Origin of the sequence: Planifilum fulgidum (assembly GCF_900113175.1) — a bacterium.
Taxonomy (GTDB): Bacteria; Bacillota; Bacilli; order Thermoactinomycetales; family DSM-44946; genus Planifilum; species Planifilum fulgidum.
In genome coordinates this window covers 1-44,837 of record NZ_FOOK01000030.1, presented here as the reverse complement: position 1 = coordinate 44,837, position 44,837 = coordinate 1, and the positions used below count along the sequence as shown (strand labels likewise).

Sequence of the window (44,837 nt, the reverse complement as noted above, 5' to 3'; positions counted from 1 at the left end):
CCTTGCCAAAATCTCCAGCCACTTTTTTAGGACATCATTCTCCAGTCGCAGCCTTTTGACTTCCCGTTCCAGGTCCTTGTACTCTTTCCGCCTCCCTCTGTGCTCCATTAGCCCAAAATCGCCCTGTTCCCGGTATTTCCGCATCCAGATCTTTAATCGCCCCACATCTTGAATCCCCAGCTCTTCAGCAATCTTTGCCTTGGGAATGCCCTGAAGCCTCATTTCCACTGCCTTCTTTTTCAGTTCAAAGCTATATGTCTTGAATTTCTGTCCTTTTCTTGCCACGAAAATCACCCCTTAAAGTAATTTTCACAGGGGTGTTTTCCTGTGTCTACTTTAAGGGGTGCACTTCATACTCGGAAGGCGGTTTCTTTTTCGGAAGATCCGACGCATTGAAAGGTGGGAAACATGAAACCGCGGGAACGGCAAAAAAACCCGACAGGCAGCGAAAAAGTGACCATTTACGACATCGCGGAAGCAGCCGGCGTTTCCATCGCCACCGTTTCCAAGGTGATCAACAACCGGGGACGGGTGAGTGAACAAACCCGGGAACGCGTCCTCCGTATCATACGGGAGTTGAACTATGCCCCCAACCGGATCACCTCGGCGCTGGGCGGCAAAAGCATGTACACACTGGGATTGCTCATCCCCGACATCAGCAACCCCTTTTACTCGGAGATCGTGCGGGGAGCGGAAGACTGCGGCCGCAAATGGGGTTACAATGTGCTGATCTGCAACACCGACAACGACACACGTCGGGAAATGGATTACCTTCTTTCCCTCCGGGAAAAACGGGTGGACGGAATCATACTGGCAACCGCCAGCAACACGGACACACGCCGGGAAGACCTGGAGTCGTTGGGCATCCCCGTCGCCTTCATCTCCCGGGAAATTCCCGGTTTCGAATCCATCCGGGTGATCGTGGACAATTTCCGTGGCGGTTATTTGGCCACCCGACACCTGATCGATCTGGGACACCGAAACATCGCCCTGTTCACCGAACCCTTAAACATCGTCACCAGCAGCGAACGGCTGCGGGGGTACGCCGAGGCGCTGCAGGAGGCGGGGATCCCCTACCGGCCCGAATGGGTCCGCCCGGGGGGCTTCGGGGTCGAAAGCGGATACCGGCTCGCCGAAGCGCTTCTGCGCGATTCCCACGATCCCATGCCCACGGCGGTGTTTGCCGCCAACGACCAACTGGCCATCGGGGCAATCCAGGCGTTTAAGGAAGCCGGCCATTCCATCCCGGAAGACATATCCGTCGTCGGCTTCGACAACACGATCCTTTGCACCATTGTCGATCCCCCCCTGACGACCGTTGCGCAACCCATGTACGACATGGGAGTGAAAGTGGTCAACCTGCTGATCGAAGCGATTCAAAACGAAGGCAGCGGATCGGAACGGATCGTCCTTGAACCGAAATTGGTTGTCCGCCGATCCACCGCCAAACCGAAATCCCCCTTGCCGAGGTGATGCAATTGAAAAAGATTCGCTGTGCCGTTTTGGGACTCGGCCGACAGGGTTTTCGCCACGCGGAAAATTTGGCCTATCGCATCCCCGGCGCGGAACTTTCCGCCGTGGTGGACACCGTCGAAGAGCGGGCCCGGAAAATCGCGGAAGATTGGGGGATTCCCCGCTGGCATACCGAAGCGGATCCCATCTTCAGCGACCCCGGCATCGACGCGGTGATCATCGCCACACCAAGCGACACGCACCCGCCGCTGGTCATCGAGGCGGCCCGCCACAACAAAGCGATCTTCGTGGAAAAACCCCTGGCTACCAACCTGAACGAGGCGGACCGGATCATCGAAGTCGTCGAACAAACGGGGGTTTTCTGCCAAGTCGGGTTCATGCGGCGGTTTGATCCCGCCTATGCGCACGCCAAAGAACGGATCCGGCGGGGAGACATCGGCCGGCCGGTCTATTTCAAAGGAGTCACCCGGGACCCCGCCGCTCCTCCCGAAAAATACGTCAGGAGCTCCGGCGGGATTTTCATGGACATGTGCATTCACGACTTCGACATCGCCCGTTTCCTGATGGGGTCGGAAGTGGAGAGCGTAACGGCCCACGGAACCGTTCTCGTCAATCGCTTTATGAAAACGATCGGGGACATCGACCAGGCCCTCGTCTATCTCACCTTCGCCTCCGGCGCAGCGGGGGACGTGGAGGGATACCGCAGCGCGGGGTACGGCTATGACATCCGAGCCGAAGTGGTCGGAACCGAGGGAACCCTCGTCATCGGCAGCCGGCGTCACCACGATGTGGTGCTGTTGAACGCCAAGGGGGAAGCGCGGGATATCGTGCCGGGGTTCCTGGAGCGTTTCCGAGAAGCTTATCTTCTGGAGATGGTCGACTTCATTCGGCGCATCCAAAGCGGCCAACCTCCGGCCGTCACCGTCCAAGACGGCAAAGCCGCCCTGATGATCGCCCAGGCCGCCACCCGCTCCTTCCGGGAGCAAAAAACGGTGAAGGTATCCGAAATCCATGGAATAAAAAATTAGTAAGGTCAAAAAAGCCGGGCCCGCCTTCCGCCAAGGGAAGGTTGATTTCAGTTTCGGAGGACGGCCCTTCGGAACGAAAGCAAAACCAGGCGGCCAGCCGCGGCGCGCCGTCAAAAGCCCGAAGCGGCCTGCGGGGCGCTTCGCCATGTCGATGGCCAGCCCCTTTCAACCGTCGCAGGATCCGAAAACGGGATCCTTTCTTTTTTTGAAAGAGCGCGGCCGAAAACGGAAAATTCAAGGGCATGTCCGGGCCGCGCCGGCGGAAAAAAATCGGTTCACTTTTCAACCCGCCGGAAATCCGACCGTTTCCAATCACCAGCCCCGCACCCGCGCTCTTCGCCTGCCGTTCTCCCCCGGAGTGTGCCATGCCGCTGAAAAAAAAGGCATGGCGGATCCGCTTCCGCGCACGCCCTTCACCCCGAACGATCACCGTTTTCCCTGCAGCAGGTCCTGCGCTTCCCTCACCACATTCCGGACCAATTCCCCCGCCGGAAGGGAGCGGCTCAGCGATGCGGACTGGCCCGCCCAGAGAGACATGAGGTCGGGATTACCCCGACGGGCCGCCTCCCTCCGGATATCCCTCGTCAAGGCGTTTTGCACGGGGTAGTCCGGCCATTCCTCCTCGTATTTCTCCATCTCGGAGACAAAGCGGTTTCTCAAGCCCCGGGCATATTTGCCGGAAAAGGAGCGGGTAAGGACGGTGCCGTCGTCCCGCCCCTTTCGGACCGCATCCCGGTACACCGAATTGGCCCCGCTCTCCCGACAGGTGAGAAACGCCGTCCCCATCTGGACGCCCTCCGCCCCCAACATCAGGGAGGCCGCAAGTCCCCGGCCGTCCATGATTCCGCCGGCGGCGATCACGGGAATTCGGATCCGGTCCACCATCTGGGGGACCAGGGACATCAGCCCCACCATCCCCTTTGCCGCCGAACCCGTAAAAGTTCCCCGGTGGCCTCCGGCCTCGCTTCCCTGGGCCACCACCATGTCCACGCCGCTCGCCTCCAGTATGGCGCCCTCTTCCACGGTGGTGGCCGTTCCGATCAGGACGGTCCCCTGTCCCTTCAACCGTTCCACCCACTCGGAAGGCAGCACGCCGAAGGTGAAGCTGAACACCGGCACCCGCTCCTCCAACACGACGGATATCTGTTCCTCGAAGGATTCCCGATACTTGCCCGGATCCGGGGAGGCGGGGAGGCACATCTCCCTCCGAAACCGATCCAACCGCCTCTGCGCCTTTTCGATCCGGTCCCGGTCCTCCTCGAAGGGTTCCGGTATGAACAGGTTGACGGCAAAGGGGCGGTCCGTCCGCTTCCGGATCGCCCGGATCGCCTCCCGCATCCGGTCCGGGGACATGTATCCCGCCCCCAGTGTGCCCAGGCCTCCCGCTTCGGAAACCGCCGCCACCAGTTCCGGGGTGGTGGTTCCCCCCGCCATCCCCGCCTGGATGATCGGATAGCGAATTCCCAACCGCTTTGTCACCCGCGTCGACAGCAAGCGGCATCCCCCTCCCGCCGAAGTCTTGAGGCCCCGCCATCTGGCCCGGTTTGGAATCAGACAGTGACGGCATTGACCATCTCCCGCATCGATGAACCGGTACTTCGAGTCATCGTTCCAACGTATTCGCCAGACGAAAGTTCCACCTTCAACCTTTTCTCATCCACACGACATGCCCTGACGCCCGGCGGGAAAACGCCCCCGATTCCTTGGAGGAATGATGTTCATGACGAATTCGAGTCTCCAGTCTCTTTTCCCGCCCGCTCCAAGACAGCATCGAACGGCTGACGCCGCATCTTCTCCGAATCCATTCCGGAGAGCTTTCTCCTTCCGCAGCTTCCGGACGTATCGGCGAAACCCCGCATAGATGTAAAACCCATTATAGTGGATTTTTGTGCCATGCAAAAGAGGGCCTTCCATGCGGCAGTCGGGGATTTTCGTTCCGGCTTTGACCGACCTCTCGATGTGGTCTGCGCGGAGACAATCGCCCCTGGCGCCCCCGGTCGGCGCCCGGCCGACGGCCGAGCTGATCGCCGGCGCCCTTTATTCACGCCGGACCGGACACCGGGCTCGCGCCTCCGCAAGGGGCATCCTGACCGCGTCCGTCTCGCCAATGCCTTTTTCATGAGCGGAGCCGGTTTGATCCGGAACCTGTCCGCCTTCATTCCCCGATCCCCCGGGACCCTCGCCGGCGGTCCTCCCCTATGGCGGAATCGGTCGGCGGCTTCGGTCTGGCCGTCACCATCATCGCCCCGATTTGGCCCAAGGAATTCAACCGATTCAAAGCGGCATGAGCGATGCCCTGGGAATCGGACATGATCGGCTTCAACCCGGCGGGAGTGACCTGTTCAGCGCCTTCGCGGGCGGACTCTCCGGCGTCTTCGCCTCCATCCATCGCCATCGGCGTGGAGCCGGCGTTCATCCGCCCCTTCCCCGACACCGCCCTCTCCGGAAAGGCGAAGGCTTCCGCTCCAACTTTCCGGACAGGGAACCGTGAAAGCCAGTAGGCGTTTTTGCCGGCGGCTTCTCCTCTCGCGATGATCCCGCCGGTTCGGGACCCTTTGAACTTACATTCCGTCATCGAACGCCCCGTTCCATGCCTTGCCGCCAGTGTATTCTTTTTCTTCCCCTCCTGCACACGGCCGTCCCGTTCAAGACCCCAAAGGGAAGCAGCGGCCCTTCATTCCATCTGGAAGAAGCAGATCCCCTTCCATGGGCGCGACCGGCATGTCCCAGGTGCTTTGACGCCGCCTGAGGCCTTCGGATCTCCTCCCTGGTCGCGCCCTGGGCGGATTTCCGACGGGCGGCGATGCCGCGGCCAATGCCATGCTGATTGCAGGCGGAAATCCCCGACCAGCTGGAAATGGCCGCCGTCGTGCTCGCAGCTGCCACATGACGACGGCCCGCGGCCTGAAACCTCCGCCCGCCGCATTCCCCCGAAGGAACACCGGCTGCTCGCGTCCGTTGCATCCGCCGTCGCCGGCATGTTTCCCGGGGACGATCCGAACCGCCAACCGCCCGCCTTCATCCTTCCTTGGTCAAATAGTCCAACAGCTCTTCCAGCGGAAGGGGCTGTTCATCGATCACTTCACAACCCGCCCGTTCCAGATCCGCCAGGGTTCTCCGGGCATCCATCGAAACGACGTGGATCATCATGCCTTCCTTTACGTCAAAAACGCCGCCGATTTCATCCCAGGAGACGGCTCCCGCACTTCGGATCCAGATCTGGCGCCAGGAGGTTTGCAGTTCGTCCTTTTCAAAGGGCCCCTGGATTCTCCCGTTTTTCAAGACGAGAACGTAATCGGCCAATCGGTGAATGTCCTCCACCACATTGGTCGCCAGCAGGACCGTCCGGTTCGCCTGTTCCATATAGGAGGCGAGGGTCTCCCGGTATACCCGCTTGCTGTTGAAATCCAATCCGTTGGCGGGCTCATCCAGAAGGAGCAGACGGGCCTGACTGCTCAGGGCCAGGGTCAGGGCCGCCTTTTTGCGGGCCCCCTGGGACAGCTTGGCGACGGGCTTATCCACGGGGAGGCGAAAGGATCGGATCAGCGATTCGTACATCCGATCATCCCAGCCGGGATACCAGCGGTGGATCAGATGACGCAACTCCTTGAGGGTGAAGTCTTCACACCCCGACAGGGGTTCCGGCACGTAGGCGATCTGTCGACCTATTTCCAGATCGTGCGCTTCATAGGAAAGCCCCAGGATGCGGAGCGTTCCCGAATCGGGCTTGAGCAAATTTCTGCAAATCCTAAGCAGTGTGCTTTTCCCGGAGCCGTTGGCGCCGATCAGGGCGTAAACCGCTCCCTGAGCCAGCATCAGGTTTATAGGGCCGAGCCGAAACCCGTCCCGGTGCTTGACCAATCCGTCCATGCGCACGGCCGCTTTTCCGTCATTCATCACGGATCCCTCTCTTCTCAGTGAGTTCCTTGAGCACCCGTTCAAAGATCTCTCTCGTCTCCTGCGGAGTCCGCTTCAAATCCAGGCTCATCCCGATGGCGCGGCGAAAAGCTTCATACAGCGTCTCATGGGCCACCTGTTCCTTTTTCTCCGCCTTCACCTCCGCCACAAAGGTGCCCTTCCCCTGGATCGTCCGGATATAGCCTTGCTGTTCCAGGTTTTGATAGGCCCTGCGGGTGGTGATCACGCTGCAGGACAGCTCTTTGGCCAACGCCCGAATGGAGGGAAGCGGCGTCCCCGCCGACAGTTGTCCGCCGACGATCAGGGCGATGATCTGCCGCTCGATCTGATGATAGATCGGTTCCCGACTGTTTTCCGCGATCCGAATGGGAAGACGAATGGCCCTTCCCCTCCTTTCTAGGGCAAATCGATGCGCGTGATTCGCCGGGTCATCACGTGCTTCCACAGCCCCACAAAGCCCACCGCCGCCAGGCAGGCGACCAATCCCGGCAATGCCTCATAGGTTTGAACCAGATGCAAAACCCTCTCGAAGATGGCCCTCTCCTGATTCCAATCCAGGTCATGCCAGGTGATCAGTCCCCCAAACAGAGTGAAGACAAGAATGAAAGAAATCACCGTGTACGTTTTGAATCGGATCCCGAACTCCAGACAAGTGAACAGACCGCACAGGGTCAAACCGTAACCGAACCAGAACAGGAGAAAAAAGCCGTAGAGCGGAAGACCCCACTGGGACACGTAACCGTTCCAACCGACAGCGGTCATCGCCGCAAACAAGGCAAGGGTGCCCGCCACATAACTGATGAGGGAATAGATCAACCGGCTCCAAACGATGACGGACAGCGGAATGGGCCACATGCGAAGAAAGCTCAGCCGCCTCAGAAAAGGATCTTCCTTGAGGGAGGACCAGGAAAGATATTCTCGGGAAAAGGCGGTCCCCATGACGGGAAGGACAGCGATCAACAGATAATCCACCATCAAATCGTTCATGTTGGCCGACTCGGGATCCCTGATATAACCGTTGAGGAGGGTTCCGAACATCAAACCCAGGAAGAGGGCGAAGAGGATCCCCCCCGCAAGTCCGATCCACCGCCGGCGCAGCTCCGTCAGCGCAATCCAAAGCGCTTGGGACATATCCATCACTCTCCCTTTCAAGTTCCTTGAGGGATCGCCCATTCAAAGCCGTAATGGGACCCGGCCGCGAGAAGGGTCGTCCAGAGGAAAATACTTACGGTCATCCAGAGAGTCACCTTCCCCTTCGGCGTCCGGAAGGCCATGGCCACCGCCGCGGCGAGATGCGTACCGGTCGCCAGCGGCGACAGAAGGGCGAGCCCCACAAGGCCAAACCGTTCCCACAGGCGACGGGCGCGCTGTCTCCGCTTGGACGGCGCTTCTTCCGACGCACCGGCTCGGGACGGCTTCCTCCTCTTTCTCCACTGATTCCAGCGGTCAAACAGCAGGATAAGGAGAAATACGGTGATCCAATTGCCCAGGAATCCGAGGATCGCCACCGATATCGGATGCAAGCCCATCAGGATGCCGATGGGAACGACACTGACCTCCACCCACGGGACAGCGGACAACAGAAACAGGGCGATGTATGCCCCCTCTTCGAAGGATTCGATCAACACCCTCAGTTCTTCCAAGCTCCCCCACCGCCTTCCTTTCGACTGTATATGTGTTTATATCTATATACACAGTATAACATCTGCGCCGTTCTGTCAACCGTTTTTCTCATAAAAAAGGGCGCAAGGGGGAATGCCGAAATAACGGAGACGGTTCAGGTATAATGGGAGCATGGCAGACGATGCGGCAAAACGTGAGGGCGTGCCGCCTCGCGCCTCGGCCCAAAGGCGACGGGTTTTTTCAAGTCCGGAACGGGTGGAGATGATGACCGTGAAACTGTTGATCGCAGACAGGGATGCAAAGGAAAGGACCGGTCTGGAATGGCTGATTCAGTCCTATCCGGTTCCCTTCGACCGGGTGATCCACGGGGAAAACCACGATTCCGCCCTGGAACGGCTTTTGCAGGAGGTTCCCGAGGTGATCTGCATCGAGCTGGACATGATTCCCCGGGACCGATGGGACGGATTTCGGCAAGCGGCGCGCCGCTACGCCCGCAGGGTGATCGGCATCACGGCGGAGGCCACCTTCGAACGGGCAATGCAGGCGATCGAACTGGGCGCCGTCGACCTGTGGGTCAAGCCCGTCTCGCCGGACCGGGTCCGCCGGACCTTGATCCGCTGTTACCGGGAACTGGCGGAAAGCGCCCGCATGGATTCCCCGCCCCCTCCGTCGGCATCCCCCGCCTTCTCCTATCGGGCGCTGTTTCTCGCGGAAGAGGAAGCCAAACCCGCCACCCTGCTCTTGATCCAGCCGGAAACGCCCGAGGAGATCGCTCCCCTGCACCGCTTCCTTCAGAATTATCCCTTTCGTTCGCAACCGACCCTGCTTCCCTTAAGCGATGCCGTCGTCGCCCTTTTCCCCCGGGCTGGCGAGGAGACTGAACAGGCGCTACACCGGGAAGCCTACCGGATGATCAACGAAGGAGCCGAGCGGCTCGGCATCTCGCTGTTCGTGGTGCTTCATCCCGGCGGGAACGCCCTCACGCTGCGGGAACAGTACCAGACCGCCCGCCAGGCCCTGCAACTCCGCTTCTACCGGGGAGACCGGCAGGTGGTGAAGGCAGAACAGCCGGTCCAGTGGCGGGAATTGGATCCCTTTCTCACGCCGGAGGAACAGCAGCGGTGGCTGGAAATGCTGGACGGGCGAAACCGCGACGATGTAAAAAATTGGATGCAACACGAATTTCTCTCCCTCACCCCTCCCTATCCGGACCCGGGTCTGCTCCGCATCCGCCTGACGAGCATCCTGGCCCAACTCCGCCGGTTCATGAAACGGGAAGGGCTCAACCGGGACAGCGTTCTGGAAAACCGTTACCATCAGATTTTTGCCACGGTGCTTTACCAGCCCCTCCTGTACCGGATCGTGCAGGACCTTTTGCTCTTCATCTACGAACTGTTCGAAGCCGCGGAGGATCCTTCCCGCCGGGAGTTCTCCGACCCGGTGGAACAGGGCGTCCGGTATATGGAGAAGGAATTTCACCGCCCGGAATTGAGCCTGAAGGAGGTGGCCGAACACGTGGGAAGAAACCCGGCCTATTTCAGCCACCTGCTGTCCCGTCAAAAAAAGGTCACCTTCCGGGAGCTGCTCCGGACCATCCGGATCCGCCACGCCTGCCGCCTGCTCGCCTCCAGTTCCCTGTCGATCCAGGAAATCGCGAGCAGGTGCGGATTTCCCAATGCCAATCACTTCAGCCGGGTCTTCAAAGAGATGACGGGCACCACCCCCAGGGAGTACCGGAACCTAAAAAACAGAAAGGGGGACAAAAAAGAGAAAGACAAGCGGCGAAATCGCTTCCAACCCAAATTCCTTCTCAAAAAAATCTCTCCTTTTTCAAAAAAGGAACTTCTATTTCCGTCTCCCCGCATTTCGTATACTCGAAAGAGAAAGGGAATTGCGAACGAAGGAAGGTGCGACCATGAACAAACCCCAGGCGAAACCGAGGACCGTCCGCGCCCCGCGCGGAACCCGTCTCAATGCGAAGGGCTGGATTCAGGAGGCGGCCCTGCGCATGCTGATGAACAACCTGGACCCGGAGGTGGCGGAGCGCCCCGAGGATCTGGTGGTTTACGGCGGGATCGGAAAGGCGGCGCGCAACTGGGACGCCTTTGAAGCCATCGTCCGGACCCTGAAGGAATTGGAGGACGACGAAACCCTGCTCATCCAGTCGGGAAAGCCGGTGGCCGTCTTCCGGACCCACCCGGACGCCCCCCGGGTGCTGATCGCCAACTCCAACCTGGTGCCCGCCTGGGCCACCTGGGACCACTTCCACGAATTGGACCGGAAGGGTCTGATCATGTACGGACAGATGACCGCCGGAAGCTGGATCTACATCGGCAGCCAGGGGATCGTTCAGGGCACCTATGAAACCTTTGCCGAGTGCGCCCGGCGCCATTTCGGGGGATCCCTGAAACACACCCTCACCGTCACCGCCGGGCTGGGCGGGATGGGAGGCGCCCAACCCCTGGCGGTCACCCTGAACGAAGGGGTGATCATCGCCGTGGAGGTGGACCGCTCCCGGATCCAGCGCCGCCTGCAAACCCGCTATCTGGATCGGATGGCGGAAAGCCTGGACGAAGCGGTGCGCCTGGCCATGGAGGCGAAGGAGGCGGGGAAACCCCTTTCCATCGGGCTTTTGGGGAATGCGGCGGAGATTCTGCCGGAGATGGTTTCCCGGGGAATCATCCCGGACATCGTCACCGATCAAACCTCCGCCCACGACCCCCTGAACGGTTACATCCCCCGGGGAATGAGCCTGGAGGAGGCCGCCGCGCTCCGCAAGTCCGATCCGCAAAAGCTGATCGCCTTGGCCAAGGAGAGCATGGCGATCCATGTCCGGGCCATGCTGGAGATGCAAAAGCGGGGCGCCGTCGCCTTCGACTACGGCAACAACATCCGCCAAGTGGCCAAGGATGAAGGGGTGGAAAACGCCTTCGACTTCCCCGGCTTCGTCCCTGCCTACATCCGCCCCCTGTTCTGCGAAGGAAAGGGGCCGTTCCGGTGGGTGGCCCTCTCCGGCGACCCCGAGGACATTTACAAGACGGACGAGGTGATCCTGCGGGAGTTCAGCGACAACGAGCGGTTGTGCCGCTGGATCCGGATGGCCCGGAAGAAAGTGGCCTTCCAGGGACTTCCGGCCCGGATTTGCTGGCTGGGATACGGAGAGCGGGCCCGCTTCGGGAAAATCATCAATGACATGGTGGCCCGCGGGGAATTGAAAGCCCCCATCGTGATCGGCCGGGACCACTTGGATTCCGGATCCGTCGCCTCCCCCAACCGGGAGACGGAAGGGATGAAGGACGGAAGCGACGCCGTCGCCGACTGGCCGATCCTCAACGCCCTGATCAATGCCGTCGGCGGCGCCAGCTGGGTCTCCGTCCACCACGGCGGCGGCGTGGGGATGGGGTACTCCCTCCACGCCGGCATGGTGATCGTCGCCGACGGCACCAAAGCGGCGGAGAAGCGCCTGGAACGGGTGCTCACCACCGACCCGGGAATGGGCGTTGTCCGCCATGCCGACGCGGGATACGAAAAGGCCATCCGATTCGCCCGGGAGAAGGGCATCCGCATCCCGATGCTGGAAGGGGGATCCGCATGAACCGCAGACCGCTCCTGATCCGCCACGCCAGTCAACTGGTCACACTGAAAGGGAGCTCCGACGCTCCCCTGACCGGCAAGGCGATGGAGGCGCTTCACATCATCGAAGACGGAAGCGTCTGGATCGAAGAGGGAATCATCCAATCCGTCGGCACCGACCGGGAAATTGCGGAAAAGTACGGCTCCCGCCTGGAGGAGGCCCGGGTGATCGACGCCACGGGGCGTCTGGTCACCCCCGGCCTGGTGGACCCTCACACCCACCTGGTGTATGCCGGGAGCCGGGAGAACGAATTCGAGATGCGCCTGAAGGGCGCCACCTACATGGAGATCATGAACGCCGGCGGGGGCATCCACGCCACCACCGCCGCCACCCAAAAGGCGACGCACGAACAGCTCTACGAGGAAAGCCGGAAGCGCCTGGATCTGTTCCTGCGCCACGGCGTGACCACCGTCGAGGCGAAGAGCGGCTACGGCCTCACCCTGGAACACGAACTGAAACAGCTGGAAGTGGCCCGGGAGCTGAATCGGAACCATCCGGTGGATGTGGTGTCCACCTTCATGGGCGCCCACGCCGTCCCCGTCGCCTACCGGGAGAGACCCGACGACTTCGTGGAACGGGTCATCCGGGAGATGATTCCCGAAGTGGCCCGAAGAAAATTGGCCGAATTCAACGACGTCTTCTGCGAAAAGGGCGTCTTCACGCCCGAGCAGTCCCGCCGCATCCTGGAAGCGGGGAAAGAATGGGGACTTCTTCCCAAGATCCACGCCGACGAAATCGAGCCCTACGGAGGGGCCGAACTGGCGGCGGAGGTGGGAGCCGTCTCGGCGGATCACCTGCTCAAGGCATCGGAGCGGGGCATCCGCGCCCTGGCGGAAAAGGGCGTGGTGGCGGTGCTTTTGCCGGGAACCGCCTTCTTCCTGATGGCGGAGTCGGCCGACGGCCGGCGGATGATCGACGCCGGCGTCCCCGTCGCCCTTTCCACCGACTGCAACCCGGGCTCCTCTCCCACCGTCTCCATGCCGCTGATCATGAATCTGGGCTGCCTCAAGATGGGCATGACCCCTGCGGAGGTCCTCACCGCCGCCACCATCAACGCGGCCCACGCCATCCGGAGGGGGCGCGAGATCGGCAGCATCGAGGAAGGGAAAAAGGCGGACCTCGTTCTGTTTGATGTTCCCAACTACATGAGCCTGCAGTACGCCTTCGGGGTCAATCACGTCCACACGGTGATCAAAGGCGGCGAAGTGGTCCTGTCCAATGAAAACCGGTGAAAAGGAGGCGATGCGGCTTGACGACCCGCCGGACGAACTATCCCTATCCGATGCTGAATCCCCCATCCTTCCGGTGGAACCGGCCGGACCCTCTCCCGGCGGAACCGAAGGTGCACGAGTGGATCGAGACGCTGGACCCCGCTGACAGCGCGCCGAACTGGAGGGACATCGATGTCACCCTGCTGGGCGTCCCCCTTTCCCGCTCCTCCATCAGCGCGTCGGCGGCCAGCGAAACTCCCGACGCCCTGCGTCGGGCGTGGAAATACTTCGCCACCTACAACCTGGACGAGGGAGTGGACCTTTCCCCCCTGCGGGTGGTCGACCTGGGGGACGTGCGGCAACACGTGACCGACATCGCCGCCTGCCACCGCAACATTCTCGAAGCGATGGCGGCGATGCGGGAGCACCATCCCCACACCCTGCCGCTGGTGATGGGCGGCGACCACTCCATCACGGCCATGCTGGTCAAGGGGTGGAAGCGGGCGCATCCGGAGGAGCGGATCGGCATCCTGCAGCTGGACACCCACTTCGACCTGCGCAGTCTGGAGGATCACGGCCCCACCAACGGAACGCCCATCCGCAACCTGATCGAAAGCGGCACGATCCGGGGGGAAGACGTCTGCAACATCGGCCTCCACGGGTTCTTCAACGCCAAATCGCTGAAGGAGTACGCCGACCGCGCCGGTGTCCGCTACGTCACCCTCAAGGAGGCCCGCCGCAGGGGAGTGGATCAGGCCGTCGCCGAAGCCCTCGACTTTCTGGCCGGCAAGGTGGACACCATCTACCTGACCGTGGACATGGACGTTCTGGATACGGGGGTCGCTCCCGGCGCCCCGGCCTCCACTCCCGGCGGCATGCGGACGGAGGAGTTGTTTGAGGCGGTCCGCATCGCCGGAACCCACCCCAAGGTGAAGGCGATGGACCTGGTTTGTCTGGACCCTCAACGGGACGTGCGGGAAGTCACCGTCAAAGCGGGGGTCCACACGATGCTCTCCTTTCTGACCGGTTTTGCGCAGCGCAAAGGGCTGTGAAAACCCAGATCCGACCTTCCCGGCGAAACATGGGCGACTGGCAGAGGGGACGTGCCCCAAGCGCTCCCGCGGACAAAGGTGTCCCCTCCGCCGCCCTGCTTCACCGGATGACAGCAAGGAGGAATCATCATGGAAAAAACCGCACCGGAAAAAGTTCATTCGCCGGAGCGTTCGTTTCGGCCTTCAGATGTCGCAAAATTGATTCTGTTCAGCGCCGTCGGTCTCTTTATGTTTTTCGTTCCGATCCCCCTGGGGGGCACCTCCTCCATTCCGCTGGATCATTTGGTCACGGGAATCCGCAATGATCTCGGACCGGCCGTTCCCTATTACGCCCTCCTCGTAATCCTGTTGGGAGCCGTCTATCCCTTTGTCCGGGGAACTTGGAAGAAGAACCGGGTAGAGCTGGTGTTCTCAATTCTCAAGGTTCTGGGACTGATCACGGCGATCATGCTCGTCTTCGATTTCGGTCCGAAATGGCTCTTTGACCCGGACCTCGGCCCCTTCCTCTTCGAAAAGCTGGTGATCCCCGTGGGGCTTCTGGTTCCCGTCGGCTCCGTCTTCCTGGCTATGTTGGTGGGCTACGGTCTTCTGGAATTCGTCGGTGTCTTCCTCCGTCCGGTGATGCGGCGCATCTGGAAAACCCCCGGCCGGTCGGCCATCGACGCCGTCGCCTCCTTCGTCGGCAGTTACTCCATCGGGCTGCTCATCACCAACCGCCTGTACAAGGAAGGCTATTACAACGCCAAGGAAGCGACCATCATCGCCACGGGCTTCTCCACCGTCTCCGTCACCTTCATGATCGTGGTCGCCAAAACCCTGGGACTGATGGAACACTGGAACCTGTATTTCTGGCTCTCCCTGTTCGTCACCTTTGCCGTCACCGCCCTGAGTGTCCGAATTTGGCCCCTCCGCGGCAAAAGCGAATCCTACTACGGAGGAAAAGGCGTGCCGGAGCCGGAATATCGGGAGCGCCTGCTGCATCACGCCTGGCGAGAAGCCCTGGAAGCGGCGGCCAAAGCCCCTTCCCTGGCCAATAACATTTTGAGCAATCTGCGGGACGGCTTCGTCATGACGATGGCCATCCTCCCTTCCATCATGTCCGTGGGACTGATCGGTCTGCTCCTGTCCAAATACACGCCGCTCTTTGACACTCTCGGGTACCTGTACGTGCCCTTCACCTGGCTGCTGCAGATTCCGGAACCGCTTCTGGCCGCCAAGGCCGCCGCGGTGGAGATCGCCGAGATGTTTTTGCCGGCACTCTTGGTCGCCGAAGCTCCCTTGGTCACCAAAATGATCATCGGCATCGTCTCCGTGTCCGCGGTGCTGTTCTTCTCCGCCTCCATCCCCTGCATCCTGTCGACGGAGATCCCCGTCTCCATCTGGGAACTGCTGGTCATCTGGGTGGAGCGGACGATCCTGACGCTCCTGATCGCCACGCCGCTGGTTTATCTGCTGCTGTAGAGCGGTTGTCTCCGGCCTCAATCCATCGTCGGATCCGCAAACAGGATCCGTATTTTTTTGGAATCTGTCCCTTTCAGCAGGAACTGCCGGGATGTTGGCGAAAAACAACAAACGGGATGCATGGCAAAAGACCATTTCAAGGAGCACATTCATGCGCTGGTGGATTTATCTTTTGATCGGCATTTTGTTCGGCGCCTTCGATTTTTACTACCATCGCCTCGTGTTCGATCTGCTGGGCGGAGGACTCCTGTGGTTTGTTCTCAGCCTCGGCATCTGGCTGGCGCCGATCCTCCCCGTCGCCCTTCTGGAGGCGCGCACCTCCCGATCCGCGCTGCGGTCCGCTTTGGCCGGCCTCTTGACTTGGTGTGCTTCGATTGTGTCGTATTATTTGACCAATGCCGTTCAGCTCCTGTTGATCGGCTACCCGGGTCGTCCGGAACTTCACATCACCCGCCGGGGGGACCCGTATTTTTGGGAAAATTGGAAAATCGTGCTGCAGGGAGAAATCATCATCGAGGGCGGCATTTTCGAATGGATATGGGTTGCCGCTGCGGGCGGGTTCGCCTTCGGCTGGGCGATCGGTGCCGTTTATCTTTACGGGAGAAAACAGGGACGTCACCCCCATAGATGAGGCAGAAAACCGACAGACGGGGGCAGCCGGGGCCAACATTGCGTTTCACCGCCAATCGTTCGGAAAGGAAGGGGAGCAGGACCGCTCTTTATGCCGGACCGGCAGGGATGATGGCGCGACCCGCGGGCGGATCCCGAGATGGTGCATCGTCTGCGGGTCCATCTCCGGTTGCGGGATGGACCACCGGTCCTGGATATGGGATGCGGGAGAGGAACACCCCTTTGGCGGAACCGGACTGAAGATGACGGGCGCCGACGTGTCCCGGGAGATGATCCGGGGGCGGAGCGAAAATCGGACCGGGTGAAATGGATGCAGGCTTGCCGAAGCCTTGCCCTTTCCGGACGGGTCCTTCGACGGGGCGACGATGGTGCTTTGTGCTCATCCCATACAAAATATCGGGAAAGCCTTTGCGGCCGCGTTCTCCGGTCCGGACGATTGGTTTCAGCTCTTCACCGGAGCAGAGGGGCGATTCTGGCTCCGGGAATACTCCCCCGGGCCCTGGAGGCGGCCTGCCGGCAGATGCCGCCGGTCTTCCTGTTGACGGCCCGCCTGAAGAAAGCGGGTTTCGCGCTCTTCGATGTGGAAACCTTTCTCGTACAGCCCGATCTTCAGGATCTGTTTCTATGCACAGCGGCAAACATCGTCCCGCCTTTACCTCGATCCCGCCGTGCCAGGCGGCATCTCCATCTTCGTCACCCTGGCCGAGAAAGAGGGGATCCTTACCGGATTGGAATGCTTGGGGGCCGATATCGGGAGCGGCCGGATCGATCAGGTACGCGATCGCTTCGACAGCGATCAAGGGGATTCTCTATTCTCGTCGCGGAAAAGGAAGACGGAAGAGGTGGGGGGATTTGAGCCGCGTGTTTCCCGGCCCGCCCGTCGCGTCCGGTTGGTATCCCTGGGTGATTTCCGGTCTGATGTTCTCCGTGGTCGGGTGACTAAACTTCACAATACGAGATCGACGTGATTCATTTCATTTTGCGGGAGATCCACATCTCGGTTGTTTACCTGGGTATGATTTGCAAAGATGAGAACGGGACATCCGGCGGCATTTGCGGCGGCAGCAGCGAACCGGGTGAAGAGGGTGTCGGACGGACTTGGCCGGGCAGTTTTCGATGAAGCGAAAAGCCGGCGCCAAACGCCGGAGGCCGGAGTCCCTGGTCAGGCAGCTGAAACAACTGCCTGTGTACCAACAAAATTTTGGGACGGAACAAACGGGATCCCCCGGTGCGGGGATCCCGTTTTTTACTTGGACGGAATAAGGATCACAACTGACTCTGCAGATCTTTTTCCACATGGCTGAGGGGTTTTGTCCCGCGGGTGCCTTTGCTATGTGGGCGAAACGAAGCGGCACACCCCCCTCCGGCCGCCTGACAAGGGCTTGTTCACCAGGTTCGATGCGTGGATTGCGCCGATTTTTCCGTTTTGCGCCGGTCTTTGTGCTACCGCCGGTTGCGGGTGCGCTGTTCGGCCCGGTGCCGCTTGTCCGTTTTGCAATAAACAGGATCACTGCAAAACGGCGCGCTGTAAGCCAGAGACAAGACCAGAGGAGAGTGCCGCGGGAGCTTGCTGCTGCGGCGAAGGTCGAGCCAAAGACACCCTAAGGATCGTCCTTCCCCGGAGGGGCACAGGTTGTTTCCGACAACAAGAAAAACCGGGCGCACTCCGCAGACGCGCCCGGTCCCTTCCTCAACTTTTTGGCGACAATCCCTTTTGCCGAAGTTCCGCCAGCATGCGCCGAACGATGCCGGCGGAGCGGCGGGAAGCCATCTTGGTAAACCGGGTGAAATTGACGTGGGCGGAATGGTCCGCCCGGTCCGAGATGGACCGGAGAATGACGAAGGGAACCCGGTTCAGGTGGCACACGTGGGCGACCGCCGCCCCTTCCATCTCCACACACATTCCCCCAAAACGTTCGTGCAACTTGCGAACCCGCTCCGTATCGGAAATGAACTGGTCGCCGGAGAGAATCTTCCCCTTCATCGTCTTCCCGCCGGAGGCCTTCTCCGACGCTTCCTCCGCCAAGGCGACGAGGTGCGGGTCCGCCTGAAAGACGGAGGTTTCCTGAAAGGGGATTTCCCCCGGAGCGAAGCCGAGGGGACTTGCATCCACATCATGTTGCTGGCACTCGGTGGAGATCACGATATCGCCGATATCCAGATCCGGATGGAGAGCCCCTGCGACACCGGTAAAAATAACGGCATCCACCTGGTACTGATCGATCAACACCTGGGTGCTGACCGCCGCGTTCACCTTCCCCACCCCGGATTTGCACAACACCACCGACACATCTTCCAACCGTCCCCGGTGGTAGGTTGTGCCGGCGTATTCCTCCTCCGTCACTTCCCCCATTTCATCCAACAGGAGGGCGATCTCTTCGTCCATCGCCCCGATGACACCGATCACCATGGCGATTTCTCTCCTTTCTGTCCCGGCGCAAGCCCGAAAAAGCCGCCCCGCCGGAAACCGCCGGAAAGCAAGACGTCAGTCCTCTCCTCTGGTGCGGGTGGACTCCCTGAACTCCAGGCGGTGCGGGAGGACCACTTCATGATTCTCCACCGGCTCATCGTTCATGTATTTGGTCAAAAGGCGCATGGCCACGGCCCCGATATCGTACATCGGCACGGAAACCGTGCTGAGTTGCGGACGCACCTGGGACGCCAGGGGAATATCGTCGAACCCGATGATCGAAACATCTCCGGGAACCGATTTCCCCGCATCCTGGACGGCGTGAATCGCCGCCACGGCCATTTCATCCCCGGCGACGAAGACGGCCGTCGGCGGAGACGGGGCGGCCAGGAGGCTTTCCATCGCCGAAATCCCCGACCGGTAGCGGTAATCCCCAATGCGAACCAGATCTTCCCGGAAAGAGAGGCCGTGTTTCTCGAGAGCCGCCCGATATCCCTCATACCGGGGATAGGCGTTGATCGTATCCGTCAACGGGCCGCAGATCAGGCCGATCTCCCGGTGTCCCTCCCGGATCAGCGCTTCGGTGGCATCAAAGGCGGCCTGTTTCTGGTCGATCGACACCGAGGGATATTTCCCCTTCCGGTCCACCGTGGCCGCCAAAACGACGGGAACCAGGGCCCCGTCGAAAATTTCCCGGTGTTCATCCGTCACCTCGCTGCCCAGAAAGAGCAGGCCATCCACCTGCTTTTCCAGGAGCGTCTCGCTCAGCTGCAATTCCTTCTGCTTCTGTTGATCGGAATTGCAGATGATGATGTTATAGTGGTACATGTTGGCTATATCCTCGATCCCCCGCGTAAGTTCGGCGAAGAACGCGCTGGAGATATCCGGAATCACCACACCCACGGTCGTTGTCCGTTTGCTGGCCAGCCCGCGGGCGACGGCGTTGGGACGGTATCCCAGACGGCGAATCGCCTCCAGCACCTTTTTTCGCGTGGCCGGCTTCACATTGGGGCTCCCGTTGATGACCCGGGACACGGTGGCCATGGAAACGCCCGCTTCTTCCGCCACATCATAAATTGTTACCGCTCCGCGTTTTTTTTCCATCCTGAATACCCCATCCGTTCGTTTTTCAACTTCCCCTTCACACCAAGTATATCAGGGTTTCCCTTCTATAATATTAAGGTTATATTTCGACAAAATGAAGGGCTTACAAATGACAATTTTAAAAACGATGCAAGGCGCCGCCCGCTTCATTGTTCCGCTTCGGAAAAAACACCCGAATCGGTAAAACTTTCGGCGAGGACGGCGGACAGCAGATGATCGGAGACGCAGATCCATCCTTCCGGGGCTCCCCGATTGATCCAGACGACCGGGTTGTAAGCGGCAAGCCGTTTGAACAGCGGACGGGCATCCACCAGCCGGGGCTCCAAATCGGGAAGTTCTTTCCCCCCTTGCCGAAACACTTGAATCAGGCGAACCGCATGGTCCCGGGAAGTAAAGAAATCCACCACCGGAACCCTTGACCCCGAATCAAGGAAGACCGGCTTTCCGTCCGGATCGACGATGACCCAAATCTTTCTCAGCTCCTTCATCCGCCGGATGATCTCCAGAGTGTTTACCCATCCTTGCCCTCTCCTCACCGCCTGTTCCAACCGCTCGAGAGATTCCTTGGTTTCCCGGGACTCCGGACTTTCCCGTTCTTTTTCCCGCACCCGCACCGGCTCCTGTTCCTGCGGCCGTTCCGGGGCTTGTTCCTGCGGTTGGGCAGGCTCCAGACTTTGCAACTGTTCCGGGGCTTGCTTCCGCGGCTGAACCGGCTCCGGAGAACGCTGCCAATCCGATACCTGTTCCTGAGGCTGAGCCGACTCCGAAGACCGTTGCCAATCCGCGACTTGTTCTTGCGGCTGAACCTGCTCCGTAGCCTGCTGCCAATCCGCTACTTGTTCCTGTGGCTGAGCCGACTCCGGAGTCTCCGGCCGTTCCGAAGCTTGCTCCCGAGGCTGATCCGACTGCGGACCCTGTGGCCATTCCGATGCTTGTTCCTGCGGATGAACCGCCTCCGGGCTCGGCTGCCATTCCGAGGCTTGCTCCTGCGGATGAACTGCCTCCGAAGACTGCTGCCATTCCGGAACTTGCTCCTGCAGCTGAGCCGACTCCGGACCCTGTGGCCATTCCGACGCTTGTTCCTGCGACTGGAACGACTCCGGACCCCGCTGCCAATCCGAGGCTTGCTCCCGAGGTTGAACCGGCTCCGGAGTCTGCTGCCAATCCGCGACTTGCTCCCGAGGCTGAACCGACTCCGGAGACTGCTGCCATTCCGATGCTTGTTCCTGCGGATGAACCTGCTCCGTGGCCTGCTGCCATTCCGGAACTTGCTCCTGCAGCTGAGCCGACTCCGGACCCTGTGGCCATTCCGATACTTGTTCCCGAGGTTGAACCGACTCCGGAGACCGTCGCCAATCCGCGACTTGCTCCCGAGACTGAACCTGCTCCGTAGTCTGCTGCCATTCCGACGCTTGTTCCTGCGACTGGACCGGCTCCGGAGAACGTTGCCATTCTGCTACCTTCTCCTGTGGGACAGCATCCGGAGACTGCTGCCATTCCGATACTTGCTCCTGCAGCTGAGCCAACTTCGGGAACTGCGGCCGCTCCGGCGCTTGTTCCCGAGGCTGAACCGACTCCGAAGACCGTTGCCAATCCGCGACTTGTTCCTGCGGCTGAACCTGCTCCGTGGCCTGCCGCCTTTCCGCTACTTGTTCCTGAGGCTGAACCGACTCCGGACCCTGTGGCCATTCCGATGCTTGTTCCCGAGGCTGGACCGACTCCGGCGGCTGTTGCCAATCCGATACCTGCTTCCGCGACTGGACCGACTCCGAAGTCTGCTGCCAATCCGATACTTGTTTCTGCGGCTGAGCCGACTCCGGAGTCTCCGGCCGTTCCGAAGCTTGCTCCCGAGGCTGGACCGACTCCGGAGAACGCTGCCAATCCGATGCTTGTTTCTGCGAATGAACCGCCTCCGGGCTCGGCTGCCATTCCAGGGCTTGTGCCACCGGATCCTGCCCTCGCAGCTGGTTCATATGCCGGGGAAGCAGAAGGACTTGTTCCGGAAAACCGAATTGGACATAGGGAGCACTGGCTCCCGCCTGAAGGCAACGGTTATGGATCACGTCCCAGGAATGAAGGACCGGTTCTCCTCCGCAGGAGTCGCACACTTCCCGGACATCCCGTTCATCGATATAGACGGTCACCGTATAGGTCCCATCCTCCAACTGGACCAATAACATTTTGTCCCCCCGGGTCGGAACCCATCCTCCACCCAAACGCCGTCCTTCAATCACCGCATATTCGCGAAAGAGAAGAAGCATCTCCTCCCGGTTGAGGACCCGCCGCGATGAATCGCCCGGATTGATCACCAACCCGGCATAATCCGAACGAAAGGCCTTCCGCAGGAGATCCAGCGCCTTCCGCTCCACCAGCGTGAGTGACTGATCCACTCGGAGCAGCTTTGCCGGCTCCGGATCGGTGAAAAGGATCATCCGCTGACTTTTCGGAGACGGCCCCGGTGAGACCAGAGGCCGCTTTTTGCCTGTGTTTGTCAGCAGGTAAGGAACATAAAGCTTCGGCACATGCTGCGCCATGACCCTGAAAAGCCGCTCCGGGGGCCACTTATCTCGATTGGCCTCGTGCAAAAACCGACGTCCGTCCACTTCCAACTCCACCCTTTCGGACCGCAAATGAAGGTCGCCTGCACCCGGATAGTAAATCGAAGGGGTTGGCACAGATTTCCCGTCTTAAAAGTCATATCTATTATAGCAGGAAAAAAGGGGATCGACGATTTCCACCCCCACCATCTTATTCCAACGAAAATCCCCGCCCCTTTTCCTCGTGAAGGTTCCAGGGCGAGGATTCACAGCATTCCGCGATGGCGCGGCACGGCTTCATTCTTCGGAAACAGTCAGACCGGCTGTCGGCATTTTTGCTCCGGCAAGCGTCATTTTCCCGAAGATGCCACGGAAGCCGGATCCTGAGATTCCGACAGCAGTCCCGATTGGCGGAGGTCGGAGATCAACTTCTCAAATTGGGGAATGTCGATTTGCTGATGGGCATCCGACAGGGCGACGGCGGGTTCGGGGTGCACCTCCACCATGATTCCGTCGGCGCCGGCGGCCAGTGCCGCCTTGGCCACCGGGAGCAAAATGTCCCTGCGTCCCGTGGCGTGACTGATGTCGACAAATACCGGAAGATGGCTTTCCTGCTTCAGGAGAGGCACCGCAGAGATATCCAGGGTGTTCCGCGTCCACTTTTCGTAAGTCCGAATTCCCCGCTCGCAGAGAATGACCTGCCGGTTGCCGCGGGAAACGATGTATTCCGCCGCAAACAGCAACTCCTCCACGGTCGCCGACATGCCCCGCTTGAGAAAGACCGGCGTGCGCACCGATCCCGCCGCCTTCAGAAGCTCAAAGTTCTGCATGTTGCGGGCCCCGATCTGGATCACGTCCACGTATTTGACGGCCATCTCGATGTCGGCGGGATTCACGATCTCGCTGACCACTTTCAGACCGAATTCATCGGCAACGCGGCGCAAAATGCGCAACCCTTCCTCGCCCAGTCCCTGAAAGTCGTAGGGCGATGTCCGCGGTTTGAAAGCGCCGCCGCGCAAGAGGCGCAATCCTTGCCGCTTGAGCGATTCGGCCACCTTGCGGACCTGCTCCTCCGATTCCACCGAGCAGGGGCCGGCCACGACGGCTTTCCGGTGATTGCCGACAGGAACGTCCCCGATCATGACCACCGTATCCTGAGGATGATCCTTCCGGCTGACGAGTAGGGTCTTTTTGTGATCGTCCTGCTGCAGTTCGAGGGACGCCTTGAAAATCTGCTTGAACAGGTGGCGAATCGTCTCATCATCGAAGGGACCGGTGTTGTGCTTGACCAGCTGGTCCAGCATCTCCCGCTCCCGGACGGGGTCAAATTTCTGAACTCCCTGTTTCTTTTTAATCTCCCCAATCTCCTTGACGATCGCCCCGCGTTTGCTCATCAGGTTGAGCAACTGCAGGTTGATCTCATCCAACCGACTTCTCAGTTCATCCAATCGACTCAGGCTCCGGCTCACTCGGCTCCTCTCCCATCCGCAAAGAAATTTTGACGACTATTATAACGGATTCAGTGACTGTTGTCACCCCTAAAAATTAAAAGGGGTTGACCCGTTCCGTCCGCCCCTGAAACCTGCGGGAATTGCGCGTTTTTTGTGCCCCACAACGCCGCTTAGGTGCCGGAATCCCTTCCACTCACGGCCCGATTCCCCTCCACCCGCCCAATAAAAAAGAGCGGTCAACGGACCACCCCGGCATACGGATTTTCAAAGCGCATCCCGACTCACACCTTATCCTTGTTCCGCGGTCAGCGGATCGCCGAAAGCTTTTCAAACCACCGGGAAATTTCCTGCTCCTGCTCCGGAAAGGTGAAGGTGGTCAGTTTCGGCTCTTTTCCCAGAGTGATGATGACGGAGGTGGGAAAAGCCGTGTCGCCCAACTGTTCCGTCCCTTGATCCAAACCGATGCCAAAAGTGGACATCAGGGTTTTGAAGGTCCGGTCATCCGGCACCCTGACAAAAACCAACCGCTTGATCCGGGTGTACCAGGAGGAGTCGTCCTCCAGAAAAAACGGGATGGCGCTGGGGTAAATCCACACCGTCTCGGTTCCGGACTCCGGATCGAACTTTTTGGGGCTCACCACGCGAATATAGTCGCTCTGGGGAATGTGCAAGGTTTCCCCCTGGGTAGCAAAAACCATCACCTTGTGCGGCGCCGCTTCGGGCAATTCCCGGGAAATGCCCGACTCGCCGCGGTTGACCGCCATCTGCGGCTCGTCGGCAAACCAGGGCAACGCACCAAAGGGAGCCAGGTAGATCAACACCGCGATCGACAAACAGACGGCCGCCCTTTTCATCCATATCAAGGAAGCGGGAGCGGAATGCATGCGAACATGGGTCCGTATCTCCTCCAGGGTGTTGACCAGTGCCACCATCTCTTGCAGATTTCGCTTGCAGGCAGTGCAGCCGGCCACGTGCTCGCGCAGGAGTTGAACGCCTGATTCGTCCAGTTCCCGATCCACATAAAGTTGGATTAGCCGATCCATATCCCGGCAAGACATTCCCCGGTCATCTCCTCAATCATTCTTGGTCAATCGCTCCTTCAGCATCTTCCGCGCGCGGAACAGCTGAGTTTTCACCGTTCCCTCGGGAATATCCAGTTGTTCGCTGATCTCCGAATAGGAAAGCGAATGGAAATGGCGCAAAACAATGACGCGGCGGTAAATTTCAGGCAAATCGCATATCTCCTCCTTCACCCGCTCCAGCAGGAGGCGGTTCTCCACCTGCTCCTCAACGGATTGGGTGCCCACCGAGAGAGGAGGTTCCGAATGTATAAACGCGTCTTCCAGCGCTACCAGTTTCAGACTTTTTTTCCGCTTCAGATCCCGGAACAGGTTGGTCATCATCGTCCGGAGCCAAGCCTTCAGGGACTTTTCATAGACATATTTGTTCGATTTCCGGTGAGCCTGCCAGATGGTCTCCTGGGTCAAATCCTTGGCATCCTCCGAATTTCCGGTCAGGCGATAAGCGATGTGATACAGATATCGCCGGTGCTGTTGAAGCCGCTCCATAAATTCATCCGCCACAAACTTCCTACTGTTGGACACATCCGTTTTGGAACTCATTTGCAACCTCCTGAGCCTGTCGGAAACTTTCATTGCCGATTGTAATCCAACCCGCGGCCGAAAGACCACAGCCGGGGGATCATTTCCACATATTTTCACCTTAAGGCTTGTCCGCGACAGCCTCCAGCAGACGATCCCGGGTAATGTCCCAATGGGACGCGTGCCATCTTGCGCGGTCCCCCTCGATCAGAAGAACCTGGGGCGACTGATGTTCCACGCCGAACCGGTCCGCGATCGCGTTGGAAACCGCGCGGTGCTCGATCACCAGCACCATCGCCATCTTCAGCGCCTCCGGTTTTTCCCGGGAAAAGGCGCGCACTTCTTCGAAGGCGGAGGCGCTGATGGGACAGGCCGTGCTGTGTTTAAACAGCAGCAGGCGGTCCCCTCGTTTCCGATGATCCCGGAGCAGGTCCTCCAGTTTTTCCACCGATGTGATGGAAAGGATTTCGTCGTCCATGATTGCCCATCTCTCCCTATGATTGGTTCCCCAGCAGGATGACCCCGACGACCACCAGGATGATGCCCGCCACTTTCGAGAGGGTGACCGCTTCACCGAAAACAAGGACGGAAAAGAGGAAGGCGACGACCGGAAAACTGCCGACAATGGGCATCACCCGCCCCACCTCGCCGTTCTCCAGCGCCCGAAAGTAGAAATACTGGGCAAACAAAACGCCGAATACGCCGCCCAGGATGACATAGATCACGGAGCGGAAATCGGTCTTCGCAAAGGCGGCGATGTTTCCGGAGGCCACCAGAAAGCCCAGGGTAAACACCATGGTGACAAAGGCGCGGATAAACAGCGCGATCGTCGGGTCCGTGCGGGCCAGTCCCAACTTCTCAAACAAGGGAGCGATCCCGAAACTGAGGGCCGCCAGCAGGGCGTACACAATTTCTTTGCTCATATTCTACCTCATTTGAACCTTTTTGTCCCATATATATGTAACCTCGCCCCCGATTAGACATGCCGCGGCCATGGAACGCTACATACCCTTTTTCCCCACCGGTCAAACCTGTTTCACACGTTTTTCACCGTTTCCATATAAATAAAAAAACGGCGGAAATGGAGTGGAATATCGTGGGCAAAAAGGTTCAGATCGAATTTTCACCCAGCTCCTTCGCCGACTTGGAAAGGCTCAAGGCGGAGACGGAAGCCACCTCCTACGCTCAGGTGATGCGCGCCGCTTTGAAGGTGTACAGCTGGTGCGTGTCCCATCAACAACAGGGTAGAAAGATCAAGGCATCAAAACCCGGGGAAAACGTCATTTACGAACTGATCCTGTAAGAGCGGGCCGGCCCTGCTCGTTTTTTTGGGCAGAAAAACGGTTCGCATCCGCGCAGGCGGATGCGAACCGAAAAGCGCCCCTCACTCCACCCCCTGACGGATTTCCCGATCATGCCCGTGGCCCAGGGGATACATATCCGGGATGGTGACGGGAAGGCGCCCGGAAAGGGGAATTCTCCCGGCCACGGCCTTGGCCGCCGCCTCCAGGGAGACGGGGAGGGAGCTGTAGAGGGCCAGATATGTGCCCTCTTCGGGAAAGGCCATCGGATCGTAGGGCGTGTCCAGACCGAGCACGATGACCGGCTTTCGCGTTGCCTGCAGCGCCCGGACCAGGTCCCCCTGTTCCGGATGCATCTGGGCGCGGAGGGTTCCGATAATCACCGCATCCGCCTCAACGGCCATCCGGGAAGCCTCCAGGATCTCCTGTCCCCCGGGCGACCGACTGATGTTTCGGACCACCGGATCAAATCCCTGCCTTTTCAAAGCATCGCCCAGTTCGGAGGCTCCTTCCGGCGAGAGGACGAGAAGGCGGGACTGCTTTTGGGGATCGAGGGGAAGGAGCCTCCGGTCATCGCGGACAAGGGTCACCGCCCTCTGCGCCACCGTTCGGGCGACCTCGGCAAAATCCTTCCGGCCGACCCGTTCCGAAATCGGGCCCTCCGCAAGCGAGTCGCCGGAGACGGACTGCGATCCCAGCAGCTTCGCCTTCAATTTCAAAATCCGGCGGACCGACCGGTCAATCCGCTCTTCGGAAATTTCTCCGCTTCGGACGGCTTGCGTCACCGCCTCGATGCTCTCCTTTTGCACCGACAAGGTGTGGCAGACCAACACCACGTCCGCTCCCGCCCGGATCGCCCGGACCGCCGCCTTCGCCGATCCGAACCTCTTGGCGATCGCTCCCATTTCCATATCATCGGTCATGATCACGCCGTCAAAACCCAGTTCCTTCCGGAGCAAACCGGTCAGCACCCGGCGGGACAGGGTCGCCGGCAATCCCGAGGGTTCAAAGGCGGGAAAGGTGACATGGGCGGACATGACCGCATCCGCCCCTTGGGCGATGGCCCGCCGGAACGGGACCAGGTCCGCCTCCTCCAACCGCTTTCGGTCCCGGGCAATCGTCGGCAGATCCACATGGGAATCGACGGCGGTGTCCCCGTGCCCCGGAAAATGTTTCACCGCGGTCAAAACCCCTCCGGCATGATAGCCGCGGATGTTGGCTTCAGCCATCCGCGCAACCCATGACGGATCCTCCCCGAAGGAGCGGACACCGATGACCGGATTCCTGGCGTTGTTGTTCAAATCGACGACCGGAGCCAAATTCATATTGATCCCCATGGCTCTCAGCTCCATCCCCGCGATCCTTCCCGCCTCATAGGCGAGATTCGGATCGCGGGTGGCTCCGAGCGCCATGTTCCCGGGAAAAAGGGTGACCCCCTCCCGAATCCGGATGATGGGACCCCCCTCCTGGTCGATGGCGACAAGGAGGGGAATTCCCGGAGGGGAGGACAAGGCCAGCTTCTGCAGCTCGCCGGTCAGCTTTCTCACCTGTTCCGGCGACTCCACGTTCCGCCCGAAGAGAATGACTCCACCCACATGTTTTTCCTGGATCAGGGTGCGAATCTGGTCGTTGATTTCGTAAGCCGGTTGATCTCCCGGGTTTCCGAAACCGACCATGAACATCTGGCCGACTTTTTGCTCCAGGGTCATTTCCCGGATGCGCCTTTCCACCCAGTCGCGATCCGGTTCCTTGAAGTCGCCCGACACGACGGGGGATGATGCCGGAATCAGGAACAAAAGAGCGACAACCGTCAACATCCACACGCCTCGAGCGACAAAACCGCCCTTCACTCAACCACTCCTTTTTTTAAACTCCAACTCCCTCTTGTTCCTCATTATAACTCTGCCCCCGGGCCTGTAAAAGGAAGCTCTGGAGCGTCGCGCCGGGATCGGATCAACCAACGGCGATTTTCCACCTCGACCGCAAGCGGGTGAAGGCGACAAAAATCGCCTCCCACTTCCGGAATCCGGTTTCCGTTTCCTTGGATTCCTCCCGGTCCTTCATCCGGGGCTATCCTCTTACAATCCGGTAGGGACGCATCATTTCCCAATCCTCATGCTCCAGAATGTGACAGTGCCAGACAAACTCCCCGGTGAAGGAAGTGAGCCCGAAGTGCGGGATGATCCGCGTCACTTGTCCGGGATGGGCGCGGACCGTATCCTTCAGTCCCCGTTCATCGGGAGACGGGGGGAGCGGGGCACCGGTGAACCGAAGCTTTCCGGTCCGATTAAAATGGTCGACATCAAAAGGCTGGCGGTTCAGGATGCGGAAATGAATCTCGTGGATATGAATCGGATGAGTGTCCGGAGTAGTATTGATCAATTGCCACAATTCGAGACTTCCCAGGCGCGGCCGGGTGGTGATCGGATCGGACCAACGCCTGTTCTCCAACAGCAAAAGCAGCCGGCCGAAGCGGTCGGTGCTCTCCACCAAGGAGAGATTTCGCACCCTGCTCACCCGGCTCAACGGCGTGGGCGGAAGCGCGCTCAAGCGCCGGGGAACGGAGCTAGTATCCCTCGAGCTGAGCGGCCGGTGAACCCGAAACTGCATGACCAGCCCCGTCGTTCGCGGATTGACGGGATCACCGTCCGGGTAGGGAGCCGGAGCGCTGTTGGTCATCGTGACGGTTTTCCCTCTGTAGCCGGAAAAGTCGAGGATCACATCCGCGCGCTCGGCCGGCCCCAGGGTGAGCGATTGGACCCGGACGGGATGCGTCAGCAACCCGCCGTCCGTCCCGATCAGGATGAAGGGCTGACCGGAGCTGAGGCGCAACGTGTAAAAACGGGCATTGGAACCGTTCAGCAGGCGGAACCGGTATTTCCGGGGTTCCACATCCAGAAAGGGCCATACTTTTCCGTTCACCAGATTTGTGTCGCCAAAAAACTCCGGAACGATGGAGGGGTTTGGAATCCCGCGGGGGGCGGATTGCGGCCTTCTCGGATAAAAAAGCGAACCGTCCCGGTTGAAGGACCGGTCCTGAATGACCAGGGGAATGTCAAATTTGCCCCTGGGAAGATTGAGGGACAGCTCCTCGCGGTCGCGGATCAAATAAAATCCCGCCAGCCCGGCATATATGTTGAGCCGGGTGATGCCGAGAGCGTGATCGTGATACCAGAGGGTCGCCGCCCGCTGGGTGTTGGGATACCTGTAGATCCTTCGCTGGAAAAAGGGGCCGGTTTCCCTGAACCCGCGCGTGAACCAGGCATCGGGATGGCCGTCGCTGTCCGGAGGGGACACCACCCCATGGGCATGGACGACCGTCCTCACTTCCGGGTTTCCACGGGCTCCGTGAATGGTTTGATCCACCGGAAGAAAATGTCTTTTGGGAAGTTGGTTCAGCCAAAGCACCCGGACCGGTTCGTTCCTCCACACCTCGATGGTGGGTCCCGGATATTTTCCCTCATACCCCCAGATCCGGGTGGGAGGAAGATCGCGGTGCAGCTTTTGGAAGGCTTCCATCATGCGGACCACATAAAAAGTAAAGTTCGGTTTTCTGGCAACCGGCCTTAAGACCCCCGGAACCGGCAGCGGATCGACAAAGGGCGTCAAACGTCTTTGCAGCTTCATTCCAGCGGCTCCTTTCCACACCGTTTTTTTTTTCAATTCATTCGCCCTTCGCCCCCGGAGTAACGGACATGGAACCAGGCCGGAAAAAATTGGGCGGGTTTTCGGGAAGGATGAAGCGATCGTTCCCCGGCAGTTTTTCTTGATTCCCGTCACGGTTTGGGGGTAGCATTAGTAGTTGAGGTGATCGACGTTGTCAGAGCGAAAAACCGTAGTGGTCATGAAAGGCGATCAAACCGGGCAGGAGCTCCTGGAGGAGGCCCTCCGGGTGCTTCATCCCGATGTCATCCGTTTTGAAATCGACTTTCAGTTCTTCGACCTCAGTTTGGAAAACCGGCGAAAAACCAAGAACCAGGTGGTCTATGAGGCGGCGGAGGCGATGAAAAAAGCCGGCTTCGGTCTCAAGGCGGCCACCATCACGCCGGAGGAGAAGGGGGATGTGGGCAGCCCCAACGCCATCCTGCGCCGGGAAATCGACGGCAAGGTGATCGTCCGCACCGGACGGCGGATTCCCGGAGTGCGCCCGGTGGCCGGCACCTATGCCCCCATTTCCGTCATCCGGATGGCGGTGGGCGACGCCTACGGCGCGGAGGAATGGCGCGAGGGAGAAGGAATGGAGGAGGCGGCGTTTCGGACGGAGCGGATTGACCGGAAAACCTGCCGCGCCGTCGCGGAATTCGCTTTCCAGCACGCCAAGCGGATGAACGCCAAAGTCTTCGGCGGCCCCAAATTTACCGTCAGCCCCGTCTACGAAGGCATGTTGAAGGAAGAAATGGACGCCGCCAGCAAAAGGCATCCCGAGGTGCCCTACGAGCCCCAATTGATCGACGCCACCTACGCCCTGCTTCTCAACAATTCGGGCGAACCGATGGTGATCCCGGCCCTCAACCGGGACGGGGACTGCCTGAGCGACCTGGTCCTGCAGTTGTTCGGATCCATCGCGGGCGCCGAATCGATCCTGCTCAGCTTCGACGAAGATTTCAGCCCAAAAGTGGTCATGGCCGAAGCGCCTCACGGAACGGCGCCGACGCTCTTCGGCAAGAACATCGCCAATCCGATGGCGATGATCCTGGCCGCGGCCTCCCTGCTCACCTATTTCAACGATCCCCGGGCATCCACCGCTTCCCGGGCCATCTACGAATCGACCATCGAAGCCGTCCGCGAGGGAACGCGGACCGCCGACCTGGGAGGCAGCTCCACCACCACCGAGTTTACCGATGAGGTGATCCGAAAGGTTCAAACCAAACTGGAAGTCTGGTCCACCTTGCAGGGGTATTAAAACCTTTTCCGTACTCTTGCTTTTCACCGGATTTTGGGTAGAATTAACAATTAGGGGGCGTTCGGCCTCAGTCGGAAACCGTTGGGGAACAGCGTTTCATGTTGCTCCTTGCCGTTGCACAACGTATGGACCCTTTGCATAGATGCTCCATCTGCAAAAGGATTTTTTCAACGCCTGCTTTGTGATGAAAACCTCCCCAACCACATACAATGGATGATGGTTGGAGCTCAGGATGTCATTTGCGCAAAGCCCATGCGTTTCCTCGCAACGCATGGGTTTTGTCGTCCGGCATGGGAAAAAGCCGATGCCGTTTGCGGATAGAAAGAGATGGGTGTACAGGGGAACCGAAAGGGGGGAGCCGTTTGCGCATGAGACAACTCCAGTTGATGTGGAAACTGTGGCGGAAAAGCATGGGGAAAAAATGGTGGTTCCTCGTGTTGACCACCTCCTTGCTTTTGATTGCCGGAGGCTGTTCCGCCGTCTTCCTGACCGGCGGCGTTTACGATCTGGAATCGATGAAAAAGATGAACTTCGCCTCCACCTTGTATGACAGGCAAAATAAAAAAGTGGTCCAGCTCGGCGACACCCACTTCGAATACGTCAAGCTGGAGGACATCAAGTCCGATCTGCTGATCCAAACCTTTGTCGCCGTCGAAGACCGGCGCTTTTACAAACACAACGGCGTGGATTGGAAAAGCATCGGGCGGGCGACGGTGCGCAACCTCCTCGCCATGGGCGCGGTGGAGGGCGGCGGGACCATCACCATGCAGGTCGCACGGAACGCCATCCTGCAAGACCGGGACAAAGAACTGAGCCGGAAAATCAAGGAGTCGCTGATCGCCTGGAACCTGGAACGCCGTTACACCAAGGACGAAATCCTCGAAGCCTACCTCAATTACATCTACCTCGGAAACCAGGTCCGCGGCGTCAAAATGGCCGCCAAGATCTATTTCGACAAGGACATCACCAAAGAGGAGCTGGAACCCCACGAAATCGCCCTCTTGGCCGGTCTCCCCAAGGCACCGGGATCTTACAACCCCTACCTGCATCCCAAAAAGGCAAAGGATCGCCGGGACACCATCCTCGACGTGATGGAAGAGACCGGACTCATCAGCAAAGCGGAAAATAAAAAGTACCAGAAAAAGGGACTGGGAGTCAACCGGAAGTATCTCTCCAAATACAAAAAGAACAACCAGTACGCCGCCTACGTGGACATGGTCATCGACGAAGCGGCCGAACGCTACGGCATGGACGAACAGGAGCTGACCAGCGGCGCTTACAAAATCTACACCGGTTTGATTCCCTCCGCCCAAAAAACCCTGGAAAACACGCTGAAAAACGATCCTCTCCTCAAGGCCCATTCCGGCCTGGACGCCGGAGCGACGATCATTGACCCGAAAAACGGCGAAATCGTCGCCGTCGGCGGCGGCCGCAACTATCTGAGCGGATACCTGAACCGGGCCTTGCTGCCGAAACAGCCGGGCTCCTCCATCAAGCCGATCAGCGTGTATGCCCCCGCCGTCGAGGAAAAAGGATACACGGAGTATACCCGCGTCCTGGATGCGCCGATCACCGTCAACGGCTGGTCGCCCCAAAACTACTCGAGAACCTATTCGGGGTGGGTCCCCCTTCGCACGGTGGCCGCCAAATCCCTGAACGCCGCCACGGTCCGTCTGCTGCATGAAGTGGTCGGAGTGAAGACCGGAGCGGAATACGCCAAAAAAATGGGACTCCCCATCAAGAAGGAGGACCGCTACCTGGCTCCCCTCGCCCTGGGCGGCCTCACCGAGGGAGTCAACACCGTTCAGATGGCGGGGGCCTACAGCGCCTTCGCCAATGACGGAAAGATCATCGAGCCCCACACCATCCGCAAGATTGAGGCTTGGGACGGGGACGAGGTGAAACCGAAAAAGGAACCGGAACAGCGGAAAGTGTTCAGTCCGCAGACGGCCCGGATCATGACGAAGATCCTGAAGTTTGTCGTCGAGGGAGGAACGGGGCAGAACGCCCGGATCCCCGGCTGGGAAGTGGCCGGAAAGACGGGAACGACCCAGAACTACAAGGAAGCGTGGTTCGTCGGTTACACCCCGCGCTACGTCATGGCCACCATGGTCTACAACGACAAGGGCAGCCGGGTCCAACTGAGCGGCGGCGATTATCCGGCGCGGATCTTCCACAAAGTGATGTCCGAGATCCATGCCGGACTCAAGCCGAAATCCTTCGAGGGGCCCACCAAGAAAGGACCTTCCACTCCCGAAAGCGACGGACCGTCCTGGAATCCAGGACCGGAAAAACCCCACACCCCCGGACCGGGCACGCAACCGCCCGATTCCCGGCCGCAACCGAATCCCGGCAGAGGTAACAACGGCGGCGACAACACTTCCCCGCCCCCCCACCCAGGCGGTAACAACGGTGAAGGCGGCGGGAACCCCGGTGGCGGCGGAAATGGCGGCGGCGAAACCGGCGGCGGGAATCCCGGTGGCGGCGGAAATGGCGGCGGCAGCGGCGGCGAAACCGGCGGCGGAGATGGCGGCGGAAACACCGGAGGCGGCGGTGGAAACGGCATTGGGGAAAACTGAGGAGAAACGGCGGGGATGCATCCCCGCCCGCCCGTAAAGGCCTGAAAAGGAAAAACGCTTCACCGCCGTCGGAAACCGCCCTCGCATACAAGAAGGGACCGATTTTCCCGCCGCTCCCTGGCGGTGGGCGCTGCAAATCGGTCCCATCCGATCATCCGGCCCCGATGCGGGCCTTCTTTTTTTGCTTCAAAACCCAGAAGCCCCCACCCCGAGAGCCCAAAGGGGCTTCTCCCTTTCCCTTTTCGGCATTACGGAAAAAACCAAAAATAGTCCCATGGCAATGAAACAGCAATCGCATCCGAAATGCGGACGCTTCTTGCGGACCTCCGCTTCCTCGCTTCAACCGGAAAGGCTCTGATAAAGGGCCTCGATCTTCTTTTGGCGCGTGATCCGGTCTTCCACGATGAAATTGATCAGGTCAAACAGCCGCATCGCCGTCGCCTGGTCATCCTTTGAATCCAATTGCCCCGGGGAGACCGCTTCGTTTCCGATCACCCGGGAATGCTCCAACGCCTTTTGCACAACCGCCGGCAAACCCTTTTCAACGAGGGAGGCGACGGCCTCATCCAGGCTTTTCCCCGTTTCGCCCAACTCTTTCATCAGCCGTTGCAAGGCCAGACGAAGCAAAGCCGAAGCGCCCCGGGGAGACTTGGATACAATCGACGCCGCCTCCAGATAAAACTCCTTCACCGCTTCCGGCATTTCATCGTGGGGGGGTGGGCCCTGGAGGATGTCGGGATGCAAAATGCGGCCTTCACCCTTCTTGATCTCTATCCACACCGACTCGTTTTTGCAATGATGGCACACGCACCGCCACAACCGGTTTTTTGCATTGATGCTGAACCAGTTCTGCTCGGCCAGCACATGGCAGTACATGCAATGAAACCGCTTTGATTGAAAGGCCGGCGGGTAATATGTGTTCATCCAGAGACACCTCCTTTTTCTATTAGTTTAGCGCGAGAAAAAACCGAAGCAAAACTTATTGCTTTTTTGTGAAATAAAATCCCAACCGGACGGCCATCCGCTCATCTCCTCCCCCATCCCGTCGCCTCTTCACGACAACCGACCGGAAAGCCCGAACCTCGTCCCGGGAAAGCGACCATCCTGAGGCAAAGGAAACGGCCTCTGTGAAATACAGAGACCGTTTCACGGGAGTTCAGCCGTTTCATCCGGCGTCCCGGTGCTACTTCAGATGGTTGCATATCTGTCTTTCGCGTCACCGTGTGGTAATAGCAAATGGAACGGACACGGGCGGCAGGATCGGGATCGTTCACAGGCGTGTCGGTGTGGTGGACGACGAGATGGATGACTTTATCATATTCCCGCGGCCACTTTTCCGTACCGTTTGAATTGTAGCGAAGCGATTCATCCGCTCCCCACTCGGCACGGCTGACAACGTCGGGTTTATCCAAGAAGGCCGCCTTTGCCCTTTTGACTTAACATGAACCTACTATAATATGGTAAAATCGTATCGCATCACAATGCAAGTTAGGGTGGCTAACATGAGGGAGCCGATTTTCTACCTCTTCAACTCCATCAGCCACACCCGAGGCGGGGGAACCCGCAACGTGCTCGCCAGAGCCAAGCTTCTTCGCGAAAAAAGGAATTGTCAAATATCCATTCTCACTCTCAACTTCAATCCCAACTATGACTTTATTCGAAGAGAAATGATCCGTTTAAACCTCCTCCATCCCGATATCCCCGTTCTCAACCTGTTTGAATACCTCTCCCACAAGACAAACGACGATTTTCAGACCGTCGCGGCGGACGATGCTCCTATGATCGATCATCCCGCGGAAGAAGAAGGATTCGACCTTGAACCCGACCCGGAGACAAACGGCTATTACCTGTATCAAAACGGCAAACTCGTCAAATATAAAGAGTATGATGCCGACGGGCGGTTAAGCTTCATCGACCACTTCGATGAAAACCGGGTTCTTCTCCGCCGTGAACACTTCGACATGAAAGGTCGCATCAGACAGATCGTCGATTATGAACGGGACACCGCCAATCCCCGACAAAAGCGGTTCCTGGATGAGGCGGGACGCTGTTTTCTGGAGTACCGGTACAACCCGAAAACCAAAAAGTGCATCCAGGTGAACTGGTTTGACCGGGACGGGGCCCTCATCGACACCTTCCCGAACGTCCTGGCGCTGAAGCTCCATTGGCTTCACAAAATCGCCGACCGGTATCCGAAGGCGATCTTTCAAACGGATGTCTCAAAGAAAAATACGGATTATATCCTTCTCAAGATGAATCATCCCCATGTCGTCAAAATCAAGATGTTTCATTCCCTTCATCTGCAAGAACCCTACACCTACGGTGCGCCGTTAAAAGAGGTCCACGGAACGGTTTTGGAAAAAGTGGATCAGTTTGATGCCGTCATCTTTACCACCGACCTCCAGAAAAAAGATGTCGAGCGCCAATTCGGCCCTCGATCCACCTTCCACGTCATTCCCCACTGCGCTCCCAGGATTCAACCGAGGCCGGACGTGGAGAGGGAGCCCTTCACTTGCGTTTACGTGGGAAGATTTGTGAAGCTGAAAAACGTGGATCACGCCATACGGGCTTTCAAACGGGTTGTGAAAAAGGTTCCGCAAGCAAAATTGGAAATTTGGGGCCACGGACCGGAGGAAAAAGACTACCAAAAACTGATCCGGAATTTGGAACTGGAGCAGCACGTCAAAGTTTGCGGCATCACGCAAGACGCCATCGGTGTGTTTTCAAGGGCGGCCTTTTCCGTATTGCCCTCTTCCGAGGAGGCTTTCGGGCTGTCCATCATCGAGAGCAAGATGGTCGGCACCCCCGTAATCGCTTACGACGTGAACTACGGTCCCAGGACCATTATCCGCAACGGAGTGGACGGGCTTCTGGTGAAACCCGGCGATATCGACGGACTGGCCGATGCCATGGTGAAACTGTTCACCGATCCGGGGCTGAGAGAATCCCTGGGACAGGAGGCCAGGAAAACCCCGGAGGTCCTCAGTGAAGACCGATATGTGGATCAGTGGATGCAAGTCTACGAATCGGCCCTCAGGCAGAGCGAGCAAAGGGTCCGGGTGAAGAAACCGATTTGCGCTGTCGACCAAATGGAATGGAACGGCCCCAGCGACATCCATATTGCCGGGTCCCTGACCTTTAAACAGGATCTTCAGGATGAACCTTCCTTGTCCTTGTATATTCGTGAGCGGTCCATGCCGATGGATGAATACTTCCCGCTCTCAACGGAACGGCTAGACGCAAACACCTTCTCCTTTCAGGGCGAATTCTCCACACGTCCCTTCGCCAGGGAGGGAACATGGGATTTGTACGTGAGCTGTTCCATTCGGAACCAACACCATTTCATCCGAATCCCCAAGGGAACGGTTTCCCTGCCGGAGCAAAGAATAATCTCAGATGCCCTTCTGAAGCCTTATGCCACAATCCACGGCAATATCAGCATCGAAGCGAAGCCATGCACGACAAAACCGAATTTCCGGGCGAAATTGACAAGGTGGAAACATTGGATATTGAAGAACATCCCGTCCATGAAGCTGAACTGAACAAACACGGCCACCGGGGAGAGATTACCCTGGTGCATTGTTTGGGGCCGTTTGAAGCAATTCGCCATCGAAGGGGTTAAACCGGGCTGTGGAACGGATCGGCCGCGCCGGGAGATTTCTTCCCTCAAACGCGCATTCAGACGACAAAAAAGGTGCCGCTATGCCGGCACCCGACCCAACAAATTTTCACTCAGCCGATGCGATGGTATCTGCCCCGTTTCTCTTCCTGTTTCCCTGTGCTCTTCATCCCACCGGTTGGCGTGTTTTTTCAGGATTTTCCTCAACCGCTTCATCTCCGTCCGGATTTCCTCCCGGGACACGCCCAAGTCGGTGGCCACTTCCAACCAGCTGCTCTTTTTCTTCATGGCCATCACTTTTCCCAGCGGCTTGCCGCTGATTTTGGACAGTACGGCCGCTTTCAACCATTCCCGGGGACGCACTTTTTCCTTTTTGATCATCGCCTCCAGTTTCTTCTCGTCCATCTTCAAATATTCGGCGATGCTCTTGGAAACCACCTCCGGGTGGTGGTCCAGCCAAATTCCCTTTCTCGCCGCCGCGGGAAGGATGCGATGCACCTCGCGCCGGAATTGCTCCGCATCCACGCCCAGATCCTCCGCCACAGAACGCCACGTTTTTTGCTCCGTCTTCTCCTCCAGCACCGCCCGCAGATCCCGGTTGCTCAGCTTGGCGATCGCCGCGGCGGGGAACAGGTCGCAGTGCTTCACCCCTTGATCGACCAATGCTGCCACCTCTTCGCGGGAGATGCCCAGATACTTCGCAATTCGCTCCTCCATCTCCCGCTTCGCCTCACCGGAGGGAGGTCGGGTGGAAAGGGGCCGGACCTGCCGGGTTTCACGATATGCGGCAGCTCCCTCCGCATCCTTTGCCGCCCAGGTTTCGACGCTCCACACGGCCCCCGCCAGGACCGCCAACATCGCTGCCGCTCCGATCAATCCTCGATGGATCACGCAAGTTCCCTCCTTTATTCCGCATCCGGTTAATTATGGTTTCCGCCATCGGAGAAAAATATCACGGGCCAGCAAGATAAACAGCCGAGAATTCGCTGATCCCGTACGGCCACGTACTTTTCGCCGTCTCCGGTTCGCAGCGAAAACGGGAGGGCACAACCGAACCTGCGATGTTTCCATCCATTTTCGCAAGATGATCCAATTTGGGAACTACGCCTCCATCTTGCCTGAAAAGATCAGGCAACTTGCGTAAGCCTGAATCCTGCGCATCCGGAAAAGTGAAGGCAACCGAAGTGATGTAACCGGCTGTCCTTTTGTATGCATCCGTTTTGCATGGAAGGGCTATTTCAAAACGAGAAGGAAACCCCGGTGCAAGCGCCGTTCCCGTTGATTTCGTCCTTCGGGGATCGTGCTGCAATCCCGCCTTTTTCTCAACTCATCCGGGCCGAACCGCCGAACTTCGATGGCATGGGCAATTCCACCCGTCATAAAAAGCGGGCAATCCATTTTTGGACTTATGATCATCACTGCATCCTTTAGAGCCGGCCGATGCGAAGCGCTCTCCGCGCGTTCCGCCTCGCGTCAAAGTGTCGCGGATCGCGGCCGAATTCTCATCCGTCGCCGGACGGATGCAGGCTGCCCCGCTCAACTCCGGCCGGTCAGCATCAGCATCGTTATGAAAAGGAGGCGAGCAACACCGGGTGGCAACATGTCCGCATGGTTCGGCCCTCCCTCTCTGGACAATCGGCCCGCGGGACCTTTCGATTTGCGAAAGCGGCCGCTTTCAACCAGACGGTCGTGTTAATCAACCGCGCCGAAAGATTCACCAGCTTCAGCCCGAGGTTTCTTGCCCGGACCACAACGAATCCGCTTGATCGGTGGGATGGACTGAAGAACATCCCCATTTCTATGAGACGGGAGGTAGCGGTTCGTGTACAGCCAATCCCCCTATATGTGCCGGGTGGAATGGGGACTGCGGGGAGCTAGGGAGGCCGCCGAACGGGGAGACATCACCGTCATTGTCGATGTCCTGAGTTTTTCCTCCACCGTCGTCACGGCGTTCCACTTCACGCCGTGGATCTTTCCCCACCGCCGGCCCGGGACGGACAAGCGGAACGGTTTGCGAAAAAACGAAAAGCCGCCCTCGTCGCGGACCGAAAAGAGGCCGCCGAACCGGGCGGCCCCTCCTTATCCCCCGTTTCCCTGAACGGAGCGGCGTGTTCCGCGGCCGCCGCAAAGGCGTCCGCCCTGTTGGTCGGTCCCTGCTCAACGTCTCGGCGGTTGACGACGCAGCCGAACGAATCCACGCCCAAACCGGCACCGACATCACGGTGGTACCGTGCGGTGTACAATGGGCGGATGCCCGAGAGGGTGAAAACCGCCTCCGTCCGGGAATCGAGGATGATTTGGGGCCGGGGCGATCCTGTCCCGGCTGAGAAGAAGCCTTTCACCGAAAGCCCGGGTCTTTATGGGAGCTTTTCGATCCGTGCGGAATTCCCTTGCCGAGTTGATCTGGGATTGCGCCGGCGGCAGGGAACTCCGCTTGCGCGGCTTTGCGGAAGATGTCCGTTTCTGCGCCCGAATGGATGCGTTCGGGGAGGTTCCCCTCCTTCAAGGCGACCGGTTTGTCGATGTGTCGCGGGCATGGAAACCGGATGGCGATCCCCCCGCCGCGGGGCGGGACTTCAAATGACCGTTTCCATTTCAATTCGAAAAAAGGAACACCGGTTGGCAGGGCGGAGCAAAATGGCCTTTTTGATCAGACCGGGAAAAATCCCCATGTGCACACGCATTGTCAACCCGCGGGACATGTGGTATGTTGTAGCTGAAACTGAATAGGCAACGGGGAGCTGGGGGAAGCCCGGCTGAGAGGGTGCCCGGATCGGCACCGACCCGCCGAACCTGATCTGGATAATGCCAGCGCAGGGAATTTGCCTCTTCCATCCGTTTGACGGGTGGAGAGTGCTCGTGGGCCATGCCGATCCAAAACCGGGTCGGCTTTTTTACGTTTTGGGAGGTGATCGGATGGCGAATGCCAACGTCAGCTTGCAGATATTGCCCCGGGGAAAAACCGATGAAGAAATCTACGCCTTGGTGGACAAGGCGATCGATGTGATCCGGGAATCGGGCGTCCGCTACGAGGTGGGACCCCTGGACACGACGATGGAGGGAGACTACGACGAGCTGATGGACGTGGTGAAGCGGGCCCAGGAGGCGGTGATCGCCGCGGGAAGCGATCGGGTGATCAGCATCGTCAAAATCGACTACAAGCCCTCCGGGCTCAACTGGGATGAAAAAGTGGGCAAATACCGGAAGGGGTGACCGGCGTGCCCATCCTTCCGTGGCAAAGGCACCTTCGCAGGATCGGACCGCCGGTGTCGATTCTCCTTCTCCTGCTGATCCTGTGGGAGGGAGGCGTCCGGCTCACCGGCGTGGAAAAATGGCTTCTTCCCGCCCCGACCGACATCCTGCGCACCCTGGCGGCGGACATGCCCCTCCTCCTCCGCCACACGGGACCGACGCTGCAGGAGGCGGCCCTCGGCTTCGCGGCGGGAATCGCCGCCGGGTGGCTGCTGGCGATGGTGATGGAGCTTTCTCCCTGGCTGAAGCGGGGGCTATATCCCCTCTTGGTCGGCACCCAGACGGTGCCGGTCATCGCCGTCGCTCCCCTGCTCATCCTCTGGTTCGGGTACGACCTGCTGCCCAAGGTCCTGGTCGTCGCCCTGGTCACCTTTTTCCCGGTGGTCGTCAGCACGGCGGACGGGCTCCGCTCGGCGGATCCGGACATGGTTCGGCTGCTTCGGTCCATGGGGGCCAGTTCCTGGCAGATCTTCCGCATGGTCCGCTTCCCTCACGCCCTGCCCGCCTTCTTTTCGGGGGTGAAAATCGCCGCCACCTACAGCGTCCTCGGGGCGGTAATCGCCGAGTGGCTGGGGGCCAATGTGGGCCTGGGCGTCTTCCTGGTCCGGGCGCAGCATTCCTTCGCCGCGGACCGGGTCTTCGTGGCCATCTTGGCCATCACTTTCTGGACCTGGCTCCTGTTTTTCCTGATCCGCCTGTTGGAACGGTTGGCGGTTCCCTGGAAACAAAGCCGAAACGACCAGTCGGCAAAATAATTTCAGCAAAAGGAGGGAAAAGCGGCTTTCCCGGCCTTTCTGCCGAAAAGCGCGCAACTTACGATGAAACGATGGAAAAGCATCCGCACCGCATCCATTCTCATGCTGGTCCTCACGCTGGTTTTGTCGGCGTGCGGCGGGACTTCCGACGAGAATTCCCCGTCCGGGGGCAAAAAGAAAGTCACCATCATGCTGGACTGGCTGCCCAACACCAACCACACGGGCCTGTACGTCGCCCAGAGCAAGGGCTATTTTGCCGAAGAGGGGCTGGAAGTGGAGATTGTCACCCCGGGCAAAACCTCGGCCAACGAACTGGTGGGTGCCGGCAAGGCCCCCTTCGGCATCAGCTCCCAGGAATATGTGACCCAGGCCCGGGCCCAGGGAGTGCCCATCGTGTCGATCGCGGCCATCCTGCAGCATAACACCTCGGGATTCGCCGCCCCCAAAGGGAAAAAGATCCGCTCGCCCAAGGATTTCGTCGGCAAAACCTACGGCGGGTGGGGAACGCCGATCGAGAACGCCTTCATCCAGACGGTGCTTGAGCTGGACGGCGTCAAAACAGACAACGTGGAAGACAAGGTGCGCATCGTCAACATCGGCCAGGCCGATTTCTTCACCGCCGTCAAGCGGGATATCGACTTTTCCTGGATCTACTACGGCTGGACGGGCATTGAGGCGGAGCTTCGGAAGGTTCCCCTGGACGTCATCTACCTGAAGGATCTGGACCCCGTCCTCGATTTCTACACGCCGACGATCATCACCAACGAAGAGATGATCCGGAAGGATCCGGATACCATCAAAAAGTTCCTGAAGGCGGTGAAAAAGGGATACGAATTTGCCATCGACCACCCCGAAGAAGCGGCCGACATCCTGATCGAGGCCGTTCCCGAATCGGATCCCAAATTGGTCCGGAAATCCCAGCAGTGGATCAGCAAACAGTATCGGGCCGATTCGCCGGCCTGGGGAGTGCAAAGGGAAGAAGTATGGGTCGATTTCACGAATTGGATGTGGAAACACAAGCTGATCGAGAAAAAGATCGACCCGGCCAAGGCTTTCACCAACGAATTCCTGCCCCAATGACGGCGGACGGACGATGGAGGAACACGCGATGAAAGTGCGCCTTCGCGACATCCATAAAACTTACCGCATTCCCGCGGGGGACCTCCCCGTCCTCCGGGGGATCGACCTGGACATCCGCTCCGGGGAATTCGTTTCCCTGATCGGCCCCAGCGGCTGCGGCAAAAGCACGATCTTCAACATTCTGAGCGGGCTGGAGGTGCCGGACCGGGGCACCGTCACCCTGGACGGAAGGGATGTGACCGGCCGCACCGGCCACGTCAGCTACATGATGCAGAAGGATTGCCTGCTTCCGTGGCGGACCGTGCTGGACAACGCCATCCTCGGGGCCGAGGTCCAGGGCCTATCCCGCCGGAAGGCCCGGGAGAAGGCCCGGGAACTTTTGCCCGTCTTCGGCCTGACGGATTTCGCCGATGAGTACCCCTCCCGCCTCTCCGGGGGCATGCGGCAGCGGGCCGCCCTCCTGCGGACGGCGGTGACCGGACGGGATCTCTGGCTTTTGGATGAACCCTTCGGCTCCCTGGACGCCCTGACCCGGGAACAGATGCAGGACTGGCTTTTGAGCATCCGGGACCGGTTGGGGCACACCATCGGCCTGATCACCCACAGCATCGACGAGGCGATCTACCTGTCGGACCGGATCTATGTCCTCACCCCCCGCCCCGCCCGGGTGAAGGAGATCGTCACCGTCGATCTCCCCCGCCCCCGCTCCCGCCGGATGGTCACCCAGGAACCCTTCCTCCGGTGCAAAGAGCGGCTGTGGCGCCTGCTGCACGAGGAGGAAGCGGCGGTCAGCGGGTGATGCCTCCGCGCGTGATCGGACGCCACTTTCCAAGCCGGAGAGTCCTCTCCGGCTCTTTTCTTTTGCACCTTTTCCTTAGGAACAGCCTGAAATCGGAACCCGACGGCGGGAGGTTTGCCGCGGAGCGCCGCTGCATGCGGCGAAACGAAGCGGCATGCACCCGAAGCCATCCACCGTCACCGGCCCTTCAGGCCGGATTCAGAACGGAGCCTTCGATGACGATGGCGGTCATGCCCGTCTCCGTTCCCGATTCGTGTCCTTCGCCGGCCTCCCAAAAAACCGCCTCACCCGCGCGGATCGGAACCCTGTCGGATGCTTCGCCGCGCACCCGACCGCTTCCCGACACCACCAGAAACAGCTGATTCACCCCTGCCGGATGAAAACCGATGACACCGCCGGATCAAAATGCATGCACCCCTCCTGGAAGAGCCCCTCCGAGCGAACAATTCGCGAACCCCCCACCTTCCGTCTTCCAAACCGCTTAATCATGTGCCGGATTTCCGCATCGAAACGAAAAAACCGCATGGACTCGCTTCCGAAATTTTTCACACCCCGACGTGTTCCGCCTTTCGTCAAACGCTTCCGCTCCCGGGGGAGCTTGATGAAACGTCTCGCGAAAATCCGTTTTTTCCCGGCATTTGAACGGATTCATCTTACTGGTCTAAGAAAAAGTGCTCAATATGAAAAAACCGCGGAGCGGCCGGGATCAAAAATTTTTGTCGCGGACGGCGTCGGCGGTGAGGCATTCCGCCCGCAAAAAAACCCGCTGAAAATCCCGGCGGCGGCCATCGGCCATGTCTCCTCCGCCTCAAGGGGAGGAGGGAAAATCGCGGCGGTCGTGCCGCCGAACTCCGGGGAAATTCCACCGCCGGCCCGGTGCATGGCGTGTCCGGAGCCGGCCATTCTCACCGGACCCCTGCGATCTGAGAAAACCTTCCGCCGCCGAAACGGGTGCTCTCGCGCCTCGTCCCCGGCCCCACATGCCGGATACCGCGGCGGAAGAGCTCAATCCCGCGACGATCACCGGCCTGCGCTCGCGAACCGCCCGCCCCTTCAACGGCTTTTGAAGCGCCCGTCCCGTTCTGAAAAGCCTCCGGGTCCCTGCCTTCCTTCTTTTCCGGTCGGTATCTCCAGAAAACGGCCCTTCGTCATCGGAACACGACGCAAAAAACCCTGCGGACGGTGAAGTGCACCCCTTAAAGTAGACACAGGAAAACACCCCTGTGAAAATTACTTTAAGGGGTGATTTTCGTGGCAAGAAAAGGACAGAAATTCAAGACATATAGCTTTGAACTGAAAAAGAAGGCAGTGGAAATGAGGCTTCAGGGCATTCCCAAGGCAAAGATTGCTGAAGAGCTGGGGATTCAAGATGTGGGGCGATTAAAGATCTGGATGCGGAAATACCGGGAACAGGGC

38 protein-coding genes, 1 pseudogene and 1 riboswitch are annotated in these 44,837 nt (G+C 59.3%); of the genes and pseudogenes, 19 read left to right on the top strand and 20 right to left on the bottom strand.

The window, feature by feature from the left end:
* Nucleotides 1-285, bottom strand: a 285-nt coding sequence (locus BM063_RS14165; protein ID WP_092037629.1) for a transposase, incomplete at its 3' end; no start/stop codon positions are given.
* Between the two features lie 123 nt (nucleotides 286-408).
* Between BM063_RS14165 and BM063_RS14160 the strand changes: the two genes are divergently transcribed.
* Nucleotides 409-1,473, top strand: coding sequence for a LacI family DNA-binding transcriptional regulator (locus BM063_RS14160; RefSeq protein ID WP_092040379.1), 1,065 nt, complete (start codon nucleotides 409-411; stop codon nucleotides 1,471-1,473).
* Nucleotides 1,473-2,501, top strand: coding sequence for an inositol 2-dehydrogenase (gene iolG, locus BM063_RS14155; RefSeq protein ID WP_092040375.1), 1,029 nt, complete (start codon nucleotides 1,473-1,475; stop codon nucleotides 2,499-2,501). The genes BM063_RS14160 and iolG overlap by 1 nt, the downstream gene beginning before the upstream one ends.
* Nucleotides 2,502-2,927: 426 nt before the next feature.
* On the opposite strand, the gene BM063_RS14150 is transcribed toward iolG, so the two are convergent.
* The 6 genes from BM063_RS14150 to BM063_RS14120 form a co-directional block, all read right to left on the bottom strand.
* On the bottom strand, nucleotides 2,928-3,995 hold the full coding sequence (locus BM063_RS14150) for an NAD(P)H-dependent flavin oxidoreductase (RefSeq protein ID WP_092040373.1): 1,068 nt from the start codon (nucleotides 3,993-3,995) through the stop codon (nucleotides 2,928-2,930).
* 661 nt (nucleotides 3,996-4,656) lie between these two features.
* The gene (locus BM063_RS14140) at nucleotides 4,657-5,076 is read right to left on the bottom strand and encodes a hypothetical protein (RefSeq protein WP_092040369.1); all 420 of its coding nucleotides are present in this window, start codon (nucleotides 5,074-5,076) and stop codon (nucleotides 4,657-4,659) included.
* 443 nt (nucleotides 5,077-5,519) lie between these two features.
* A complete protein-coding gene (locus BM063_RS14135; protein ID WP_092040366.1) occupies nucleotides 5,520-6,398 on the bottom strand; it encodes an ATP-binding cassette domain-containing protein in 879 nt (292 codons plus the stop codon).
* On the bottom strand, nucleotides 6,391-6,798 hold the full coding sequence (locus BM063_RS14130) for a GntR family transcriptional regulator (protein ID WP_092040404.1): 408 nt from the start codon (nucleotides 6,796-6,798) through the stop codon (nucleotides 6,391-6,393). The genes BM063_RS14135 and BM063_RS14130 overlap by 8 nt, the downstream gene beginning before the upstream one ends.
* Before the next feature lie 17 nt (nucleotides 6,799-6,815).
* A complete protein-coding gene (locus BM063_RS17375) occupies nucleotides 6,816-7,550 on the bottom strand; it encodes a hypothetical protein (RefSeq protein WP_143085372.1) in 735 nt (244 codons plus the stop codon).
* A gap of 17 nt (nucleotides 7,551-7,567) precedes the next feature.
* On the bottom strand, nucleotides 7,568-8,062 hold the full coding sequence (locus tag BM063_RS14120) for a small multi-drug export protein (RefSeq protein ID WP_245752291.1): 495 nt from the start codon (nucleotides 8,060-8,062) through the stop codon (nucleotides 7,568-7,570).
* A gap of 151 nt (nucleotides 8,063-8,213) precedes the next feature.
* Here BM063_RS14120 and BM063_RS18225 point away from each other — a divergent pair.
* From BM063_RS18225 to BM063_RS14090, 6 genes and pseudogenes are all read left to right on the top strand, one after another.
* Nucleotides 8,214-9,770 (top strand): annotated as a pseudogene (locus BM063_RS18225) (helix-turn-helix domain-containing protein); the annotation flags it as partial.
* Between the two features lie 187 nt (nucleotides 9,771-9,957).
* Nucleotides 9,958-11,637 carry a urocanate hydratase gene (gene hutU / locus BM063_RS14110; RefSeq protein WP_092040358.1) on the top strand — a complete coding sequence of 560 codons (1,680 nt, stop codon included), beginning with the start codon at nucleotides 9,958-9,960 and terminating at the stop codon, nucleotides 11,635-11,637.
* The gene (hutI, locus tag BM063_RS14105) at nucleotides 11,634-12,908 is read left to right on the top strand and encodes an imidazolonepropionase (protein WP_092040354.1); all 1,275 of its coding nucleotides are present in this window, start codon (nucleotides 11,634-11,636) and stop codon (nucleotides 12,906-12,908) included. Before hutU ends, hutI begins: the two co-directional genes overlap by 4 nt.
* Nucleotides 12,909-12,958: 50 nt before the next feature.
* Nucleotides 12,959-13,939: a formimidoylglutamase gene (hutG, locus tag BM063_RS14100; RefSeq protein WP_092040396.1), complete on the top strand. Its 981-nt coding sequence runs from the start codon at nucleotides 12,959-12,961 to the stop codon at nucleotides 13,937-13,939.
* Between the two features lie 129 nt (nucleotides 13,940-14,068).
* On the top strand, nucleotides 14,069-15,400 hold the full coding sequence (locus BM063_RS14095) for a YjiH family protein (protein ID WP_092040351.1): 1,332 nt from the start codon (nucleotides 14,069-14,071) through the stop codon (nucleotides 15,398-15,400).
* A gap of 151 nt (nucleotides 15,401-15,551) precedes the next feature.
* Complete coding sequence (locus BM063_RS14090; protein ID WP_143085371.1) at nucleotides 15,552-16,031, top strand: hypothetical protein; 480 nt, start codon at nucleotides 15,552-15,554, stop codon at nucleotides 16,029-16,031.
* 1,689 nt (nucleotides 16,032-17,720) lie between these two features.
* On the opposite strand, the gene BM063_RS14085 is transcribed toward BM063_RS14090, so the two are convergent.
* From BM063_RS14085 to BM063_RS14050, 8 genes are all read right to left on the bottom strand, one after another.
* Nucleotides 17,721-18,440, bottom strand: coding sequence for a 5'-methylthioadenosine/adenosylhomocysteine nucleosidase (locus BM063_RS14085; RefSeq protein WP_092040346.1), 720 nt, complete (start codon nucleotides 18,438-18,440; stop codon nucleotides 17,721-17,723).
* A gap of 75 nt (nucleotides 18,441-18,515) precedes the next feature.
* Nucleotides 18,516-19,544, bottom strand: coding sequence for a catabolite control protein A (gene ccpA / locus BM063_RS14080; RefSeq protein WP_092040343.1), 1,029 nt, complete (start codon nucleotides 19,542-19,544; stop codon nucleotides 18,516-18,518).
* A 146-nt stretch (nucleotides 19,545-19,690) separates the two neighbouring features.
* Nucleotides 19,691-22,174 (bottom strand): hypothetical protein, encoded by a 2,484-nt coding sequence (locus tag BM063_RS14075; protein ID WP_143085370.1) that lies wholly within the window; start codon nucleotides 22,172-22,174, stop codon nucleotides 19,691-19,693.
* A 257-nt stretch (nucleotides 22,175-22,431) separates the two neighbouring features.
* The gene (locus BM063_RS14070) at nucleotides 22,432-23,550 is read right to left on the bottom strand and encodes a bifunctional 3-deoxy-7-phosphoheptulonate synthase/chorismate mutase (protein ID WP_245752290.1); all 1,119 of its coding nucleotides are present in this window, start codon (nucleotides 23,548-23,550) and stop codon (nucleotides 22,432-22,434) included.
* A gap of 287 nt (nucleotides 23,551-23,837) precedes the next feature.
* On the bottom strand, nucleotides 23,838-24,590 hold the full coding sequence (locus tag BM063_RS14065; RefSeq protein ID WP_092040334.1) for an anti-sigma factor family protein: 753 nt from the start codon (nucleotides 24,588-24,590) through the stop codon (nucleotides 23,838-23,840).
* Between the two features lie 15 nt (nucleotides 24,591-24,605).
* Nucleotides 24,606-25,154, bottom strand: a complete 549-nt coding sequence (locus tag BM063_RS14060) for an RNA polymerase sigma factor (RefSeq protein WP_177199178.1) — start codon at nucleotides 25,152-25,154, stop codon at nucleotides 24,606-24,608.
* Nucleotides 25,155-25,254: 100 nt separating this feature from the next.
* A complete protein-coding gene (gene ytxJ / locus BM063_RS14055) occupies nucleotides 25,255-25,611 on the bottom strand; it encodes a bacillithiol system redox-active protein YtxJ (RefSeq protein ID WP_092040327.1) in 357 nt (118 codons plus the stop codon).
* A gap of 16 nt (nucleotides 25,612-25,627) precedes the next feature.
* Nucleotides 25,628-26,056, bottom strand: coding sequence for an EamA family transporter (locus BM063_RS14050; RefSeq protein WP_092040325.1), 429 nt, complete (start codon nucleotides 26,054-26,056; stop codon nucleotides 25,628-25,630).
* A 173-nt stretch (nucleotides 26,057-26,229) separates the two neighbouring features.
* Between BM063_RS14050 and BM063_RS14045 the strand changes: the two genes are divergently transcribed.
* On the top strand, nucleotides 26,230-26,436 hold the full coding sequence (locus BM063_RS14045) for a hypothetical protein (protein WP_143085369.1): 207 nt from the start codon (nucleotides 26,230-26,232) through the stop codon (nucleotides 26,434-26,436).
* 81 nt (nucleotides 26,437-26,517) lie between these two features.
* On the opposite strand, the gene nagZ is transcribed toward BM063_RS14045, so the two are convergent.
* Both nagZ and BM063_RS14035 read right to left on the bottom strand, forming a co-directional pair.
* Nucleotides 26,518-28,251 (bottom strand): beta-N-acetylhexosaminidase, encoded by a 1,734-nt coding sequence (nagZ, locus tag BM063_RS14040; protein ID WP_245752289.1) that lies wholly within the window; start codon nucleotides 28,249-28,251, stop codon nucleotides 26,518-26,520.
* Between the two features lie 253 nt (nucleotides 28,252-28,504).
* Complete coding sequence (locus BM063_RS14035; protein ID WP_092040387.1) at nucleotides 28,505-30,061, bottom strand: multicopper oxidase family protein; 1,557 nt, start codon at nucleotides 30,059-30,061, stop codon at nucleotides 28,505-28,507.
* A 217-nt stretch (nucleotides 30,062-30,278) separates the two neighbouring features.
* Here BM063_RS14035 and BM063_RS14030 point away from each other — a divergent pair, with 217 nt between their 5' ends.
* Nucleotides 30,279-31,337, top strand: coding sequence for an isocitrate/isopropylmalate family dehydrogenase (locus tag BM063_RS14030; RefSeq protein WP_092040384.1), 1,059 nt, complete (start codon nucleotides 30,279-30,281; stop codon nucleotides 31,335-31,337).
* Nucleotides 31,338-31,705: 368 nt separating this feature from the next.
* Complete coding sequence (locus BM063_RS14025) at nucleotides 31,706-33,916, top strand: transglycosylase domain-containing protein (protein WP_245752293.1); 2,211 nt, start codon at nucleotides 31,706-31,708, stop codon at nucleotides 33,914-33,916.
* Between the two features lie 339 nt (nucleotides 33,917-34,255).
* Here the strand turns inward: BM063_RS14025 and BM063_RS14020 are convergent, their stop codons facing one another.
* Nucleotides 34,256-34,840 (bottom strand): DUF4145 domain-containing protein, encoded by a 585-nt coding sequence (locus tag BM063_RS14020; RefSeq protein ID WP_092040316.1) that lies wholly within the window; start codon nucleotides 34,838-34,840, stop codon nucleotides 34,256-34,258.
* A 578-nt stretch (nucleotides 34,841-35,418) separates the two neighbouring features.
* Between BM063_RS14020 and BM063_RS14015 the strand changes: the two genes are divergently transcribed.
* Nucleotides 35,419-37,458, top strand: a complete 2,040-nt coding sequence (locus BM063_RS14015) for a glycosyltransferase (RefSeq protein WP_177199176.1) — start codon at nucleotides 35,419-35,421, stop codon at nucleotides 37,456-37,458.
* A gap of 158 nt (nucleotides 37,459-37,616) precedes the next feature.
* Here BM063_RS14015 and BM063_RS14010 read toward each other — a convergent pair whose 3' ends face one another.
* Nucleotides 37,617-38,426 carry a hypothetical protein gene (locus BM063_RS14010; protein ID WP_092040311.1) on the bottom strand — a complete coding sequence of 270 codons (810 nt, stop codon included), beginning with the start codon at nucleotides 38,424-38,426 and terminating at the stop codon, nucleotides 37,617-37,619.
* 931 nt (nucleotides 38,427-39,357) lie between these two features.
* Here BM063_RS14010 and BM063_RS18050 point away from each other — a divergent pair.
* The 6 genes from BM063_RS18050 to BM063_RS13980 all read left to right on the top strand — a co-directional run bounded on the left by BM063_RS18050 (nucleotide 39,358) and on the right by BM063_RS13980 (nucleotide 43,421).
* The gene (locus tag BM063_RS18050) at nucleotides 39,358-39,633 is read left to right on the top strand and encodes a hypothetical protein (protein WP_245752288.1); all 276 of its coding nucleotides are present in this window, start codon (nucleotides 39,358-39,360) and stop codon (nucleotides 39,631-39,633) included.
* 213 nt (nucleotides 39,634-39,846) lie between these two features.
* Complete coding sequence (locus tag BM063_RS18045; protein WP_342713754.1) at nucleotides 39,847-40,119, top strand: hypothetical protein; 273 nt, start codon at nucleotides 39,847-39,849, stop codon at nucleotides 40,117-40,119.
* A gap of 140 nt (nucleotides 40,120-40,259) precedes the next feature.
* Nucleotides 40,260-40,374: riboswitch (TPP riboswitch) on the top strand.
* A gap of 77 nt (nucleotides 40,375-40,451) precedes the next feature.
* Nucleotides 40,452-40,748 (top strand): MTH1187 family thiamine-binding protein, encoded by a 297-nt coding sequence (locus BM063_RS13995; protein WP_092040305.1) that lies wholly within the window; start codon nucleotides 40,452-40,454, stop codon nucleotides 40,746-40,748.
* A 5-nt stretch (nucleotides 40,749-40,753) separates the two neighbouring features.
* Complete coding sequence (locus BM063_RS13990; RefSeq protein WP_245752286.1) at nucleotides 40,754-41,542, top strand: ABC transporter permease; 789 nt, start codon at nucleotides 40,754-40,756, stop codon at nucleotides 41,540-41,542.
* A 63-nt stretch (nucleotides 41,543-41,605) separates the two neighbouring features.
* Complete coding sequence (locus tag BM063_RS13985) at nucleotides 41,606-42,622, top strand: ABC transporter substrate-binding protein (RefSeq protein WP_092040302.1); 1,017 nt, start codon at nucleotides 41,606-41,608, stop codon at nucleotides 42,620-42,622.
* 28 nt (nucleotides 42,623-42,650) lie between these two features.
* Entirely contained in the window at nucleotides 42,651-43,421 is a 771-nt protein-coding gene (locus tag BM063_RS13980) for an ABC transporter ATP-binding protein (protein ID WP_092040299.1), read from the top strand.
* Between the two features lie 187 nt (nucleotides 43,422-43,608).
* On the opposite strand, the gene BM063_RS18040 is transcribed toward BM063_RS13980, so the two are convergent.
* Entirely contained in the window at nucleotides 43,609-43,788 is a 180-nt protein-coding gene (locus BM063_RS18040) for a cupin domain-containing protein (RefSeq protein ID WP_245752285.1), read from the bottom strand.
* An 875-nt stretch (nucleotides 43,789-44,663) separates the two neighbouring features.
* Between BM063_RS18040 and BM063_RS18185 the strand changes: the two genes are divergently transcribed.
* On the top strand, nucleotides 44,664-44,837 hold a 174-nt coding region (locus tag BM063_RS18185), incomplete at its 3' end, for a terminase gpP N-terminus-related DNA-binding protein (protein WP_342713741.1).

Bases quoted from the DNA above. Each gene is read 5' to 3' on its own strand.
- BM063_RS14135 (WP_092040366.1), bottom strand. From the start codon at position 6,398: ATGAATGACGGAAAAGCGGCCGTGCGCATGGACGGATTGGTCAAGCAC.
- BM063_RS14020 (WP_092040316.1), bottom strand. From the start codon at position 34,840: ATGAACACATATTACCCGCCGGCCTTTCAATCAAAGCGGTTTCATTGC.
- BM063_RS17375 (WP_143085372.1), bottom strand. From the start codon at position 7,550: ATGTCCCAAGCGCTTTGGATTGCGCTGACGGAGCTGCGCCGGCGGTGG.
- BM063_RS14065 (WP_092040334.1), bottom strand. From the start codon at position 24,590: ATGTCTTGCCGGGATATGGATCGGCTAATCCAACTTTATGTGGATCGG.
- BM063_RS14050 (WP_092040325.1), bottom strand. From the start codon at position 26,056: ATGAGCAAAGAAATTGTGTACGCCCTGCTGGCGGCCCTCAGTTTCGGG.
- BM063_RS14140 (WP_092040369.1), bottom strand. From the start codon at position 5,076: ATGACGGAATGTAAGTTCAAAGGGTCCCGAACCGGCGGGATCATCGCG.
- BM063_RS13980 (WP_092040299.1), top strand. From the start codon at position 42,651: ATGAAAGTGCGCCTTCGCGACATCCATAAAACTTACCGCATTCCCGCG.
- BM063_RS14090 (WP_143085371.1), top strand. From the start codon at position 15,552: ATGCGCTGGTGGATTTATCTTTTGATCGGCATTTTGTTCGGCGCCTTC.
- BM063_RS14060 (WP_177199178.1), bottom strand. From the start codon at position 25,154: ATGAGTTCCAAAACGGATGTGTCCAACAGTAGGAAGTTTGTGGCGGAT.
- hutG (WP_092040396.1), top strand. From the start codon at position 12,959: ATGCTGAATCCCCCATCCTTCCGGTGGAACCGGCCGGACCCTCTCCCG.
- nagZ (WP_245752289.1), bottom strand. From the start codon at position 28,251: ATGTTGACGGTTGTCGCTCTTTTGTTCCTGATTCCGGCATCATCCCCC.
- BM063_RS14030 (WP_092040384.1), top strand. From the start codon at position 30,279: ATGAAAGGCGATCAAACCGGGCAGGAGCTCCTGGAGGAGGCCCTCCGG.
- BM063_RS14025 (WP_245752293.1), top strand. From the start codon at position 31,706: ATGAGACAACTCCAGTTGATGTGGAAACTGTGGCGGAAAAGCATGGGG.
- BM063_RS14035 (WP_092040387.1), bottom strand. From the start codon at position 30,061: ATGAAGCTGCAAAGACGTTTGACGCCCTTTGTCGATCCGCTGCCGGTT.
- hutI (WP_092040354.1), top strand. From the start codon at position 11,634: ATGAACCGCAGACCGCTCCTGATCCGCCACGCCAGTCAACTGGTCACA.
- BM063_RS13995 (WP_092040305.1), top strand. From the start codon at position 40,452: ATGGCGAATGCCAACGTCAGCTTGCAGATATTGCCCCGGGGAAAAACC.
- ccpA (WP_092040343.1), bottom strand. From the start codon at position 19,544: ATGGAAAAAAAACGCGGAGCGGTAACAATTTATGATGTGGCGGAAGAA.
- BM063_RS14095 (WP_092040351.1), top strand. From the start codon at position 14,069: ATGGAAAAAACCGCACCGGAAAAAGTTCATTCGCCGGAGCGTTCGTTT.
- BM063_RS14085 (WP_092040346.1), bottom strand. From the start codon at position 18,440: ATGGTGATCGGTGTCATCGGGGCGATGGACGAAGAGATCGCCCTCCTG.
- BM063_RS13985 (WP_092040302.1), top strand. From the start codon at position 41,606: ATGAAACGATGGAAAAGCATCCGCACCGCATCCATTCTCATGCTGGTC.
- BM063_RS14160 (WP_092040379.1), top strand. From the start codon at position 409: ATGAAACCGCGGGAACGGCAAAAAAACCCGACAGGCAGCGAAAAAGTG.
- ytxJ (WP_092040327.1), bottom strand. From the start codon at position 25,611: ATGGACGACGAAATCCTTTCCATCACATCGGTGGAAAAACTGGAGGAC.
- hutU (WP_092040358.1), top strand. From the start codon at position 9,958: ATGAACAAACCCCAGGCGAAACCGAGGACCGTCCGCGCCCCGCGCGGA.
- iolG (WP_092040375.1), top strand. From the start codon at position 1,473: ATGCAATTGAAAAAGATTCGCTGTGCCGTTTTGGGACTCGGCCGACAG.
- BM063_RS14015 (WP_177199176.1), top strand. From the start codon at position 35,419: ATGAGGGAGCCGATTTTCTACCTCTTCAACTCCATCAGCCACACCCGA.